The sequence below is a fragment of the Paraburkholderia sacchari genome (genome assembly GCF_000785435.2).
In the GTDB taxonomy this organism is placed as follows: Bacteria; Pseudomonadota; Gammaproteobacteria; order Burkholderiales; family Burkholderiaceae; genus Paraburkholderia; species Paraburkholderia sacchari.
Genome location: NZ_JTDB02000018.1, coordinates 1 through 55,543 on the forward strand (window position 1 = coordinate 1; position 55,543 = coordinate 55,543).

The window sequence follows — 55,543 nt, forward strand, 5'->3', positions numbered from 1 at the left end:
TCGGGCAATGTCACGATTGCCGGATCGAACGTGAACGCGAACGATGTCGTGCTTGCGGCAAAGAACCAGGTGAACGTCATCAACACGACCGACACCGACTCGACGCGCAGTTCGAACAGCTCCAGCAGCGCGAGCGTGGGCGTGCAGTACACGCTGGTCGGTGGCTTCGGTGTCTCGGCATCGATGAGCAACGCGCACGTCGATGCGAACAGCGATGCACAGATCCAGAACGCGTCGCACGTGAACGGCAAGGACAGCGTGACGGTTGTGTCCGGCGGCGACACGAACATCATCGGTTCGCAGGTCAACGGCGGCAAGGTCATCGCAGACGTTGGCGGCAACCTGAACATCGCCAGCGTGCAGGACGTGACGAACAGCGCCGCGCACCAGAGCAGTGCGGGCGGCGGCTTTACCATCAGCCAGGGCGGCGGCAGCGCGAGCATCAGCGCGCAGAACGGCCACGCGGACGGCAAATATGCGGGCGTGAACGGACAGGCCGGAATCAATGCCGGTGCGGGTGGGTTTGATATCAACGTGAAGGGGAATACGGACCTGACGGGTGCGGTCATCACCAGTGAGGCGGATGCCTCGAAAAACAGCCTCACGACCGGCACCCTCTCCTTCTCGGATATCCAGAACCAGTCGCACTACTCGGCCAATAGCGCGGGGATCAGCGCGGGCATGGGCGCTGGCAGCACGGGCAAGGCGACGGGTCCGGGTTCGGTGAGCGGCTCGGGCGGCGGGATTCCGATGGCGCTCAACGAGAGTGGTGATTCGAGCGCCACGACGCGCAGCGCGGTGAGTGCGGGCACGATCAATGTGACGAATCAAGGCGGGCAGACGCAGGACGTTGCCACACTCAGTCGTGACACGGTGGACACGAACGGCACCGTCGCGAAAACGCCGGACGTGAACACCATCCTGAACCAGCAGGCTGACACGATGCAGGCTGCGCAGGCGGCGGGCCAGGCGGTGGCGCAAAATATCGCGGCCTATGCGGATGGAAAGCAGGCCGATGCGCAGAAGGCAGCGGATGCTGCAAAGGCGTCCGGCGACATGGACGCCTATAACGCGGCAATGGCCGATGTGAAGTCGTGGAGTGAAGGCGGCCAGGCCCGCACGGAGTTGCATATTGCGGGCGGTGCGCTGCTTGGCGGCCTGGGTGGCGGCAGTGCGTTCGGAGCGACAGGCGGTGCCGCGGGCGCGGGAGTGGCCGCCTGGGCGGCGGGCGACCTGAACCGTCTGGCCAACGGCACGCGCGATGCGCTGGGCGGCGGCGATGCGGCGCAGATGGCGGGCAACGTGGCGGCCAACATCCTCGCGGGCGGCATGGGCGCGCTGGTTGGCGGCGGCGCTGGTGCGTTCGCGGCGAGCAATGCGGACCTCTACAATCGAAGTACGGGCAACGGCGACGGTCAGGGCAGCACGGCCAATTCTGCGCTTGGCTGGATTGGCGATCAGCTTGCGAGCGCAGGACGTGGCGCGCAAAATCTGGCGAACCAGTTTGCGGGGCTGGTGAACGCGAACGGGCCGCAAGGGCCGTATGTGAGCCCGGATGACCTGAACGGGCCGGGCGGTAACTCGAAGCCGCCGGCAACAGGTGGTTCGGCGGTGCCGGTAGCGGTGTGTGTTACGCCCCCAGTGTGCGCAGTGGTGCCGGCGGCGACTCCGGGAACGCCTGGATACGTTCCAGGTAATGCGACGCAGAGTAGTGGCGGAGATGATGCTCAGGCATCAAACAGCGGCGACTCCGAGGCGTCGCTTCCTATGGGTAGCAAGTCTAACCAGTTCAATCAACCGAAGAATCCGTCGTATCAGCCTACGCGAAACACGCCGGGAGCCGTAGACGGCACAGACTACGCGGGCCACGCATTCGACCGTATGCAGGATCGAGGGTTAACGCCATCGGTCATACAGAACACGATCGAAAATGGCGTGCCAACGCCAAGCCGTGGAGGTACGACAGTGTTTTATGATTCGGTCAATAATGTTTCGGTGGTTACGAATAGCGAAGGCAAAGTGATTACAGTTAAGTACGGGAAATGACATGCGGGCTGTCGATATACTTGAGCGCGCTAAAACAGCAGCAAGAGACCACCTTACATATGCGCGCTTCGTGCAGGAATCTGAAGTATTGCATGACAATGGTGATCAAGATGAGCAGCAGAAATCTGCTTATAGCGCCTGCTGGTTTGAGCTTGAAATAGTTAATGCCTTGGCGTTGTCGGAATGGGAGTCCGCAGGAAACCCGAGCGACTGGGCGGCAGCGTGGAACGAACGCTACAAGAGAGATGCTGAAGAGCTGATCGCCAATCTGTGTGAGATCTTGCGCCAGAAGAAGCAGTAACAAAACAAACCCGGCTGCGGCCGGGTTGGTTGTTTATGGAGCTGTTCAATCCGGCATGATGACGAGCCTGCTGTGTTCGACCTCGATCCTCACCTGCTGCCCGGCTTCAAAGCCCGCGAGCTCAAGCCATCGCCCCGAAAGCCGGGATTCCATTCGAGTGCGAGCGGCATGGCGGTTCAGTCGGTGGCGGCGATATCGGGCTCGAACAGCGTGAGCGCCGTCGCCGCGCGCGACATGAAGCTGGCGGGCTCGGCCATCGCCTCGGGCGGCGACACGACCGTCGCAGCAGGCCGCGACATCGACGCGGGGACGGTCACACTCACGGCGACGCACGACGCCGGAACGACGGACGCCCTGAACGGCAGGCACGTCGTGGCGACCCATGAAGCCGGCAGCGCCATCACCGGCGCGGGCAACGTGACGACCCTCTCGGGACGCGATACGACGCTCACGGGTTCGAGCGTCGCCGCAGGCGGCGACGTGGCAATGGGCGCAGGCGCAAACCTGACCGTGACGGCGGCGAAGGACACCGCCTCGTACAGCGGCCAGTCGATGGGCGGCAGCATCGCGCAGTCGAAGCGTTCGAGCTACGACGAGCGGGTGCAGGGCAGCAGCGTCAGCGCGGGCGGCAACACGACGCTCGCCGCCGGCCAGGGCGGCAGCGGCGACCTGAACATCATGGGCTCCAGCGTCACGGCGGCAACCGGCGCAACGACCGTTGCCGCAGCCGGCGACGTCAACATCGGCGGCGTCACGGAAACGCACGATGCGCAGTCCTGGTCGCATCACGATTCCTCCGGCTTCCTCGCCAGGACGCAGACCACGGACGCATCGGAATCGCATCAGGTCGTCACGATCGGCTCGACGCTGGCCGGCGATTCCGTGAACGGCGCGGCCGGGCACGACATGACGATCAGCGGCTCGACGGTGGCGGCCACGAATGACGTGAACCTCGCGGCGGCGAACAACCTGAGCGTGACCACGACGCAGGACACCCGCCAGAGCAGCACCTTCCACGAGGAGAAGAAGTCGGGCCTGGGCGCGATGAGCGGCGGTGGCTTCTCCCTGAACGTTGGCACGCGCGACCAGAAGGACACCGCGCACGACACGGCGGTGACGAACAACGCGAGCCTCGTCGGCAGCACGGACGGCAGCGTGAACATGGCTGCGGGCAAGAACCTGCGTGTCACGGGCAGCGATGTCATCGCCGCGCGGAACGTGACGGGCACCGGCTCAAACGTGACCATCGAGGCCGCCCAAGGCGCGACGCGTCACGACGAGTCGCACGAGATGAAACAGAGCGGCTTCACGGTCGGGCTGGCAGGCAGTATGGGCGATGCGATCAACAATGCGATATCGGAAACACAGGCGGTGAGCAACTCGTCGGGCAACGGCGACAGCCGCGCGGCGGCCCTGCACGGCATCGCGGCGGCCAACGATGCCTACATGGCGGGAGCAGGCCTGGTATCGGCGGCGAAGGGCGACAAGCCGGATATCGGCGTGAAGATTTCGTTCGGCACCAGCCAGAGCCGCAGCGATGCCAGCGAGGAGCGGACGATCCACAGCGGCTCGACCGTGCAGGCGGGTGGCACGGCGGCGTTTGTGGCGACCGGCGACGGCACGCCGGGCTCGGGCAATGTCACGATTGCCGGATCGAACGTGAACGCGAACGATGTCGTGCTTGCGGCAAAGAACCAGGTGAACGTCATCAACACGACCGACACCGACTCGACGCGCAGTTCGAACAGCTCCAGCAGCGCGAGCGTGGGCGTGCAGTACACGCTGGTCGGTGGCTTCGGTGTCTCGGCATCGATGAGCAACGCGCACGGCGATGCGAACAGCGATGCACAGATCCAGAACGCGTCGCACGTGAACGGCAAGGACAGCGTGACGGTTGTGTCCGGCGGCGACACGAACATCATCGGTTCGCAGGTCAACGGCGGCAAGGTCATCGCAGACGTTGGCGGCAACCTGAACATCGCCAGCGTGCAGGACGTGACGAACAGCGCCGCGCATCAAAGCAGTGCGGGCGGCGGCTTCACGATCAGCCAGGGCGGCGGCAGCGCGAGCATCAGCGCGCAGAACGGCCATGCGGACGGCAAATATGCGGGCGTGAACGAACAGGCCGGGATCAATGCGGGTACAGGTGGGTTTGATATCAACGTGAAGGGCAACACGGACCTGACGGGTGCGGTCATCACCAGTGAGGCGGATGCCTCGAAAAACAGCCTCACGACCGGCACCCTCTCCTTCTCGGATATCCAGAACCAGTCGCACTACTCGGCCAATAGCGCGGGGATCAGCGCGGGCATGGGCGCTGGCAGCACGGGCAAGGCGACGGGTCCGGGTTCGGTGAGCGGCTCGGGCGGCGGGATTCCGATGGCGCTCAACGAGAGTGGTGATTCGAGCGCCACGACGCGCAGCGCGGTGAGTGCGGGCACGATCAATGTGACGAATCAAGGCGGGCAGACGCAGGACGTTGCCACACTCAGTCGTGACACGGTGGACACGAACGGCACCGTCGCGAAAACGCCGGACGTGAACACCATCCTGAACCAGCAGGCTGACACGATGCAGGCTGCGCAGGCGGCGGGCCAGGCGGTGGCGCAAAATATCGCGGCCTATGCAGATGGAAAGCAGGCCGATGCGCAGAAGGCAGCGGATGCTGCAAAGGCGTCCGGCGACATGGACGCCTATAACGCGGCAATGGCCGATGTGAAGTCGTGGAGTGAAGGCGGCCAGGCCCGCACGGAGTTGCATATTGCGGGCGGTGCGCTGCTTGGCGGCCTGGGTGGCGGCAGTGCGTTCGGAGCGACAGGCGGTGCCGCGGGCGCGGGAGTGGCCGCCTGGGCGGCGGGCGACCTGAACCGTCTGGCCAACGGCACGCGCGATGCGCTGGGCGGCGGCGATGCGGCGCAGATGGCGGGCAACGTGGCGGCCAACATCCTCGCGGGCGGCATGGGCGCGCTGGTTGGCGGCGGCGCTGGTGCGTTCGCGGCGAGCAATGCGGACCTCTACAATCGAAGTACGGGCAACGGCGACGGTCAGGGCAGCACGGCCAATTCTGCGCTTGGCTGGATTGGCGACCAGCTTGCCAGTGCGGGACGTGGCGCGGAAAATCTGGCGAACCAGTTCGCGGCGCTGGTGAATGCGAACGGGCCGCAGGGGCCGTATGTGAGCCCGGATGACCTGAACGGGCCCGGTGGGAATTCGAAGCCTCCGGCGACGGGTGGTTCAGCGGTTCCGGTTGCGGTATGTGTGCCGCCGGTGTGCACGGTGGTGCCGGCAGTAACGCCGGGAACGCCGGGGTACATTCCGGGTAACGCGACGCTCAATAGCGGAAATGGCGATCAGTCGTTCGGCGGAAAGAGTGCCAGCGACCTGTCTGATGCTGCGAAGGTACCAGATTCGTCTGATAGATCGGGTGAGTTAACTGGCGCTGGCAGAGCATTGCAAAAACACGGTGGGCGAGACGGTAGTGCATTTCCCTCTGCCAAAGGAAATCCCGCAGCGATTAACGAGCAAGGGCAGAAAATTGTCGACGAAATCCTGAATGATCCGGGTAGCACTGTAATTCAACGGAATACGGGTCGCTTCGGCGATGTTATCGACGTTACAGCACCTGATGGACGCGGCCTTCGTTATAGTGCAGACGGAAAATTCATCACCTTCTTGGAGCCAAAAGCAAAATGAGCAAATTAGGTGCAATGGTGACGAGCCCACCTGATCGTGAAAGCGTGGTCTTCGAAATATTTTATGAGAACAGGCAGGTTGCTGAAATATCGAAGGAGCCGGGCCGAGACTACGAGATAGAGATCTATCCTGCGGCTAACAACGGTGCATGGCACTTCGATCTGAATGAGTTCAAAGCAATGCTGGAAGACGGGATCAAGGAGTTGGAGAGCAATCCTCAGTAATTCAAAAACAACAAACCCGGCCGCAGCCGGGTTTGTTGTTTGCAGCGTCGTTCAGTCATGCGTGATGACGAGCCTGCCGTGTTCGACTGCGATCCTCACGCGCTGGCCAGCTTCGAATCCAGCAAGCTCAAGCCAACGCCCCGAGAGCTTGATCCACGGATAAAGCGGTGGATCGGTGCGGATTCGCGCATTGATCCCGCTATACAACGGCGGCTTGCGCTCCGCCGTGCTGATGCAGGCGCGCAACGACGCGGACAGCGCAGGGGCGCGCTTGACCCGGACCAAGGAAGAAGCGGTCCGCCAGGTCGTTGCCGCGCAGAACGCGCTTTCCACGAACCTCGCGTCGAACGATGCCGCCAGGGAACTGCTCGCCGCCGCGCAAACGACTTACGACGCGGCCTTCACGGCGTACCGGCATGGCGTGGGCTCGATCACCGACGCGCTGCTCGCGCAGAACCAGTTGATTGCCGCGCAGAATGCGGCGGCGGACAGCTATAGCGCGGCACTGTCTGCGGCTGCGTCGCTCGCGCTGGCTACGGGGGAGATTGGTGCGGCGGGGGCCGATGGGGAGAAGGCGTGGTAGCCCGTGTTGAATAACACGCTATCGCCTGGCACAATCGCCTGGCGAGATTTATTGCCCGGATAAAAAAACACCAACCCGTATTATTACCGGGTTGGCGTTTCGCTTCGGGTACTGCCGATATCAGAACTGGTTCATCGTGTTGTCCTTACCCGCCGCCTTCAGCGCTGCTTCGCCGCTGAAGTATTCCTTATGGTCGTCGCCGATGTCCGAGCCCGACATGTTCTGGTGCTTCACACACGCGATGCCCTGGCGGATTTCCTTGCGCTGCACACCAGCCACATAACCGAGCATGCCCTGGTCGCCGAAGTATTCCTTCGCGAGGTTATCGGTCGACAGTGCTGCGGTGTGGTACGTCGGCAGCGTGATCAGGTGGTGGAAGATGCCGGCTTCGCGCGACGCATCGGCCTGGAACGTGCGGATCTTTTCGTCGGCAAGCTTCGCCAGTTCGGTCTGATCGTATTCCACGCTCATCAGCTGGCCACGCTCGTAGGCCGACACATCCTTGCCCTCGGCCTTCATCGCGTCGTATGCCTGCTGGCGGAAGTTCAGCGTCCAGTTGAACGACGGGCTGTTGTTGTAGACCAGCTTCGCGTTCGGGATGACCTTGCGGATCTCGCTGACCATGCCGCCGATCTGCGCGATATGCGGCTTTTCGGTTTCGATCCACAGCAGGTCGGCGCCGTTTTGCAGCGCGGTGACGCAATCGAGCACGCAGCGCGCTTCGCCCGTGCTGGCGCGGAACTGGAACAGGTTGCTCGGCAGGCGCTTCGGACGCAGCAGCTTGCCGTCGCGCTTGATGATCACGTCGCCGTTGCCCAGTTGGTCAGCCGACAGCTCTTCGCAATCGAGGAACGAGTTGTACTGGTCGCCCAGGTCGCCCGGCGTGCGGGTCACGGCGATCTGCTTGGTCAGGCCGGCGCCCAGCGAGTCGGTGCGCGCCACGATGATGCCGTCGTCCACGCCCAGTTCGAGGAACGCGTAGCGGATCGCGCGGATCTTCGCGAGGAAGTCCTCGTGCGGCACGGTGACCTTGCCGTCCTGGTGGCCGCACTGCTTCTCGTCCGACACCTGGTTTTCGATCTGGATGCAGCATGCGCCCGCTTCGATGAACTGCTTGGCCAGCAGATACGTGGCTTCAGCGTTGCCGAAACCCGCGTCGATGTCGGCGATGATGGGCACCACGTGCGTGACGTGGTTGTCGATCTTTTCCTGGATCGCGGCCTTGGCGGCGGCGTCCTTTGCGGCGTCGAGTTCGCGGAACAGACCGCCCAGCTCACGGGCGTCGGCCTGGCGCAGGAACGTGTACAGCTCGCGGATCAGCGCGCTGACCGAGGTCTTTTCGTGCATCGACTGGTCCGGCAGCGGGCCGAACTCGGAGCGCAGCGCGGCCACCATCCAGCCCGACAGGTACAGATAGCGGCGTTCGGTGCTGTTGAAGTGCTTCTTGATGGAGATCATCTTCTGCTGGCCGATGAAACCGTGCCAGCAACCCAGCGACTGCGTGTACTTCGACGGATCGGCGTCGTAGGCGGCCATGTCGGCGCGCATGATCTTCGCGGTGTACTTCGCGATGTCCAGACCCGTCTTGAACTTGTTCTGGGCACGCATGCGGGCGGCGTATTCGGGATTGATGGCATTCCAGGCGCTGCCGTGGTTTTCCTTCAAGCCAGCCACTGCCTTGATGTCGTCTTGATACTGGGCCATGTGTCTCTCCTAAGAGCAAAGCGCGTTTGATTGAATGGTTTCAGCGTGCCGCCGCGTTTGTCGAAGCGAACTGCATGACTCAATAGTAACGCCGCCCGCAGCGTTTCGGTGAAGTCTTATATAAGACATAAGACATAATTTATGCTTTAAATTCAATGAGATAGGCGCGCGTTTTTGCGATACAAAACAGGTTTTCGGGTGGCGAAAAAATGGCGCCTCGAAAATTTCCGGCGGACTCCGCAATATGAAACGCGCTTTCAACGGCTGGAGATTTCGTGCAGTTGCCCTTGAGGGCAATTGCGTTGTCCCCTCTACCGATATGGAAGGCTCCTCGCCACTGCAATACTTGAAGCTGCTACCCGCATCCCTGCAGCGCGCCGGCCAGCCAGAGTCACGGTACATTCGGAGCGCTCGCACGCGGATCCCGCCGAAGCACTCCAACGTCCAGACTGCTCATGGTTCACCCCGCATCAGAGACAAACGGCCCCTCCAAGGACGCCGCGCCGGGCGCCCCGCCCGGAATGGTCCGCATCCCCGGCGACGCCTTCCTCATGGGTTCCAATCACCACTATCCCGAGGAAGCGCCGGCGCACAAGGTTAGCGTTCGCGGCTTCTGGATGGATCGCCATGCGGTGACGAACAGCCGGAGCTGCCCGACTATCCCGATCCCAAGGAATTCCCCGAGTTCCGCAAGAAGTACGGCCCGCGCGGCGTACTGCATTGCTGGTCCGACGGCCAGGCCGGCCGCTGGCAGTCGGAGTACCACGACTGCATGATCGAGCACGACAAGCATATCGGCGAGATGCTCAAGCTGCTCGACGAGTTGGGCATCGCGGACAACACGATGGTCATGTACAGCACCGACAACGGCCCGCACATGAACTCGTGGCCCGACGCCGGCATGACGCCGTTCCGCAACGAGAAGAACTCGAACTGGGAAGGCGCGTTCCGCTTGCCCTGCCTCGTGCGCTGGCCAGGCGTCATCAAGCCCGGCACCGTATGCAACAAAATCGTGAGCCACCTCGACTGGCTGCCCACCATCGTCGATGCCGCGGGCGGCGGAGACATCAAGGAAAAGCTCAAGAAGGGCTTCAAGGCCAACAACAAGGAATTCAAGGTGCATCTGGACGGCTTCAGTCTGGTGCCCTACTTCAAAGGCAAGGAGAAAAAGCCGGATCGCAAGGGCTTCCTGTATTTCACCGACGACGGCGATCTCGCATGTCTGCGGTTCGACAACTGGAAGGTCGTTTTCATGGAGCAGCGCTCGGCCGGCACGTTGCGGGTATGGGCCGAGCCACCCGTCACGCTGCGCGCGCCGAAGATATTCAACCTGCGAACCGACCCGTACGAGCGAGCGGACATTATCTCCAACACGTACTACGACTGGCTGCCCGATCACGCCTTCATACTGGTGCCGGCGCAGGCGGGCGTGGCCGAATTCCTCGAATCGTTCAGGGAGTACCCGCCGCGCCAGAAGGCGGCCAGCTTCGGCGTGGACCAGGTGATCGAGAAAATGACGGATGCCGCCGGCGGCGGGCATCGGTAATTATTCTGGATAGTCATCCTTAATATTATTTGCTGTTTTTCGTGGCGCCCGCCGATCGGATCCCGTGCACGAGTCGGTGCTGTATCTGATCCTGTACACGCTACTGGCGATTCCCTACGTGAAATGGCTGCGCCGCCGCGCAGCCTGATCCCCCTCACGCCATGGAAGCAAGCCCATGACTTCCCACGACCCAGCGCCTCACACCATCCCGGACACCGCCCCGTCGGCGCCCGTGAAGTCCGACGAAGGCACCCTGCAGACGCGTGCGCGCACGGCACTCGCGGTCGAGCGAACGTTTCTCGCGGCCGAGCGCACGCTGATGGCGTGGCTGCGAACCTCGCTGTCGATGATCAGCTTTGGCTTCACGCTGGCGAAATTCTTCGAGTATGTGCAGGGGCAGCGCGGCGAGGCCATCGTAGCGCGCTTTGGCGCGACCTGGTCACCGCGGATCGTCGGCACCGCGATGGTGGTGGTCGGGACGCTCGCCCTGCTGGCCGCCGTGGTCCAGCATGGGCGCCGCGTGAAGGCGCTGCGGCACGCGGGCCTCGCGCCGCAATGGAATCTGGCGTACTGGATCGCGATTTCCATCGCGGCGCTGGGGGCGTTCGCGCTGGGCTCGCTGGTGCTCGATTGAGTAAAAGCAGTCTCTGACACCCGCGCTCATGGCTGCGCGGCGTGCGTGCGCAACATCGCAATCTGCTCGCGCCAGCGCGCCATCACCTTCTCGCGCTCGTGCAGGCGGAATGTCACCCCGCTCAGCACCTCGGCATATTTCGCGCGATGCACCTCCACGCGCTCGATGCTCAGGCGAAACACGCTGAGGTCGAGCGCTGTCTGATGCTCCGCAATCAGGCTTGCCTGCGCGCGTATCTCCAGCACCGCGCCGTCGTGCACCAGCGTCAGCGTGAGGCGCGCTTCGCGCAGCATGTTCTGTGCGGTGTTCGAGCGCGGCCACATCGCCACGAGCAGGGTCCGCGCGTCGAGCGCCAGCACTTCCCCTACGCTCAGTTGCGCACCGTGCGGCCAGCCATCGGCGCTCACGGTCGAAAGGCGGAAAGCTTCGTCCGCGCGGGCCTCGAGGTGCCCGCCGTCCAGCGCGCTCACGAGTTCGGGCGGCAACTCGCGCGCGTCATGCTGCAGGTCCGCGTGCTTGCGCTCCGGCGCGGAGTCGTGGGTTTCATCTCGATGCATCGATCGGGGTCTCCGAGGGGGAAAACGGGTTTCAGGCGCCACGCCAATCTACCCCATCACGTACGACGATGGAATCGCCGCAAAGGCTGCTGTCACACTGTACGCGCCGACATTTTCTCGGCATATACTCGGCATCTCCCCCAACCCACCGCGCCATTGCTACGACTATGAAACGTGTGACCGTCCGGCAATCGCCGGTGCATGGCAAAGGTGTATTCGCACTGCTTCCATTGCACGCCGGGGAGCGCATCTTCGAATACAAGGGCATGGTGACCACATGGCGCGAGGCGGCGCGCTGGAATGCGCGCCGCAGCGACTCCAGCCACACCTTCCTGTTCGGCCTGTCCGACGGACGCGTGATCGACGGCGGGCGCGGCGGCAACGGCGCGCGCTGGCTCAATCACGCGTGCGCCGCGAACTGCGAGGCAGTCGAAGGAAACGGGCGCGTGTTCATCGAGGCGATCCGCGATATCGCGCCCGGCGAGGAACTCTTCATCGACTACGCGCTCGAGATCGAGCAGCCCGACGACGACGCGCAACGAGACTATGCCTGCCGCTGCGGCGCCCCGCTCTGCCGCGGCACCATGCTGGGCGCATTGGCCTCGGGTGCACTCGCTCTGGCGGTGTGAACGCGCCAGTGTGAAGCAACGATTCACCCGCGCGACTTAATCAGGAATCCGGATTAATCGCGCAGTTTCCGCCATCGCCGGGGAGTCGTCGAGATCGGCTTGTGAACCGCATGCCGCGCATCGCGGGATGGCTCATGCCGCGCTTTGCTTGAGCCTCGCGTACACGAACTGCCCGAAATACCACGCGAGATCCGAGTGGCTGAGAATATTCGCGTCCGACAACGCGCCGGCTTCGAGCTTCAGGCGGCGCAGCATGAGCTTGCCAGCTTGCGACACGATGTACAGGCGCACGAGCTCCTTGCGGGTCTTCTCGTCGGCGGCTTCGAAGTGCTCGCGCCCGCGCTGGACTTCGTCGTTGCGGCGCGCGCGCGCTTCTTCGTCGCGCGCGGCGATGCTCTGCTTCACGGCGCTGCCGGCCGCGGCTTTCGCAGTTTCCGCCGCACTCTCGGCCGCGGCCCGCTCGCTCTGGATCGCCACCATCTTGCGCTCGGCCTCCGACACCTGCCAGTTGTGGCTCAGCGCCTTCATCAGGTAGCCGGCCGGGCTCTTGGTGACCTTGCCCTGGTGGAGGCGAAAGCGCGTGTACTCGATGGCCTGCTGGATGCGCTCGTCGGTCCAGCTCATGCGATGCTCGGCGATCACATCGAACTGCTTGTTGCTCAGGCCGAACTCCTCCTTCAGCGTGAGCAGCAGGTCGTGGGCATCGGGCTGACGGCTCAGCATGGCCGCAACGGTGTCCTTACGCTTCAGCCGGAAGCGGATCTTGTTGATCTTGCGCGAGGTTTCGGAGTCGGCCCGGGTTTCGTAGCTCAGGTCGATGTCCGAGAGCTCGTTGATCTGGCGCACCGCTGGATCGAGATACTTCGGCCGGAAGTGCTTGAACTCCGAGGCGCTCGATCCGAGCTTGCCCGGCCAGCGGCGCATGACGTCGAGCTCGATCCAGTCGGTAAAACCCGCGCCCACGTACGGCAGCACGTAGTCGTAGATCGCCCGCGCAAAAGTCTGCGAAAACGCGGCGGTGATGCACAGGTTGAGCCAGTGATGCTTGTCCGGGCCGGTAATGTGACGCAGCATCAGCGGCGGGATGCGAAACTGGATGCGCCCCTTGCCGATCTTGACGCTGCCCATCAGCTGCTCGGAAATCCACTGGTCGTCTTCACTGGGCGCGCGGTCGGGTGGCGTGTCCGTCACCTCGATGAGCACGCGCTGCGCCTCCTTGATCACGCTCTGGAGATGGCGCACGTTGCGGCTCTCGTAGCGCATGAGCCACTTGAAGTAGTTCAGGTCGACGTCGTAGATCTCGCGCGGCAGCGGTTCCTGGGCCGCGATGAAGTAGGCGGCATCGATAAAACGCCGCGACGACAGGCCGAGCCCGTTGATCGCAACGAAAACGTTGTTGCGCTGAAAGCCAATCTCCCTCGTGCTCTCATTGATGGGCTGGCCGGACATTTCCTCGAACAACCCGAGCGACATCTGCTGGGTGGTCGTCCTGCGTGCGCGGTCCTCCGACATTCGCGTGCTCTCCGTCGATATTGGCCGCGACTCTATCACTCCGCGAACACAAGTCAACACAATAAACGTTACCTCAAACAGCACGCGCTAAAGGGTCGGCACAAAAAACGTGCCGAACTGCACATAGACCTCTCCATCCCCAGCACAAAAAACATCACCTCCGCGCACATAAATCGATGCCTTCAGCACATAGACCGGTGCTTTTCAGCCTCAAGTCTTTGATGGCAAAGGATTTGGATGCTTGCGTTAGTGGGTTAGTGGGTTTTCTTTGTTTAAGTAAACAAACCAACCGCAGCCAGCAAAGACGCTTCGCGCGAAAAATTACGCAACTTGGCTAACGATACGCGGGCGTATTTCTAGTGAAAAAGCGCCCAGAACCGCAGTGCAGATGGGAATTCGAGCGGGAATCTTTGAGAATTTGTTGCTCCATCGGGCGATCAGGCGGTGCGTGGCCGCGATCAGAGGCACCGTTTTATGTGCATGCGTTCGCGTGGGTGGTAACGGTTTGTGTGCAACCCGTCAGACGACCACGATCGACGCCGGATTGCATCCTTCCGATGCCCTCCCCGGTAACGTTTTTTGTGCGGACAGGGGCGGCAGAGCGAAGGTTGAGGTTTTTGTGCAAGGCGGTGACCTTCGAAGAGGTAACGTTTAATGTGCACGAACTTGCGAGGAGCCCTCCGGGACACGAACGCGGGTTTGACGCGAAGGCGGGTAACGGTTTTTGTGCTGATTTCGGGGGCTTGTGTGCTCCCCCTCTTCTCGTGGCGACGGTTACTGCTGTTTTGCGCTGGCTTTCCGCGGGATTTTCGTCTGCGACACTGCACGACGGTCACGTTTTTTGTGCAGATCTGCGCTTTCGAGATTGCTGGCGCGGCGAGTGTCGAATTGGGTAACGGTTTTTGTGCCCATTCTCAGCGCGTGAATGGGCGAACCTCGTATGCGTGCACAAAATCCGTTACTGGGAAACACGTGTCGGCCACGCCGTTTCGCAGATTTTCGAAAGTGCACAAAAATCGTGACCTCTGACGATTTCGTCTGCTTATAGGAACGTCGGCATAACGCTGCGAAACAGGGGTGGGCGGCGATCTCCATCAGAATTGCAGAGAATTCCGATCGGGTCGTGCTCAAAAAATAGGCAAACCGTCGGAAATGCCCTTAAATGGCGCGTAGACGGGTTGGTGGTCCGGTGAAGGTCTGAGGCTGGACCGAGGGCTTCGAGCCCGCTATAGCGCAAATAAAAAGGTCGATTTTTTTGAAAATCGACCTTAATCAGTGTGTTTCGATACGCTTTTCCTGTATTCTACGCTTTATCCAAATTCTGATAAAAAGCGTATTAATGGCAAAGACTATCGAATTTCCATCGATTGATCGGCGCGTCGACCTTTCCGCGGTCACGCAGTTTGCTGAGGAAGCCGGTCAACTGTCAGAAGAACTTCGGGAAATGATGCTGGCGCCGAAGCCGCGAAAGATGGCGCCCACATTCACGTCCGCGCAAGTTGCCGAACTGTGCGGCATCGACCGCATCAAGCTCAACAATCTGCTCGCAACACGCGAGGGGCTGCCGCAAGGCGAGGCTCAGGGTTCGGGGCGTAGCCGGGTGTTTACCTTGCCTGAAGCGCGCACCTGGGTCCAGCAGGTTTCGGATATTTATCAGACACCGCTTCATACCGGCGTGCGAGACGCCGACGGTAAGGTCATTCTGGTCGCCAACTTCAAGGGCGGTTCCACCAAGACCACAACGACGATGTGCCTCGCCCAGGGCCTTACGTTGCGCGGCCGGCGCGTGCTGCTTATCGACCTCGACCCGCAGGCATCGCTCACCGAGCTTTGCGGCCTCTATGCGGAAAAGGAAGTTACGGAGGACAGCACTGTCCTGCCGTTCATTTACGATCCGCAGATGGAAGGCGGCCTGCTGAACTTCGTGCAACCGACATATTGGGACGGGCTCGACGTCATTCCGGCGCACCCCACGCTGTTCTCGGCGGAGTTCCATATTCCGGGCACCGTCATCAAGAATCCCGGCTTCAAGTTCTGGGACTTGCTACGTCAGGGCATTGAGTCGCTGCGTCAGCACTACGACTACATCATCCTGGATACCGCGCCGTCGCTGTCCTATCTCACCATCAACGCGCTGATGGCCGCCGACGCCATGGTCATGCCGCTGGTTCCGGAGAGCCTCGATTTCATCAGTTCGGTGTCGTTCTGGAGTCTCTTCTCCGATCTCGCGCACACGATCATGGAGCGCGGCGACGAAAAAACCTACGACTTCGTTTCGGTGCTGCTGTCGAAAGTGGATTACGGCAGGACGTCGTCGGCGCCGGTGGTTCGTTCCTGGGTGCAGCGCACCTACAAGGATTGGGTCAGCGCGGTGGAAGTGCCGGCGAGTTCGGCCATGAGTAACGGTGCCCTGGCGATGGCCACCGTGTTCGACATCAGCAAGGGAGATCTCGCGGACAAGACCGTCGCGCGCGTCCGGCAACCACTCACTGATTACGTGCGCTGGATCGATGATCTATATGTAGAGCAATGGAGGGCCGGGAAATGAGCTCGTTTCGCGACAAAATGGCGGCCAAGACCGCCGAGCTCGGTTCTGCCTCGGAGCGTCAGGCGACCGAGCGGCCTGTGCCGTCCGCACCGGAGCCACGCCGCAGCAGCGCGTTCAAGACGGGGCCGGGAATGCTGGGCGCGCTGGCAGTAGCCCAGCAGCGTATCCAGGAACTCGAAAACACGAGCGACAAGCTCATGCTTCCCGTCAGTGCGATTCAGCCCAACCCGTGGCAGCCGCGCAAGATTTTCAGCGATGAAGGGCTTGCATCGCTGGCCGAATCGATTCGCGAAGTGGGGCTGGTGGAGCCGGTTGTCGTGCGGCGCGCCGACAACGGCTATCAGTTGATTGCCGGCGAGCGACGCCTGCGCGCGCACGTTTTGCTGCACGAGGAAGAGATTCGTGCATCGGTGATCGAATGCTCGGACCAGGACATGGCCGTGCTCGCGTTGGTCGAGAACGTGGGACGTGAAGATCTGACCGACTACGAAATTGGCCAGTCGCTTCGCCGCGCTGAAAGGGAATTCCCGACGCGCACGCGGATGGCGGAGGCTCTCGGCATGTCGCGCAAGGGCCTGTATCGATTCCTCGCGTTCGAGAAACTTCCCGATTTCATTCGCCGTGACCTCGATCTGAATCCTCGCTTGCTTGGCGGATCTGCGGCAGACGAAATCGTTTCAGCGCTCAAGAAGCACGGCGCACAAGGGCTGAAGGCGGCGCGTGAGCTTTGGCCGGCAGTTGTGGCCGGGACGCTTGATCAAGGGAAACTGGCTGCAGCCATTGGTGCGCAGTCGGATCGTGGCGAGAGCGAGCAGAGCGTTTCGGAGCGAAGTATCGAGAAGATATTCTCAGGCAAGAGCCACGCAGGCAGCATCACGAAGGATACGAATAGCTTCACCGTGAAGCTGAAAACCGGTGTGCTTTCGGATGCGCAGGAGACGCAGATTCGCGAACTTATCAGCCAGTTGTTCAACGTGAAGCCCGGCTGAGTGTGATTCCAGATTGTCGGATGGTTGGTAAAGGCCCGCGCAAGCGGGCTTTTTTATGCGCTGGCTCCCGGTGTGTCGAGTCGACACAACGAGCTTTGGCTGTGGGGGCAAGCACGGCGGGCGGACATCTGTGTCGACTCGACACAGATGTTTGTGAAAGCGCGCGCACGTTCTGGTGACAGACTTTCGAGGGCCGCAGAACGATCGCGGACGGCGCCCGCGTGGCGGCGTCTCCATGATGTTGTGTCGGCGATGGCGAATTTGTGTCGAGTCGACACACGATGCTCCTGGTTCGGGTGAGTGATTCTGTTGCGTATCGCTGCGGACATTGAGTCGATAACAGCAGCAGGCGATGGTCGAAGATCCACACAGCAGAGAGTGGAAGCCTGGCAAGTCGACCCGCTGAGATCCGACGCATTCGCGAATACCAGACGCGCACTAGAATTCCATTGCCCTGTGTGTGTCGACCCGACACACACAGGGCAATGGCCGGTTCGAATGTTATTTGGGTGCTCGATATGCGGAACTCAGCAGCGAGCATGGCCAATTCAACGGGGGCCGTTCGGATCCCGCTGCGCTGCCTAGGTACGGCCTTTCTCCTGAAAAGAACGATCGGTGTGTCGACTCGACACACCAGCCACTGACGTCGGCGCGCATAATCCAGTGCGCCCGAACACCCATGTTGCCCGACGTATCAAGCAATATTGCTACGACTTCGTGTGCAGGAAGTGTGTCGACTCGACACACTGTCCATGACGGAATCCGTTTTCTGCCTTCTTGGCAATAACGGCGGCTACATGAGCGAAACGCCCGGCGTGAAGAGACACGATATCCGAAACCGGTTGCGAGCAACCCCACGAGACGGCACGAGTTACTTCACCCGCGAACGTGTGTCGACTCGACACACGTTCGTAAGCAGACGCAATGTTCTGCTCGCCGAGTAGTGATCTCGCACCGCCAAATCGTGACGGCAGCGAGACGTCTGGTGCCGTCGCTGGTCTAACCCGAGGCCGGCGGGCGTAGTGATCGTTCCGAAGATGAACTGTCAGCGGAAGGAGCGAGGATTACCTGCTCGATCGTGAACAGGCGTACGCGCATTCGGGAGGCAGTCAACCGAAGCTTCATCGGAGAGCGGATCCAGTGTCACGCGGGAGAGCGTGTGAGGGCGTAGGCCAATTCTTTAAGTAGAGAGCGTCATGCCGGGCGACGCTCCCCCCGGTTTGCCGGAACCAAGGTTTAGTCGCCCCGCCCCGGCAGCAATCATGAAACGCAACTAACAATCAAAAATTGCTGCGTGACTTGATGGGTGAAGCAACATCCTCAAAATCATGAAATTGAATTTCGCAAGTCGGCGTGAAGCGCAAATCGATGCGAGCTCGAACCCACAATCGGCTGCTACTGAGATTTGAAAACAAAAGCGCGTCGGTCACGCAAATGATCAGGCGTCGCCCCACTCGAACAGAAGAAGGAAGCGTTCGCAGGCGAATCTATAAGCGTCTCTCATTTCAGGGTGCGGTGGAAAAGCCTTCTCTACTTCCGCAAACCTGCCCTTGCCGTTCCGTGAAACATTCGCCGAAATTCGAGTAAGTCCATGAAACCCATATAACACGGGGATTTCAGGGCATTGGAAGCGCCCGCGACCTCCAATGTTTCACGGCCAGATGCGTTTTCGGACCCCAAAAGAACGCACCGCAACGTATTCACATGACAAACGCTGAAAATTTACCTTGCTCCGTATCTTCTAATACGTGTTTTGTAATAATCAAAACGTTGGCGCAGGCGCATGAAGCTCTACAGCCTTATCCAGCAAGCTCCCGCGCCTTAACGGCATCGCTGGCCAAAGCGAAATTCCCTGCACCGAGGTGATGGATCGTATGCAGGTCGCGGTTGCTGCTATCGAACATCCAGCGGCCATGGTCGAACACGCGTGAGTCGGCCGCAGCCGATACTACTTCGCAAAAACACGTGTCATAGGCGTCCTCGGTGTGTCGCTCGGGAATGAGCCGGCATTCCATCCACGCGGCGCAGCCCGCTTCGAGCAGCGGTACGCCGAGCGCCGGGCCTCGAACGGCCTCTATGCCGAAGCGCTGGAATTTGTCTGCATCACGTCCGCTGACGCTGCCGACCGCAAAGGTCAAATCCATCGCAGCCGCGCCCGGCACGCAGATGCCGAAGCTTCCGCTCGCATGAATCAGTTCGCGCGTGAACGTCTTCTTGTCGATCACGATCGCAATGCGTGGCGGCGTGAATTCCACTGGCATCGACCACGCGGCGGCCATCACGTTGCGACGCGCGCCATCCGCGCTCGTGACGAGCACGGTGGGGCCGTGATTGATGAGGCGGCTCGCGTGTTCGAGCGCAACGGGTTTGAAGCGGGAGAGGGCGTCCATCGTGTAGTCGGTCCGAGTCGTGTCGAAGTCCGACGGACTGTACATCAGATGAAAAAACTCTGCGGACAGCGCTTGTCGTTCGCGTGCAACCGTATCGCTAGCCAATTTCCTCGCGCGGGGTCGCGGCGAGATACTTGGGCACGAGACTGTTCGCATAGCTGCGCGATTGCATTTCGGCGAGCCGGCTCGTGGTGCGGGAAACATCGTGCGCGCCATCGAGGCCAGCGAGCGCCGCACGAATTGGCTGATCCGAGGTGATGAACAGCGCATGCTTGCGGTCGTAAAAAATATCGACGAGCCACACGAAGCGCTGCAGCACATCGCGGCGCTTGAGCATCTCCGTCTCCAGACGATCGACGATCATGCCGCCCCAGCGCTCGGCAAGCGCCAGGTAGTCGAGGTGCGAGCGGGGCGCGCCGCACAGCGCATCGAAGTCGACCCACACCAGTTGTTTGCCCGCCGCCGTGACGGGCAGCAATCGTCCTGCCACTTCCACGGTTGTCGGATGCACGGCCGCTTGCGCTTCGTACCCGCTAAAAATTTTCCATAGCGGTTCGCGTGTGCCATCTAGCGGTGCGAAAAAACGCTGCTCGATCGGTGCAGCGCCGCCTTCATCGCTTTGTTCGCGATAGTCGCGCTCGCCGTCGAACGCGACGATGTCGAAATACTGCTCGATTCGTTCGATCGTGGGTTCGAAGCGTTCGTGAAACTCGGGGTCCGGCAGCAGGCTGCGCGGGCTGTAGTTCGACGTCAGCACGATGCGCGTGCCGCATGCGAGCACCGTCTCCAGGAAACGGCCCATCAGGAACGCATCGGCGATATCGTGCACATGGAATTCGTCGAAATAGAGCAGTTCGATGTCCTTCAGCCATGCACGCGAGACGTCGCCGAGTCGATCGTCACTTTTGGGCGCCTGCACGAGCAGACGGTTCACATCGCGAATGAACTGATGGAAATGGAGGCGCCGCTTCGTGCATGTGGCAAGCGCGTAGACGGTGTCGACGATCAAGCTCTTGCCGCGACCGGGCAGACCGTGACAATAGACGCCCCGATACGGCAACCGGTCAGCATGCGCGCGTCCATCGTCGAGCAGCGCGCACAGTGCGTCAATCGCCTGTTGCTGGCTTTCATCCGCGACGATGCCTTTTTGGGCGAGCGCATTGGCAATGGAGGACGGGTCGATCATGCGAGAACTATGGTTCGGATAACGAAAAAACGGTCGATGGCGTGCCACGTATTCTGCCGTACACGGGGCGCTGGCGCACATCGCGAGATGTCACCGTCGCGTACCGCCCCAAAGGCGCCGCGAGAAGTCTTCGATCTCGCCACTGAGGCGCCGCTTCTGCATGGTGCGAGTCCAGCTCGCCGATAGCCCAGCGGCGCTCAGCAGCCGCAAACACTGTTCATCGCTAAACGGTGAACGCCAGGCGATGGAGGCGGCGTCGCGCAAGGAAACGTTGCTGACGCGCGAGGCAAGCTCAAGCGGTGCATTGGGGCCGACGCGCCCCGCAGCGATCACGCGGTAGAGCCAGCCCACACGTGCGGCGTGCTGCATGCGCAGCGAGAGATCTTCGATGTCGAGGTGAAAATTGACCTTGAAGCACGGCGAGCGCGGCTGCGTGACCTGAATCAGCGCATCGCCCCAGCGAAAAATATCGCCTATAAAGACGTTTTCTTCGGTCAGCCCATCGGTAGAGAGGTTTTCCCCAAAGGCCGGCGCGGAAAATCGCCCGGCCTGCGCGGGAAACTCACGCGCCCAGTGAGCATAGTGCTCGCGCGGATAGTGGCACAGCGCGCGATCGGGGCCGCCGTGAATCCCCTGTTCTGCCTGCTCGTCCCCTTCAAGGCCGTATTCGGTCAACATCAGCGTGCCGCTTACTGCGCGCTTGGCGATCGCGCTCGGGCGGCTGCCGGGGTAATCGCGAATCGCGCCGGTAAAGACCGCTACGGGATAGTTCATGTGCGACTCCATCTGCGTGAGCCCACATGCTCCGCGTTTTGGCTTTGCCGTGCAATTCGAAATCGCGAGGAGCAGGCATTACGTGACGTTCGGCCGCGTGTGGTCGAACGCGCAGCCTTGCTAACGCTCCTCCTTCACCTCCCTCTCCAGCAAACTGAGCAGCACCCTGGCTGCCTCGCTCATCTGGCTCGCGGCGCGGTGCACGATGCCCACGTCGCGGTGAAACGTGTGGTGGCCGAGGTCAAGCGCGCGCACTTTGGCCGGCCAACGCTTATACGTGGCGGTCTGCGGGACGAGGGCCACGCCCACGCCGTTCTCCACCAGCTTGACGATGGCTTCCAGTTCGTCGAGTTCGCACGCGTCCTGCACGGGCAACTGCATGCGCCGCAGAAAACGGTCGACCTGCCTGCCGCCGAACGAAGCGCGGTCGTAGCGGATATAAGGCTGCGTGGCGATCAGCTCCATCCAGTCGGCGCCTTTCAAGCGACGCGGCACGATGAGCCGATAAGGCTCTTGCGCAAGCGGCGTCCAGCGCATATCGCTCTGGAGTGCGAACGGTGGGCGGATGAGCGCGGCCAGTTCGATTTCACCGGCATCGACGAGGTTGAGCAGCTCCATCGATACGCCCGGAATCACACGCGTGCTCGCACCGGGGCACTGCTTGCGGAATGCCGCAAGCGCGTCGGGCAGCAACGCACGCTGCACCGAGGCGATTGCGCCGATATTGACCCGCACGGCCACAGCAGGGTCCACGGTTACCGTGCTCAGATTGCCATAGAGCCGGATCACCTCCTGCGCCTGCACGAGAATCTGCTGGCCGCGCGCATTCAGCCGCGCGGTGCGTCCTTCGCGGTCGAACACCGCGAAACCGAGTTCGGCTTCGAGGCGTTGCATCTGCGCGCTCACGGCGGCCTGCGTGAGACCGATCCGGTTGCCGGCGGCGGCGAACGTCCCCTCGCGGGCAACGGCAATCAAGGTCTTCAGCTCGCGGATCATTCACAAATTCCATTTGTGGATGACGAAATTATATATTGATTTTATTTTTCAACGGCGCTGCCTATGATGACCCGATCCAAACGCTAAAACCTGCTGCATGCCAAGCATGGAGTCAAGCATGAGCCTTTCCCCGTTTCACCTGGCTATTCCTGTCTACGATCTTGCCGCCGCGCGCGACTTTTATGGCCGCGTGTTCGGCCTCGAAGAAGGCCGTTCGAGCGACCAGTGGGTCGATTTCGATTTTTTCGGCCATCAACTCGTGATTCACGAGCATCCGAAAACCGTTTCGCAGGAGAACGCGCATACGAATGCGGTCGACGGGCACGACGTGCCGGTGCCGCATTTCGGCGTGGTGCTGGAATGGGGGCAATGGGAAGCGCTCGCGCAGCGGCTGCGCGAGTTCGGCACGCAATTCGTGATCGAGCCGTATATCCGCTTTCAGGGGCAGGTGGGCGAGCAGGCCACCATGTTTCTGTTCGATCCGTGCGGCAACGCGCTCGAATTCAAGGCGTTCAAGGACATCGGGCAGCTATTTGCCAAATGAACCTCGGCGTTGCCGAGGTCAACCGTGCATCAGGCCAGCGTCAACCCTGCGCGATGAAGTTGCGCACGTGCGTATTGAAGAGGTCGGCGTGCGTGCCGTTCATGCCGTGCGTCGCGCCTTTCATCGTGATGCGTTGCGCGAAGTCGATCCACTCTTCGAGCGCCTCGACGTTGTTGCGGAACATCGCCGGGCTGCGCTGGCCGTCGATCAGCAGCGTGCGGCACTTGATATCCGCAGCGGGGCGGCGCTGGTAGGCGGGCAGCGGGTCGAGCAACTGCTTGGGCAGCGTCGTGGCGTTGGCGACGGCCATTTCGCGGAAGGCGTGCGGGCTCTTGCGCCAGGCGCCCGGCATGCTCACCGAATCCACGAACAATTCGAGCCCTTCTTCCAGATCGCCGCGCTCGATGAGATCGGCCGCGCGCGTACGCAGCGCATTGGTGGCGGGCGGGAGCACGTCCTCGTCGTCTTCGAGGCGGCGCAGCGGGCCGCCCGGGTCCGCGAGCACGAGCGTGCGCACGAGGCGCGGATAGCGGCGCGCGAGATGATACGCAATCGAGCCGCCACGCGAATGGCCCACCAGATGCACCGACTCGAGCCCCATCGCGACGATGAAGTCGGCCAGTTCGTGCAGATGGCTTTCCCAGCCGAATTCGCTCTGGATGCAGGCGTCGGCGGCGGGCCAGTAATGGCTGAGGCTCGGCGCGATGCAGCGGAAGTCGTCCGCGAGACCGTCCAGTTGCGGCGCCCAGTAGCGGTAGTCGCATAGCGAGCCGTGCACGAACAGCACCGGTTCACCTGTCCCCCGTTCAAGGTACGGCAGAACGATGCCCGAATCGAGCGTCGCGAACGACAGGTCGGGCGGAGCAAGCAGGGAGGGATCGATGCGTTGGTTCACGGAGAGCACTCCAGTCACGGAGATGACACTTTGCCGCATGCCGAGACTTAAGGGAAACGCAATAAATTGAACGTTGCGATCAGATTTTCTGATTGAAAAGCAAGTGAAAGAAAGCCTGGGCCGGGATGGTCGATTGTGAGGTGCTTGAAGAAACCAGTGCGGCTCAAGGAGCTCCTGGCCCACCTGCGTTGCTGCTTTGGGGGGCAACGCAGGGTACTCCTTACACTATTGTGTGAAGGCGCACTGCTGTCGGCTCGAAGCCGAACATGCGCTTGTGGGTGCGAGTCAAGTGAGCCGAGTCTGCAAATCCTGCCTCATGCGCGGCGTCGGTCCAGGACGCGCCGGTCATAGCCGCTTCGATGGCCAGGTTGATGCGCAGCCAGAGGAGGTACGCTCTGAACGAGCTGCCGGTCCCGGCAACGAACAGATGTCGAAAACGACTCTCCGAGAGTGCGATAGCTGAAGCCACTTCACTCAGCGAGAGTGAGTTCCGGATATTTGAGCGGATATATTCCAGCGCCCGGGTAAGGCGCGGGTCCAACTCCTCGGCCGGCTTGATCGCAGTCTCACACAGTTCTGCGACAGCCAACGTTGCGGCCTCAACCATGTCCTTTGCCAACTGGCTCGACTGTAACGCTTCGGACAGCAATCTGGCGGCGGCTCGGGCACCTGCGGCCGGAAGTTCGGCGACAGAATTCGAGCCATATCGTGCGGTGAGCGCACGCCCAGCGCGGGTTTCGGGTTCGATGAAGAGGTGGGCCAGGGATGCCGCGCCATCAATTTCGAACTGATGCGCGCATTTACCAGGGACGATGGCGCCTTCGTAAGCGGTCCAGGCCCCCTCGGCCTCCGTGCGAAAGCGAAAGCTGCCGCTCAGGGCGACGGCGAGCTGATGGGCATGGTGCTCGTGCCACTGCGTTCTGCCCTGGCCTTCTCCTATCCAGAGGCTGCCGCCTTGCCAGAAGTAGACGCGACCGGACCCGCGCGTCATGGCCGGTTTCAAGGAATCACTCCGCAGTTCGCTCACGACGCTGCCTCCTCAATTCAGCCGTTTCGTTCAAGTTCCTTCCGGGCAGGTCCTCAACAATACCGGCTTCCGACAGCTCATTGTAAAGGACTCAGTCATGCTCAAGTTCTCCACTCCGGCAGCACTGGCGGCAGTCGTCGTTTCGCTTCTTGTTGCCGCCTGCGGCACACCGCCGGCGAACCTCGACCTTTCGCTCCAGCATCCCAGCTTCCACGGCAAGTTCCTGGTCCGCATGGACCCGCCGGCGACGGGGCCGGCTATCAACCAGATGCACGTCTGGCAGGTTCGCGTGGAGACACCCGATGGAAAACCGGTGCCTCACGCCACGATTGGCTTTGACGGAGGCATGCCGCAGCACGGGCACGGATTCCCGACCAAGCCCCGTATTACGCGCGAGGTAGCACCTGGAGTCTATGCCCTCGAAGGCATGAAGTTCAGCATGACGGGCTGGTGGGACATGCGTCTGGCAATTGAGGCGGGCGGAGCCTCCGACGAAGCCGAATTCAACGTCATCGTCGATGATGCCGGGATTCGGCGCGTGGTGGCCCAGGACAAGGATTCCGCTTCATGAACCCGAAACGCAAATCGGGCTCGCGTCCCGCATCGCGCTCAAGTGTGAGCAGCAGGCTCCCGGGTGCATTTGCCGCGGTGTCCGTGGTCCTGACATCGTTAGCGCTGCTTCTTCTCGCCTTCGGGCGCGCTGACGGTGCTACCGACAGCCTCGTCTGGTCGAAGGAGGAACGTGCTGTGCTGGCATCGATGCGACTGAGCACGCTCCCTGCGCCGCCGCCCGACCCGTCGAACGCTGTGGCGGACAAGCCGGACGCTGTTGCACTCGGCAAGCGGCTTTTCATGGATGTACGCCTGTCTCGCAACGGTGCGGTCTCGTGCGCCAGCTGCCATGCGCCTGACCATCAGTTTCAGGACGGATTGCCTGTCGGAAAGGGCATTGGCCTTGGTAAGCGCCGCACCATGCCTGTCGCCGCGTCGGCGTACAGCCCGTTCTTCTTCTGGGACGGGCGCAAGGACAGCCAGTGGTCTCAGGCGTTGGGTCCGATGGAGGATGCTGTCGAGCACGGAGGCAACCGCGTTCAGTTCGCGCATGTCGTGCAAACGCACTACCAGCGCGAGTACGAGTCGTTGTTTGGCATCCTCCCGAACGTGCAGGGGTTGCCGGCCAACGCCAGCCCGCTCGGAAGCGCCGACGAGAAACAGGCCTGGGCCCGGATGACGAGCGAACAGCGCGACGCCGTCAACCGGGTCTTCGCCAACCTCGGCAAGGCCATTGCAGCCTACGAGCGGACAATGACCTACGGCGAATCCCGGTTCGACCGGTATGTCGATGCGGTTCTCGCGGATGACCGCACGGGCGAGCAAACGCTTTCAACCCAGGAGGTCAGGGGGCTACACCTCTTCATCGGCAAGGCGCAATGCGCGACGTGCCACAACGGGCCGCTCCTGAGCGACCAGGCATTCCACAACACGGGTGTTCCGGCCAGAGACCCAGCGCACCCGGATCCTGGCCGTGCGCCCGCCACAACTAGGGCTAGATCGGACGAATTCAACTGCCTGGGCCGCTACAGCGATGCGCCGCCACAAGGCTGCCAGGAGCTGAATTTCATGGCGACCGATGACCCCGGCATGGAAGGCGCGTTCAAGACCCCGAGCTTGCGTAACGTGGCGCTGCGTGCTCCGTACATGCATGCGGGCCAGTTCGCGAGCCTTGATGCGGTAGTGCAGCACTACGTGCGTTCGCCGGCAGCGGTAGTCGGACATTCCGAGCTGGCTCGGAGTGATTCGGAGCACACCGTCCGCAGACCCATCCGCTTGACGGAGGCGGAAATGCAGGACGTGGTCGCGTTCCTGAAAACGCTGTCCGGGCCTGTCGTGGAGCGCGCCACTCGTTAGTCCGAAAGAGAAAGCCTTATTTTTCCGGGAGCAGCGGGCCGCGGCGTGACGCTGGTAGACTCCGGCCGGCATTTTGTACCCATTCACCGGAGTTCATTCATGCACCGAAACCTGCTTCGCACCTGTATTGGCGCTGCCATGTGTCTGCTCGGCGCTTGCAGTGCCGCGAGTTCCACTAGCTCGTCGAATGCGGTCGGCGCAGGTCGCGACGCACACGGATGCATCGGATCCGCAGGCTATTCGTGGTGCGAGTACACGCAGCGCTGCGAACGCCCCTGGGAACTCGCAAAACAGAAAGGCTTTGCCACATCCGAGGCGAACTTCGCGCAGTACTGCTCCACTGGAGCGGTCAGGTAAACAGCGAACCGGCCCCGCAGGGCCGGTTTCTCCAATACGAAAGCTTCTGATTGTTATTCAGGACATCGTCTCATCTGTGTCTTTCAGATGAAAGGCGGCGCGATGGACCTCCTTCGTGATCCATCGCGTAGCCCGCGAGCGTCAGGTCTGAAAGTCAGGCCTTCTTGACGTAGGAGTTACACCACCCCTTCGCATACACCAGCTTGCCGCCATACGCGAGGCAGGGTCCGGTCGCTGCGCCGGCCTTGCCCTGATACAGCTGACAAGAGACACAGGTCTGCCCGACCTGATACTTGGGGAATTTCGCTTTGTCGACTTTGGTGGCGTCTTCCTTGTAACCGAGAGCCTGCGCAGTGGGGTCGCTTTCGGAAAGCAGCGGGGCGTCTGCGCGCGACTCGGTGGAAAGTACCGTGGTCGACGCGACAGAGGCGGCAATGATCATGAAGCGCCGGCGAGAGACTGGCATGACATGGACTCCTGTATGTGAGGGGATCCAACGGGAGCCGGCGAATCACCAGGCGCATGTCAGGCATGGCTCCGGGTCCGCACTTCGAGTGTCTCCCGTCGTGCATCGACTTCGACAACACTGGTGCGGGAATCAATGTATCACGGCGTGACATATGAATGCACGCCGTGTGTGAGCGCCGGGTCAGCCGTGGGCTTGCGCCTCTCGCAAGCTGGCAAGCGATTCGCGCTGATTGCCTTCGGCGTCGAAGTTGCCCGCGTCGAGCCACGCTTCGAACCCGCGCTTCACAACGGGCCAGTCCTTGTCGATGATGGCGTACCACGCGGTGTCGCGGCTGCGCCCCTTGTAAACAATGGCCTGCCTGAAGATGCCTTCGAACTGGAACCCCAAGCGCAGCGCGGTCTGGCGCGACGGCGCATTGAGGCTGTCGCATTTCCACTCGTAGCGGCGGTAGCCCAATTCGTCGAATGCGTATCGCATCAGAAGATACTGTGCCTCGGTGGAGAGCGCCGTGCGCTTGAGCCGCGGGGAGAACGTGACGTTGCCGACTTCGATCACGCCATTCGCCGGATCGATGCGCATGAGCGAGAGCGTGCCCACGGCCTTGCCGCTCGCGCGATCGACGATTGCGTAATGCAGCGGATCGGCGGAGGCCGCCGCGCCCGCGAAGTACGAGCGATACGACGCGAGATCGGTGAACGGGCCGATCGTCAGGTAGGTCCAGTCGCGCCCGTCCGTGGCCTGGCTGTATGCGTGGAAAAGGTCGGCGGCGTGCCGTTCGACGTCGATGGGCTCGAGGCGGCAGCGCGTGCCCTCGATGCTCACGCGCGCGGGCCGCTCGCGCACCGTCCAGCCGGAAAGGGCAACGCCTATGGGTTGTTCGTACTCGTTCGTTCTCGTTGCCATGCCTGACATGCTCCGTTTGCGCGACACCATTGATCGGGAATGAACACTAAAGTACCGCGCCCGTGGCCCCCTGCAAAGATCCACGGAGCGTGTCTCCGTTGGGGCCACATGGCTGCAGTGCGCATGCCGCAGGAAATTTCGAGCGATGTGTAACCCGTTGCGCGTCGCCGGCGAATTAGCCTGAACGGACCCGCAGGCGAGAGGTGCAAGCGGGCAGGTTCATTGGCGGAGAACGAAAGCGTGAGCTGGGCGGACACAGCGGCGGGATGGATGCAGGCCGATGAGCGTGACGTGCGAGGCAAGCAAGGGCCGCATGGCATGCGCCGTGCGGCCCGCGCTATTGCGGCGGCGGACGGCATGGGCTACGCTCTGTCGACCGCGCCCGTGCTGGACGGCGGCAACCTTGGCGCCGCCGCGTGCAAGCCTGCTGCAAGCGTCATAGCGGGTGCGGAGCTTGGCGCGCGCGCGCCATCCCTTCGGCCGGAGCACACAGGGCGCCCTTTGCATCCCGCGGAAATCCGTCTCAAAGCACTGTTCGTCGACGGTCTCGAAGGCGACGCCGACGCCTACCGCCTTTTCCTCCAGGAACTCACGCGGCATTTGCGCGGCTTTCTGCGCCGCCGCATTCCGCAATTGCACGAGGACGTGGAAGACCTCGTGCAGGAGATTTTGCTCGCGGTGCACAACGCGCGTCACACGTGGCGTTCCGATGAACCGCTGACCGCCTGGGTGCACGCCATCGCCCGCTATAAACTGATGGATTTTTTTCGCTCGCGCTCGCGCCGCGAATCGCTGAACGACCCTCTCGATGACCATACCGACCTGTTCGCCACCGCCGACGACGAACCGGCGCAGGCGCGCCGCGACATCGGCAAGCTGCTCGACCAGTTGCCGGACAAGCAGCGCCTGCCCATCGTTCACGTGAAGCTCGAAGGACGTTCGGTGGTGGAAGCCGCACAGCTCACGGGGCTGTCGGAGTCGGCCGTGAAGGTGGGCATCCACCGTGGCCTGAAGGCGCTCGCCGCGCGTATCCGGGGGGCGCAATGAAAACCGACGACCTGATCAATCTGCTTTCCACGGGCGTCGCGCGCGTGGATCGCAAGGCGGTCCTGCGCCGCTTCGCGCGCGCGCTGCCGCTTGGGCTGGCCGGATCGCTCGCGATCGTCATGATGGTGTTCGGTGTGCGGCCCGACCTCATGAGCGTGGCGCAAACGCCGATCTTCTGGGCCAAGCTCGCCTTCCCGCTTGCCGTGACGCTCACTGCCGCGCTGGTCGTGAGCCGGCTGGGACGCCCGGGCGTGCGCGGCGGCTACGCGTGGGCGCTGGTGGCCGCGCCCTTCGTTTGCGTGTGGCTGGCGGGGTGGCTCACGCTGGGCGCCGCCGCGCCAGCCGAGCGCGTGCCGCTCATGCTCGGCACGTCGTGGCGCACGTGCCCGTTCAACATCCTGCTGCTTTCGGTGCCCACCTTCGCGGCGGTGTTCTGGGCCGCGCGGGGCCTCGCGCCCACGCGCCCGCGCCTCGCCGGCGCCGCTGCGGGCCTCTTTGCAAGCGGGCTGGCCACCATTGCCTATTGCGTGCACTGCCCGGAAATGAGCCCGGCGTTCTGGAGCATCTGGTACGCGATCGGCATGCTGTTGCCTGCTGCGCTGGGAGCGTGGCTCGGGCCGCGGCTGTTGCGCTGGTAAGTTGGCCGCGCTGCTGACAGGCCGGCGCTCGCGTGGCCCAGCCCGAAGCAAGGGACGAGCCACGCCCGCAATGCTCAGCGCCCCTCGATACCGCCCGAGACCGCTGCGTTGCTTCGCAGTTCCTGTGCATCGCCGGTTTCAGGCTTGATGTCTTCGAGCGCGGCGCGGCTCGTTTCCACGCGCAGCACGAGAATGGCCGCGCACAGCACCGCAAGAACGCCGCTCACCATGGCGATCACGCCCGACACGCCGAATCGCTCGTACAGCAGCAACGCGAGCCACGGCGTGACGATCGACGAGGCGCGCCCGACCGTTCCGGCCACGCCCGTGCCGCGCAGCCGCACCTCGGTGGGGAACAGCTCGGGAATGTAGCCGAACAGGCCCAGCGTGCAGATCGTGTAGATCGCGCTCACGAGGCAGAAGCCCACGAACATGATGGCGGCGGGGTCGCGCAGCGTCACGTAGACCCAGCCGAGCGCGACGCTCACGACCGAGGAGATCAGGATGCCGCGCGCGCGGCCCACGCGATCGGCGATCAGATAGCCGATCAGGCCGCCCACGGGCGAGCCCACCGACATCACGAACACGAAGCCGAGCGACTTGACGACCGAGAGCCCTTGCGCGACGAAAAACGTCGGCAGCCATGCGATAAATCCGTACAAGCCCACGTTCACGCCCACGGCCGTGAGCGCCGCCACGACCGTGCGGCTGCGCATGCCCTTCGCGAACAACACGCCGAGCGGCACCTTGCCCTTGTTCAGATCGACGGCGCGCTGCACGGGCGGCAATTCACCCACCTGCGCACTGACCTCGCGCTCGATCGCGGCAAGCGTGGCTTGCGCCTCGTCGAGCCGGCCGACCGATTCGAGCCAGCGCGGCGACTCGGGCATGCGGTGCCGCAGGAACCAGACGACGAGCGCGCCCACGCCGGCGAGCGCGAACATATAGCGCCAGCCAAGATGCGGAATGACCCAGTAGCCCGCCGCGAGCGCCGCGAACAGGCCGCTATTGGTGATGATGGCGAGCAACGATACCCACTTGCCGCGCGTGGCGGGCGGCACGAATTCGGCTAGCGTGCCCGCCGCGACGACGAGTTCCGCGCCCAGGCCCAGACCCATGATGAAGCGCAGCCCGATGAGCCATTCGATGTTGGGAGCAAAGCACGCGGCGATGGACGCGAGCCCGAACACGGCAAGGTTGAGCTGATACGAATAGCGTCGGCCGAGCCGGTCGCCGAGCCAGCCCGCAATGAACGCGCCGAGCATCATGCCGACGAACGTGGAGGACACGAACATCGCGCCGTGGTGAAGGTCGGTGAAACCCTCCTTGACCATGGCCGCAACGGAGCCATTGGCGAGATAGATGTCGAAGGCGTCGAGAAACGCGCCGCCGGCGATGAGACCGAGAATCTTCCAGTGGAAGCGGGAAATGGGCAGCCTGTCCAAACGCCCGGCGGCGTTGACCGGATGTTGCATGGTGTTGTCTCCTGAATGGATTCGCCGCGAAGTTGTTATTTTTTTGCGGCTTGCATATCGTCCAATAAATTCTGGACTACTACGGTATTAAGTGATTTTCGGCCGATCAGTGTCGATGAAGCCGCATGGCGAAATCAAACCGTACCGCTCTCTCGCAGCGTGCGAATGCGCGCTTCGTCGTAACCGAGTTCTTGCAGGATGGCGTCGGTGTGCTGGCCGAGCGCGGGCACGGGATCCATGCGCGGGTTATCGGTGCGCGTCGCGCCCGGCGGCAGCAGCGCGGGAATCTCGCCGGCCGGCGTGTCCACGCGCGTCCAGCGCTCGCGCGCGGCGAGCTGTGCGTGTTCCCAAACTGCGTGCATGTCGTTGATATGCGCGTTCGCGATCTTCGCTTCTTCCAGCCGCTCGATCACGTCGCCGGCCGTGAGCGCGCCAAACGCCGTTTCGATCAGCTTGGCCAGTTTCGCGCGATGCGTCACGCGGCGGCTGTTCGAGCAGAACCGCTCGTCCTCGGCCAGCGCCGGTTGGCGCAGGACCGTTTCGCAGAAGCTCTTCCATTCGCGCTCGTTTTGCAGGCCGAGCATGACGGACTTTCCGTCGCCGGCCTTGAACGGCCCGTACGGATAGATCGTTGCGTGCGCCGCGCCGTTGCGCTGCGGCGGCGTCTGGCCGTCGATCGCGTAGTAGAGCGGGTAGCCCATCCACTCGACCATGCATTCCAGCATCGACACGTCGATACGCCGGCCGCGCCCGGTCTTGCCGCGCTCGATGAGCGCCGCGAGGATGCTCGAATACGCATGCATGCCGGCCGAGATATCGGCGATCGAGCAGCCGGCCTTGGCCGGCTCGTCGGGCGAGCCGGTGATGCTGAGAAAGCCGGACTCGCTCTGGATCAGCAGGTCATAGGCTTTCTTGTCGCGATACGGGCCGTCGCTGCCGTAGCCGGAGATATCGCACACGATCAGGCGCGGGTAGCGCTCGCGCAGCGTCTCGTAGTCGAGCCCGAGGCGCTGCGTGGCGCCGGGCGCGAGATTCTGCACGAATACGTCGGCGTCGTCGAGCAGCGCGTGCACGATGGCGAGCGCCTCGGCGCGCTTCACGTCTAGCGTGAGGCTTTCTTTCGAGCGGTTGGTCCAGACGAAATGCGAAGCGAGGCCGTGCACGCGTTCGTCGTAGCCGCGCGCGAAGTCGCCCGCGCCAGGGCGCTCGACCTTGATGACGCGCGCGCCCAGATCCGCGAGCTGGCGGGTGCAGAAGGGCGCGGCGATCGCATGCTCGAACGTGACGACCTTGATGCCTTCGAGAGGGCGCATGAGAGTCTCCGTGGTGCAGTCACAAGCGATCAGAACGAACGCGGCAGGTCGAGAATATGTTCGGCCACGTACGAGAGAATCAGGTTCGTCGAGATCGGCGCGACCTGATAGAGACGCGTCTCGCGGAACTTGCGCTCCACGTCGTATTCGCAGGCGAAGCCGAAGCCGCCGTGGAATTGCAGGCAGGCGTTCGCAGCTTCCCACGACGCGTCCGCGGCGAGCAGCTTGGCCATGTTCGCCTGCGCGCCGCACGGCTCGTGCGCATCGAAGCGGCGCGCCGCCTCGAAGCGCATCAGGTTGGCAGCTTCCACGTTGACGAACGCGCGCGCGATGGGGAACTGCACGCCCTGGTTCTGGCCGATCGGGCGGCCGAATACCTGGCGATCCTTCACATATTGCGAGACCTTGTCGATGAACCAGTAGCCGTCGCCGATGCACTCGGCGGCAATCAGCGTGCGTTCGGCGTTCAGCCCGTCGAGAATGTATTTGAAACCCTTGCCTTCCTCGCCGATCAGGTTCTCGGCGGGGATCTCGAGGTTGTCGAAAAAGAGTTCGTTGGTTTCGTGATTGACCATGTTCAGGATCGGCTGCACGGTCAGCCCCTTGCCGATGGCTTCATGCAGATCGACCATGAAAATCGACATGCCGTCGCTTTTCTTCGTCACGTCCGAGAGCGGCGTGGTGCGCGCGAGCAGGATCATGAGGTCGGAGTGCTGCACGCGCGAGATCCACACCTTCTGACCGTTGATCACGTAGCGATCGCTTTTGCGCACGGCCGTGGTCTTGATCTTCGTGGTGTCGGTGCCGGTGGTGGGCTCGGTCACGCCCATCGATTGCAGGCGCAGCTCGCCGCTCGCGATCCTGGGCAGATACTGGCGCTTCTGCTCGTCCGAGCCGTGGCGCAGCAGCGTGCCCATGTTGTACATCTGGCCGTGGCAGGCGCCGGAGTTGCCGCCGCTGCGATTGATCTCCTCCATGATGACCGAGGCCTCGGTGAGGCCGAGGCCTGAGCCGCCGTATTCCTGCGGGATCAGCGCAGCGAGCCAGCCCGCTTTCGTGAGTGCGTCGACGAAGGCTTCGGGATAGCCGCGCTCCTCGTCGATCTTGCGGAAATACTCGGCCGGAAACTGGCCGCACAAATCGCGCACGGCTTCGCGGATATCCTGGTAGTGATCGGTGGCTTCTTTCATCGTTTGGATTCCTGCGTATATCAGGGTGGATTGCGTTCAGGCGAGCACAGCGAGCGCCGACATGGTCAGCGAGCCTTCGTGATCTTTAGCCCAGAGTTCGATGGACTGGCCGTCCGCTGCGCGGCGGCCGCATACGGTGAAGGCATGCCCGAGGAAGGTCGGGCGCACGGCCTTGTAGCGGTACTCGCGCACGACGGCATCGGGTGCGAAGCGCGCCACCGTGTCGAGCAGCAGTGTGGCGATCAGCGGCCCATGCACGACGAGGTCCGGGTAGCCCTCCACGTTGCGCGCGTAGTCGCGGTCGTAATGAATGCGATGGCCGTTGAAGGTGAGCGCCGAATAGCGGAACAGCAGCGCTTCGGTGGGGTGGATCTCGCGCTGCCAGTCGATGTGAACGTCGGTGTGAACGTCGGCGGGAACCGGCGCGGGCGCTGGCTGCGGCTGGCCTGGCTGCGCGCTCTCGCGATATACGATGTCCTGCTCTTCGCGGATCGTGCTGACGCCATCGGCAATGATTTCGTGCTCGACGGTGACGAACGCGAGACGCCCGCTGCGTCCCGCCTTGTGCTCGACGCGAATCACGCGCGATATGCGCTGCGCCTGCGCGCCGATCACGAGCGGCGCATTGAACGTCATGCGCCCGCCCGCCGCCATGCGCCGTGGCAGGCCGAGATCGGGAAGGAAGCCGCCCTTGTGCGGATGCCCGTCGGGGCCCAGCTCGGCTTGCGGCGCGGCGGACCAGAAATAGAGCCAGTGCCAGATGGGGGGAAGCGCGTCGCCCGGTCCCGGCGTGCGGCCGCTGTCGAGCGTGGCGGCCAGCGCGGCAGCGGGTGCGGGGGATATGAGGTCGGTGACCGTCTGAACCGGCTGTATGAGCGGTTCCGGCAGCGGATGGTTCATCGCCGTCTCCAGCGCTGGTTCGGCCAACGCATTGCTATAGAAAGGATGGGTCGACTGTAGGCGAATGTTCCGCGACGCGGAAATACGGATTGAATGTGCCGGTCATAAGCGTATCCTATGGCTCTCGCATCTCAAGGGCAGCAAGGGCCCAGGCTCATGGACGTTCGCCAGCTTCGTTACTTCGTGAACATCGTCGATTACGGCAGTCTCGGCAAAGCCGCGGAAAAGCTCTACGTGGCGCAGCCGTCGCTCAGCCAGCAGATCGCGAAGCTGGAAGACGATCTGGCCGTGCCGCTGCTCGTACGCAGCCCGCAGGGCGTGAAGCCTACTGCCGCGGGCCAGGCGCTGTACCGTCACGCACGCCTCGTGCTACATCAGATGGAGCAATTGCGCCAGGAAGTGCGCGAGGGCGTGGGCGCGGAATCGGGCACGGTCGCCATCGGCCTGCCCACGACCATGGCCTCGGTGCTGGCGATGCCGGTTTTCGAGCGCGTGCGCGAGCGCTACCCCGGCATTCGCCTGCAGTTCTTCGAGAGCATGAGCGGCTATCTGAACGAACTGCTCGCCAACGGCCGTCTCGATCTGGCCATTCTGTTTCGCGACACGGCTACGCCGGGCATCTCCGCGCTGCCGGTGCTCGATGAAGAGCTTTATGTGCTCGGCGAACCGGGGCTGCCCGCCCGGGCGCGCACGTGTGCGCTCGCGGCGCTCGCCGACGTGCCGCTGGTGGCGCCCGGCGTGGCCAACGGCCTGCGCCTGCTGCTCGAACGAATCTTCGCGCGCGAACAGGTGCCGTTGAATATCGTCGCGGATGTGGACTCGTTGCCCATGCTGCTCTCGGTCGCGCAGTCCGGCGCGGCGTGCACGATCCTGCCCGCTTCGGCGCTGGCGCTGCGCGCGCCGGCCGAGCGGCCGAAGATGCGGCGCATTGTCGATCCGGCGATCCGGCGGCCGGCGAGCATTTGCTGGCCCAACGCGTTGCCGGTAAGCTCGGCTTCGCTAGCCGTGCGGCGCACGCTGTGCGAGTTGATCGAGGAGCTTTGCGCGAGCGGTGTGTGGACGGGGATCGAACTGAGGGAGGGGGGATTGGCGGCGGCGGGTTGAGTTGCGCCTGCAGGGAGGTCGGCACCCGGAGGCCAGCCACACGGGAGGCTGGCCTCGCGCGCGATTAGTGCTTGCTATCGACGCGCTTGGGCTTGGGCGGCGAGTCGATCTTGGCGTACTGGAATGCCGGGGTGGCCTTGAGCGCTTCCTTGGTCGCGCCCGGCAGATACAGGTTGCCGTTGCGCACGTCGAGTGAGGCGATAGGCACGGCCACGTCATGCGCGGCGACGCCGAGGAAGCCACCCGCTGCGACGATGGCGGCCGACACCGTGCCATCCGGCGCGACGATCAGGTCGCGCACCGTGCCGACCTTGGCATTGTCGTCGTTATAGACGGCCTTGCCGAGCACGCTCTTCTTCACGCTCCAGCCTTCGAGCAGCGCCTGCGACTGCTCGACCGTCACGGAAAGCGGCTGCGCGCCGGCTACCTGAGCTTGCGCACCTGCGCTGGCCACGCTTGCGGCCACAACCGCAACTGTCAACATCGTCATGCGGAAAGACATTTACCGTACTCCTGATTCAAGGGTCTGCTTCAAGGTGAACGCGCGGCGGGGGCTGCGCAGAACAACAATCGAGCCGTAATACTAGCGGGATTGAAGCAGAGACGCGTGTGAGGTGGCATGGGGCGGGGCGCATCAGGTCTGCGCGATATCAAGCTGGCCCAATCTCGGGCCCGCGCAGGCGTGACTCGCGATCAGGGCACGCGCGTACGCGTGACGTCGACCATCGGCGCAATCGGCGCGATTGGCGCGATTGGCGCGATTGGCGCAACCGGCGGCGCTGCATCCACGCCCAGCTCATCGGCATCGAACACCATCGCAGGCGGCTGGCGTTTCGCTCGCCGCAAGCCCTTGCCGATCATCAGCAGATGGTAGTAGAGCCGCGCGCTCAATCCGTACCGGTACGCGTGCAGATTCCCGAGCGCGAGGCTCAAGCCCTCGCGCGCCTTGTCGTTGCGCGCGTAGAGCGAGACCACGATGGGCACGAACCGGCGCATGGCGAGCCTGCGCGCGGGTTCGAGTTCGGGCGGCAGTGTCAGCCCCTGGAGGAAACGCCACGCGGCCAGCGACGAAGCGCTGGTCGTATTGCGCGTGGACTGCGAAACCGAGACATCGGTTTTCCGGTAGTACGAGACATGTTCGTCGATGTAGCACACGCCTCGCGCCGCGAGGCACAGGCGCATGCCGAACACATAGTCGCAGCACACGGCGTGCTGCTCGTCGTAGCTGATCTGCTTGACGAGTGCGGCGTCGGCGAGCCAGCCGTTATTCGGGAACATCTGCACGATGCCGGTGCGCCCCGGCAGGGCTTGCAGGCCCGCCGCCGCGCTCGTGCGGTGGTACGCGTGATTCATGTGCTCGCTCGACGCGTGATCCACGCTGCCGTCGTGGTCCACTTCATATTGATTGCCGAACGCGGCCTGAATCCCGGGGTAGCGCTCCCATTGCGCGAGCAGGCGCTCGATGCATCGCTCGGCCAGATAGTCGTCGTCGTGGATTAGCAGGATCTTGTCGCCGGTTGCGCGCGCAAACAGGCTCGCCACATTGCGCGCCTGACCGAGTGCGGGCGTATTGCGCTGGTATGCGAGGCGCGCGTCGTTGCCGTACCGCTCGGCAATCATGCGTTCGGTCTGGTCGTCGGGCGAATCGTCGCCGATCACGATTTCGATGTTCTTGTGCGTCTGCGCAAAGCACGATTCGATGCAGTCGATCAACAGATCCGGCCGCTTGTACGTGGGCAGACAAATCGAGACTTTGGTTGTTATCGTCATGGGCCTACCCCTTATTCCTTAGGGACGATGAAGAGGTTCGCAGTGCGAACGCCATTCGGCTGGCATGACGGTAAGCCATCAAAACTCGAAAGAAATGGAAAATAAATCGTAAGACGGGAGCATGCGGGAAAACGCGCATCTGGCGGGAATTACGCCCGACCAGGGCGAGAATCGAAAAGAAAATCGCAATCCGGCAGCAAGCGCTGTGCCGCACGGCCCGCCCGGTGGGGCGGCCGCCCGCAAAGCCACGCCCGGCGGGCTTCTTGCCCTGAATTCGCATGACACTGTATGGCGCCGTCATGGCCCTAAAAAACCGTGTGGAAGCGCGTGTGCATCGCGCTTGGCGCCGTGGTTTTGGCGCCACCGGATTATTTCCTTAATAGCGGCACCGTATAAACGGCCGAATGGAGAAAATAATTCTGCGCCTGGAAAACGGCGACCAGAATTATGGAAGCACTTTCTACGAACTGCGGCGTAGCATGATTGCCCATTCAATCAGCGACAGAACAACGAATCATGGGCGACAAACTGCACTATTTCGATTACGCGGCCACGACGCCGGCCGACCCGCGCGTGATTGCCGCAATGGGCGAATGCCTCGGCATCGAGGGTGCATTCGGCAATCCGGCCTCCAGTTCGCACACGGCGGGCATGAAGGCGCGCGGTCTCGTCGAAGAGGCGCGCGCGCAGGTGGCGGCGCTGATCGGCGCGGCTCCCGACGAAATCGTCTGGACCTCGGGCGCCACCGAGTCGAACAACCTCGCGCTGAAGGGCTATGCCGATGCGGCGACAGGCGCGCGCCATCTGATTACGAGCTGCCTCGAGCACAAGGCGATTCTCGACACCATGGCGAATCTCGAGCAGCGCGGTATTGCAGTCACCTATGTGCGACCCGATGCCGACGGCAGCATCGGCGTGGAGGCTGTGAAGGCGGCGCTGCGCAGCGACACCGGCCTCGTTTCGCTCATGCTCGTGAACAACGAGATTGGCACGCTCACCGACATCGCCGCGATCGCGCCCGTCGTGCACGAAGCGGGCGCGCTGCTGCACGTGGATGCGGCGCAGGCGCTTGGCAAGACGCCCATCGACGTGAAGGCGATGGGCATCGACTTGCTGTCGATGTCGGCGCACAAGGTTTATGGGCCCAAGGGCATTGGCGCGCTCTATGTGCGCCGCGAGGTGGCCGCGCGCATCGCGCCGCAGATGCATGGCGGCGGCCACGAGCGCGGGCTGCGCTCGGGCACGCTGGCCACGCACCAGATCGTGGGCATGGGCACGGCCTGCGCGCTGGCCGCTGCGCAGATGGAGGCGGACACGCAGCGCATCGCGGGCCTGGCCGAGCGCCTGCTCGACGGCGTGCGCGGACTCGAAGGCGTGAGGCAGAACGCGCGCGCGGCGCGCCGGATCGCCCACACGCTGAGCCTCACCATCGACCTGCCCGGGTTTTTCCCGTTCATGTTGTCGGCCGATCTTGCCGTGTCGTCCACCTCGGCGTGCAACTCGGCCTCGGGCGCGCCTTCGCACGTGCTGAGCGCGCTGGGGCTCGACGCCGGGGCGGCCAGCCGGACGCTGCGCTTCAGCATCGGCCGCTATACGACGCAGGAAGACGTCGATCATGCGATCGCGAGCATTCGCGCCGTGGTGGCACAATGCGCGACGAGTGCTGCGGCCTGTGCGCGCGCAGCGTGAACTGTGATACGTGGCTCACATAGTCGAGGAAAGCGGCGCTGCCGAAGTGCATGCGTCGTGTCGCGCGTCGTGCCACGAAGCGCTCGCGCAGCGCGACAGTAAAGGCGTCGGGTTCGGCTTTTTCCCGGCGCATCCCGCCTGCGCCTCGCAACGCCTCGCAACGCCTGGTGTAGGCATTCAAGCAAACCCTCGCATCGATCTTCTGAAGCAATCGCCTGAATCGTTGCCTGATCGATTGCCCGGGCGCACTTACGAAATCGGCTTCGAATCCGGTGTGGGATTGCCCAGGTCGTCGGTCGGCAGCCATTGCTGATCGAACGCCGCCACATAGAGCGCCCACTGCGGCGCGCCCAGATCCACGAGCAACGCGCCATCCTGCCAGATGTCGTTGTGGTCGGTGCTGTCGTCGCCGGGGCGATGAATGAATTCGCCCTTCGATCCCTGGTTCATGTGCACGTCGTGCAGGCCGTTGCCTTCGCTATAGAAGCGGCCGAACACGTAGACGTCGAAGCCCGATTGCATCGCGCGCACCAGCAGGCGCTCCAGCGTGGCGACCGGCTCGACCGCGTTCGAGCCGTCCATGACGTCGCTGTCGCGCCAGTTGCCGGTGTTGGCGAGAAAGTCGCTGCGCTGGAAATCGAGCGCGGGCAGCGCGTCCTGCCCGGTGAGATCGTGCGAGCCGGACGGGGCGCTCTGGAGCGTCGCGAGCACGGCGTGACGGAAGTCGAACGGCAGCTTGTACTTGAGCAGATCGTCGGCGTCGGTGGTGCCGACGTTCACCGCGATGTCCCATTGCGCGCCCGCGACCGAGAGGCCGAAGTGCAGGTGGTACTGCACTTCATGACGCCGCTGCGTGGGTTTGAGCCGCGGCGTAGTCACGATCTTGCCTTTCGCGTAGCCGTAGGAAAGTGCCATCTTTTGCATCTCCTCAAGTACTTGTAGCAGGGCGGTCCATCATGATGAGGCCGCAGCGTGACAGGAGCGTGGTGCTCTAGCGCTGGGCGGCCCATTGCGCGAGCGTGGCCACCGTGTTCATGTTGCGCGCGGTGCCGTTTTTCGCGGCGGGAATCTTGAGCTTCGAACGCGCGATGCCGTCCTGGTAGTACACGTAGATCTCGCGCGTGCCGAGGGCAATGCGTTCCGTGCCCTGGCCGCTCGCTTTCTCCAGCGCGTCGGCGCTTGGGGCGGCGTCCAGAAAGATCGCGAGCGTGCGCTCGGGTGGCGCGCTCGCGAAAGGATTCGCCGCGAGCACGGCGGCCATTTCATCGGCGGTGCGCAGCAGCACGCCAACCGGCTTGCCCGCGTAATCTTCGAGGCTGCGTTCGAGCTGTTGCTTCACACTCGCAGCCGAGAGCCGGCTCTGGAAGACGACGTTGCCGCTCGCGATATACGTGCGCACGCTGGCAAATCCAAGCGCCTCGCACATCGCGCGCAGTTCGGTCATGGGGAGCTTGCCGGTGCCGCCGACATTCACGGCGCGCAGCAGGGCGATAAACGTAGGCATGCGCGCATGATACTGCGGTTCGGGCGAAGCGAGCGATACGCGCAACGCGCGGGTATCATCGAAACGATGGGGCGCGCTATCCGGGCGCGTCGGCGAAGCGAGAGCAAATACGCATGAAGACGCTGCTGATCGTCTATCACACGATGACCGGAGGCACGCAGCAAATGGCCGAGGCAGCGGCGGCGGCCGCGCGCGAGCAAGCGGGCGTCGCGGTGAAGCTGCAGCGCGCCGATGCCACGCAACCCGAAGACGTGCTCGCCGCGGACGGCTATCTGTTCGCGACGCCCGAGAATCTCGCGGCCATGTCCGGCATGATGAAGGACTTTTTCGACCGCAGCTATTACGCGGTGCTCGACCGCGTGAACGGCCGCCCCTATGCAGTCATGATCTGCGCGGGCAGCGACGGCCAAAACGCGCTGCGCCAGATCGATCGCATCGCTACGGGCTGGCGGCTGAAAACGGTGGCGCAGAGCGTGATCGTTTGCACCCATGCGCAAACGCCTGAACGCATTCTGGCGCCCAAGACCATCGGCCCCGACGATCTCGAACGCTGCGCGGAACTGGGCGCGGGGCTGGCCGCCGGACTCGCATTAGGCGTCTTTTGACGCGCGCGTTTTTTCTTCCGCTATTTCAACCGCCTTGTTGTCCCTTGTTCGGCGCATTGCCCGGCTTCAAACATCACGCCGGTTACGCCTGAAAAACTGAGATGGGGTGCCACGCCCGCCTTTCATAATGCTCGTCTCACCGATTAAATGCAGGATGACGAATTAATGAGATCGAGCTTGAAATTGCGACGGCATGGCACTGTTTGGGGCGTCATGCTGAGTGTCCTGTTTGGCGCCGGCGGCATGCTGTCGGGGTGCGCGCTCGATACGGAGCGCAACCCCCCGCTTTTCGCGACGCATTGCCGGCCTGTGAGCGCGGGGCACTACTGCGTGCAGTCGGGCGATACGCTCGCCAAAGTCGCGCTGGGGTTCGGACGCACGCCACAAGACATCGCGCGCTGGAACGATATGGCCACCGGCGCCCCGCTGCGCGTAGGTCAGATGCTGCGGGTGGCGCCGCAGGATGCCGCGCCTGCGGGCGCGGCCCGTGATGCAGAAACGGCAGGCGCCTCGCGCGCAGCCGCATCGGCCCCATTCGTCTGGCCGGTCAACGGCATGGTCGTGCGCGAGTTCGGCGAAGGCGGCTCGCGCGGCATCGAGATTGCCGGCAGCGCGGGCAGGCCCATCAAGGCCGCCGCCGCGGGCCGCGTTGTCTACGCGGGCGACGGCATCAAGACCTATGGCCTCATGGTCATCCTCAAGCACGCCGATGGCTTCGTGACGGCCTATGGCAACAACCGCCGGCTGCTCGTTCGCGAAGGCGATGCGGTGCAGCAGGGCGCGGCCATCGCCGAAATGGGCACGCAAGGCGACGGCGCGGCGCTGCTTCAGTTCGAGATGCGCGAAGGCAGCCGCGCGGTGGATCCGCTCGCGCATCTGCCGGCGGATTCGGGGCCGGTCGTGGAGTGAGCTAGTCCTGCGCCGCGCGCGCGACGCGGTTGCGGCCGGCGTGCTTGGCGGCATAAAGCGCCGCGTCGGCGGCGGCGATCAGCGCATGGTGTACCGCGCTCGCGGCCGGGTTGGGCGCGCCGCCCGGGCCGCTCGTGGCGCAGCCGGCGCTCACGGTGACGCGGCCCGCCGGCGCGGGCGTGGGCATGGCGAGCTGCGCGACCGCCGCGCGTGCGCGTTCCGCGACGGCGCAGGCTTCGTCGGCATTGGCGCCGGGCAGTACCAGCGCGAACTCCTCGCCGCCGTAGCGCGCGACGAAGTCGCCAGGGCGCACCGTCAGCGCAAGCGCCTCGGCCACGGCGCTCAGGCATGCATCGCCACGCAGGTGGCCGTGGGCATCGTTGTAAAGCTTGAAGTGATCGACGTCGACCATCACGAGCGACAGCGGTTGCGCACCGCGCGCCGCACGCTCGAACGAGCGGCGGAACTGCTCGTCGAAATAGCTGCGGTTGTACACGTGTGTGAGCGCGTCGTGCGCCGATGTCTGGATCAGCGAGGCATGCTCTTCCGACAACTGGCGGTAGAGCGCCGTGACTTCCCAGACCAGCACGCACACCAACACGCCCGGCGCGAACATGCTGAAGATGCGGGCCACGTACCAGCCCAGCGTGAAGCGCTCGATGCTCAGCGTATTGAGCGCGGCGTCGACGAGCGAGGCGAGCAGCGCCACCACGATCCACCAGTCGAGAACGAGCCGCAGCCGTCCCTTCAACAGGACGACGGCGATGGCCACGAGGTTGAGCGCGCAGATGACGAGCCCCATGGTACCGGCGGCCAGGTCGGCTGGCGCAATCCGCGTGGCGGCCGTCATTGCCGCTGCCGTTGCCGCTGCCGCGGACGCGGGCGCATGCCACGGCTCGACCAGATCGACGCGAACCACGAACACGCCGAGCGCCGCGGCGAGCACAGCGGGGCCGACGATCAGGAGCCAGGCGCGGGCATCCAGACCCCGATCCGGGTCTGTGCGCTGGAGCGGGTCGTCCGGCGAGCGGCTGCGCACCAGTTCGGCCACGATCACGAGCGCGGGGAAGCCCGCATGCCAGAAGACCCACATCCACGCCGCGCTATATGGGCCCGCGCCCAGCAGCCCTGTGCGCGTGAACACGCCAGGAAACATCAGCAATTGCAATGCAACGGTAATGGCGGTGAAAGCATAGGCGCCCCCGAGCGCGCCGAGCATCGGCAAACGCGTAGCCGCAAAACGCGCGCCAAGCATGAACGCCGCAATGCCCGACGTGGTGAAGACGGTAAGCGCGCACATCGGCATGAATGGGCCGATGGCGGGCAGGGTGTCGCGAGCGCGCGGCGCCGCTAGCGCGAGCGTGAGCATGATCGCGAGCGCGCAGAGGCCGGCGAAGATCGCCTGCCTGCGCGTAGCTGGTCCTATCAACAAGCCGTACATGGAGCCCCGTGGCGTCGAGCGCGTGTGTTCGCAACTTCGGGAAAGGCGCTGCGTGCGCCTCCGGTTGCGACGCTATTTTGCGCCGATTCGCCGGACAAGGGGACATGAATGAGCGGCCGGCTTCGCACACCGGGATCATTCGGCGGTCGTGGTCGCCAAGGGCGTGCTTCGTCGTGCAGACGAGCCAGCCCTGGCGCGGCAAACGGTAATGCTTATGAAAGAATGCACCGTGATGCGCATTCGGTGTTACGTCTCCTCCCGAAGTCTCGCCTTGATCTCGCGCACATGCTTTCGCGCGTCGTCATGAGCGAGCATTTCCCGCCTCAGCATGGTCATCGTTTGGCCACGCTCGGCCACCGCTCGGGCGAGTCCCGCCTGCGCCTTCGCCTGCGCCTCATTCAGTTGAGTGTCCCGCAGCCGATGCTGGACGAGTGCTCCACGCCACAATTGGGCATCGGCGTTGCCATGTGCGCAGCGCGCGAGCAGATGCGCGCGCTGCGCGCCGTGATGCGCGAGCTGGCTCTTGCGCGCTTCTAGTTCGGTGTGCGCCGCGTCCACGACGCGTTGCGCGCTGGCAAGCGCGACTTCGCGGCGCCGGACTCGCAGCGCCCGCACGCGAGCGATCATTGCCCAGCGCCGCGCTTCGTCCCGAAATGCGTTCATGGTGCCTTAGCCGGGGCCGTGCATAGGGTCTGCAGTGCGGTCAGCGTTTCGTCGTAGCGGGCGTAAGCGCTGGCGGGCTGACGCAGAAATTGCACGATGGCGGGATGCATGTCGATTGCGCGATCGCTTCTCGTGTCGTTGCCGCGGCGGTATTCGCCGATCTGGAGCAGTAGTTCGGCATCCTGATAGCGCGCGAGCCATTCGCGTATCATCTGGGCGTGCGCTTGATGGTCGGGGTGAGCGACGCGTGGCATGAGCCGGCTCTTGCTGCTCAATACATCGATGGCGGGATAGTGCCCCGCGCCGCCCAGGCGCGACGAAAGTTGGATATGGCCGTCGAGCAGCGAGCGGGCCTCTTCCACGATCGGGTCCGATAGATCTTCATCTTCGGCAAGGACCGTGAAGAAGGCCGTAACGCTGCCCGCGCCGGTGAGTCCGCCCATTTCGATCAGTTGAGGCAACTCGGCAAACACGCGCGGCGGGTAGCCCCGGCGCACCGGCGGCTCGCCCACGGCCAGCCCGACTTCGCGCAGCGCGCGCGCGTATCGTGTGAGCGAATCGAACAGCAGCAGCACATGCTGTCCCGCATTGCGCAGACCGGATGCGATCTCGCATGCGAGTCGCGAGGCCCGGATGCGCTCCGCGGCGGGCCGGTCGGATGTCGATGCGATCACGACCGCGCGCTGGCGCCGCTCGTGCAAATGATCGTGTACGAACTCGGCCACTTCCCGCCCGCGCTCGCCTATCAGCGCGATCACGACCGTGTCGGCCTGCGCGCCGTTTGCGATCATGCCCATCAGCGTGCTCTTGCCGCCGCCGGCAGTGGCAAAGATGCCGACGCGTTGACCGATGCCGCACGTGAGCAGTCCGTCGATTGCCCTGACGCCGGTGACAAAAGGTTGTGTGATCAACGGTCTGGACAGCGGGTTGATCGACGGCGGAGCGGCACGGGCGTGCGGATCGCGGGCGGGCGGCGGCAGTCCATCCAGCGGGTTGCCGAGTCCGTCCAGTATGCGTCCCGGCAAGGCGAGCGGGTCGAGCCGCTGCCAGTCGAGTCCGCAGCCCTCCACGCGCGTAATGTCGGAAAGACCGACCACACCCGCGAGCGGCATGATGAGCGCGCCGTCCTGAGCGAAGCCCACGACTTCTCCCGGCTGTTCTTCGAGCGTGTCGGGGCGCACGAGCCGCACCCGTTCGCCGATGCGCAACGATGCGCCCACGGCGCGGACCAGCACGCCGCGCGCCTCGACCACACGGCCGCCATGCAAGGTTGCCGCGCTCAGTAGCGACTCGCTCTCTTCGGTTACTGCCTGGTTCGGATCGAATCGAAGGGTCATGGCTTGGCGAATGTGGCGATGGTGCGAATGCGGTAGACATTGCGCGGAATTTCCTCGATGGCGAGGACTTCAGCGCGAATGCCCAGGGTGTGCAATATATGCGCGAGATGCGGGCGCAGCGTCGCACTGGTTAGCAGCAGACGGGCGGGCTGCGCCGGGTCGGTGAGCGCGCGCCGCAACGCATCGAGCTGGCTGTAATCGAGCGAACAATGCGGCTCGCCGTTGGGGCCGTGCTGAATGCGCGCTTCGAGCTCGGTTTCCCACTCCGGGGCGAGCACGCCCGTGCGAATCTCCCATGTGCTCAGGTCGGCATAGGCGCGAACGAGTTGAGGTCCGAGCTCGATGCGGCATTCCCGGACCATGCGGTCCATCGTGCGTTCCTTGTCGGGGATGCGCAAGATGGCTTCCAGAATGCCGCGCAGATTGCGGATCGATATGCGGTTCGTGAGGAGTTCGCGCAGAACCGCGGCGAGCTGCACCGTCGTGATGCGATGCTCGATCTGCGCGGCCAGTTCGCGGAATTCGCCCGAGATGCGGGTAAGCAGGAAGCGCGCCTCCTGAGTTCCCATCAGGCTGCTGACGGAGCGCTCGACCACCTCGGCGAGATGTAGCGCGAGTGCTTCCTCCGCAGTCGCCGTTGCGAACGTGGTGGCGTCGAGTGCGGCGGCCGTGCCTGACGGGACCCAGACCGACTTCTCGAATCCCGGCCGGTAGCCCAGTGTGCCTTCCATCGTCACATTGGCTGCGGGGCCGCTCACCAGTGTATGTTGCGCGACCAGCGTGCCGCTCGCATAGGGCACATTGTCGACATCGAGGATGTAGCGTTCGGCTTCGAGTTTCGGGTCGATGAGCAATGCAAGACCCGGGAACGGCAAACCAAGGCGGACGTTCAGATCGTGCCGCAAGCCGGTGAGCACGCGATTGAGCGGCTCGGGCTGAATGGCTTCGAAGGCCGACTTGCCGATTCGCAGGCACATCGCCGAACTGGTGCCGAGTTCGGCGTTTTCCAGCATGCGCGGCACGTGAGGGCTGCCGTCGCGAGCGAACGCAGGCATGGGTATGCCCGCTTCGCTCTGCACTTGCTGGGTGCCGCGCGTGAGCAGGAGGCCAACTGCGCCAAGCGCGGCAGCGATCAGCGCGAACTGCATATGCGGAAATCCCGGCACGAGCGCGAGCGCTGCGCAGCATAGGGCCGCCATGAGCAGTGCCTTGGGGTGCAGCGTGAGCTGGTGGTACAGGTCCGTGCCCAGGTCGCTGGCGCCGCCCGCAGGCGACACCCGCGTGACGAGCAGACCAGCGGCGATGGAGACGACGAGCGAAGGGATCTGCGAGACGAGGCCGTCGCCGATCGTAAGGATCGTATAGACATGCAACGCCTCGCCAAACGGCATGCCGCGCTGCATGATCCCGATGCTGAGCCCGCCCACGATGTTGACGATCGCCACCACAAAACCCGCGATGGTGTCGCCCTTGACGAACTTCATGGCACCGTCGAGCGAGCCGTAGAAATAGGTTTCGCGTTCGACTTCGGCGCGCAATTGCGCCGCGCGTTCAGCGTTGATGACGCCGCTGCGCTGGTCGGCGTCGATGCTCATCTGCCTGCCGGGGATCCCGTCCAGCGTGAAGCGCGCCGCAACTTCCGCGATACGGTCCGCGCCTTTCGCCACCACGATGAACTGGATCGCGCAGAGCACGAGAAAGACAACTACGCCCACCGCGACGTTGCCGCCCGCGACGAGATCGCCGAATGCGTCGATGATTTTTCCTGCATGCGCATGCACGAGAATCATCTTCGTCGACGCAATGGCTAGCGCGAGCCGTAGCAGCGTCGTCATCAGCAGCAACGAAGGGAAGCCCGGCAATTCCGCGGCGCGCGAGACGTAGGTGGTGGCGCACAGCATCAAGAAGCTCGCGCCAAAGCTTACACAAATGAAGAAGTCGAGCAGGAACGGCGGGACAGGCAGAATCAGCAGCGCGAGGATGCCGATCAGGCCCAGTCCAACGGCAATGTTTGCATGACGCTGGAGCAGGGTTGGCAGGCCGGTCAGTAGCGCAAAGGGACGTTGTGTCATCTTATCGGTTCAATTGTCGATGGAGAGCGCGACGACGGCCCTTGACGTGCGGGTCGCCGTTTTCGTCGCGGAATTCGCGCTTGAGCTCTTCCTTGTCCATACGAAGGCGCCGGTTGCGCAATACGCGTTGAAGCGCATAGTCCCCGGCGGCTGGTGCAATTTGTGAAAGCGCCACGAGTCCGAGCAGGTGCATGCAGGCGTCCGTGGCGAGACCGAGCTGCGCGAGCGGCGAGAGCGAGTAAGCGGGCGTCGTCAGCCCGATCCAGTTCGCGATCGCTCGCCACGCAATAAAAATCAGGATGACGAACTGAGCGAGCGAGACGCCGGTGTCGAAAACCATCTTCAGGCCAAAGAGATTCTTGAAACCTTCAACCGGGTTGAGGCGCTTGAAGTCCGGCGCGACGCGCTTGAATGCGATGAGGCCGCGAGTCTGCGCGAGCTCGGGCAGGATCACCGCCATCGCGCCCATGGCGGTCATCACCAGCGCCGCGCGTCCGGGCTCGGACAGGGCCCCCAGCGCGGCCTTGAGCTGCCAGTCGAATGAGCGCGTGGCGTCGAGGCTCAGGATCGCGCCCGTCGCGCGCACGCAGGCGCCAAACAGTACAGGCGCTTCGAATGCGAGCAGGAGCCACCAGAGCAGGCTGCTGATCGCGGTGCTCAAATGCACGCTCTTCGCGATGTCGCCATCGCGTCTTGCGCGCTGCAGGCGCCGGGGTGTGGCCTTTTCTGTCTTGTCGCTCATGGATGCCAGCCGAGAGTGAGTGCGGAGGCGAGCGTGCGCTCGAGACGCTCGAGCAGCGCGGGCACGCACGCCATCGCGGCGAGCGAGAGCACCATGGCCTTGACCGAGCGCGCGACCGCGAACGGATTGAGCCGTCGCGCGTGGCGCGAGGCTAGCCCCATCGAGATATCGACGATGATCATGAGCGCTAGCAGCGGCGCGGCGAGCTGCATGCCGTCAAGGAATGCCGTCGGCAAGCGGGTTTCCGAGAACGTCCGGAACAGGTGTTCGAGTGCGCCCTGAGAGGCGAGTCCCGGCGGCCAGATCGACCAGGTATCGACGAAGAACCGGCTCACCATGACGAGCCCCTGACCGGTGAAGAACGTCAGCGCTGCAAACTGGGTGAACAGCGTTTCGAATAGTGCGGACTCCTGCTGGAAGTTGGGGTCGTAGACCGCGCCGATGCTGTAGCCGCCCTGCTGGTCCAGAATGGCGCCGCCTGCCGCTGCCACGTGAAAGACGACGCTGAGCAGTAGGCCGATAACGAGACCGGCCAGCGCCTCCATGGCGCAGGCCTGCATCAGGTTTGCGGGCCATCCGGACACCGCGGGAAACGAAGCGAACGTCAGGACGAGCGGCACGCGCAGTGCGACACCCAGCGCGCCGTCGTTGCCGAACGGAATGAGGCTCACCGCGATGCCGGGGCGGATCGTGCAGAACGCGAAGCCTGCCAGTTGATCGAAGAAGTTCATGGTCAGTGCGTGCGCCCAACGGCGATCATCGAAAATATCTGCCCGAGGAGGCGCGCGATTTCGCGATTCGCCCATGGCGCCGCCACCATGAGAACGAGCCCGACGCAGATGATCTTGGCCCCGTACGGCAGGCTCTGGTCCTGAATCTGGGTGACGGACTGCACGAGCCCGAGCAGCAGTCCGATGGCGGTCGCGACCGCGAGCATGGGCAGTGACAGCCAGAACACCAGCAACAACGCGCTGCCGGCGAGCGAGGCGAGGGAAGGCAGGGTATTCATTTCGCGTAACTGAGAATGAGGGCATGCATGAGCTTCGGAATGCCGGAAGCGGCCACGAGCACGAACAGCTTGAGCGGGATGGACACCGTGCTGGGCGAGAGCATCATCATGCCCATCGCGGTTAGCACGTTCGCCACGATGAGATCAATGACGAGAAATGCGATGTAAAGCAGGAAGCCGGCCTCGAAGCCGCTGGAAATCTCGCTGATGAGGAATGCGGGCACCAGCAGGGAGAAGTCGGTTTCGTGCGCCTCGCGTTCCGGATCGATGCGCTTTGCTGCCTCCACGAGGAAGGCGCGCTCCGCAGGACGCGAATGCGTCAGCATGAAATCGCCCAGCGGCTCGCGCACCGCGTCGACCATCTGCGGAATCGGCGGCAGCGCGCCGCTTTCCATGCGCTCGTCCACCGAGAGCGCACCGCCGATCTTGTGCAGGGTCGGCGCCATGACAACGAGGGTAGCGGCGAGCGCGAGGCCGGCAATCGCCATATTTCCAGGCGCTTGCTGAACCCCGAGCGCGGAGCGCAGCAGCGTGAGCACGATGCTGAACTTGGTGAACGAGGTGGTCATCACCACGGCGAGCGGCACGAGGCTCATCATGGAGAACAGCGTGATGAGCTGCAGCTGTCCCGGCTGTGCCGCCGTCATGATGCGTTTTCCACGTGAGAAGGATGAACGATGCTCGTAATGCGCACGGCGAGCACGTCGTCGACATCGACGAGTTCGCCGTGCGCGAACGGTACCCCCTGGCAGAGCAGCGTCACGGCCCGCTCGCGCAGTGACAGCTGCAGCGACACCAGCGAGCCGCTGCGCAGACGGCTCAACTCATAGAGCGAGAGGCGCAAGGAGCCGATCATCGCGTCGAATGTGAAAGTCAGCGCATCGATGGGGATGAACTCGCTGGAGAGTTCGGGTTTGTTGTTTTCTTCTTCCATAAGGGGGCGGTCAACCACGGCGTGATCTCCGGATAGTTTCAACAGGATGCGTTGCGCACCGTCGCGTAACGGCACGCGCAGATAGTGGGTGTGGCGATCGAGCACCAATGCGTCGCCGGCGCGGATGCGGCGCACGCGGGAAAACGACAGCGTCGGTCCGGCAATACAGACCGGTACGCCGATCATGATTTGACGCGCAAGCGATTGCAGATCGGCACGCATTGACGCGCGAGCGCGCAGCCACAGGTCGACGGCCTCGCAGCGAAACGAGAGGCTCGCCATGCGGCCGCTGCGCACGTGCGTGAGCGCGAGGCCGTACGCGTCGGGGTTGGGCGTGGCGTCGTAGGACACCGCGTTGATTTCCAGCGCGAAGCCAAACGTGCCTTCCAGCGCGCAAAGCCAGTCCTCGCAGGCCTCGGCGATGAGCTGGTGCGCGAGCGGGCCCGCTTTTGAAATGCTTTGTGCCGTGAGTGCGGGAATCAGCGCGCTGGCGTCGAGATCGAGTTCGAGCGGCGCGCCCGAGGCCGTGCCGTGCAGCCGCAGCGGATAACGCTGGCGGCAGCGCTCGAAAGCCAGCGTGTAGCGCCGCGCCCCCACATTGACGGACCAGGGCGTGCCGAAACGCAGCGCGGCGATGTTGTGCCGTTCCGCTTGATCGCGCGTGAAGCGAGGGAGTCCGATGTACGGATTCATGCGGCACCCTCGAGCTTTGCGGACGAGGCCGGCAAGCGGCGTGTGGATTTGCGCTTCACGCCTCGCTTTGCCTTGGGGGGCGCGACGACGGTTACGGATTCGCGTGACAGCACGTCGAGCGTGTCGCGCAAGCCATACGCTACGACGTCGAGTTGCCGCAGGAGCGCGTCGTCCATGCGCGTGTATTCCTTGAGCACGGCGGCGATGGCATCGCGCATGCCGCGCTCCAGCGCGCAAAGCTGGTGGCGCAGGCCGCCGTCGATCACGCTGCTGTCGGTCTCGACAATGCACGAATTCGCGGGCAGATCGGCGTCGGCGAGCACGCTGACCAGAGAGAGCCCGAATTCCTGTTCGACCCTGCCGATTGCCCGTCGCGCATCGTCCGCATCGCTTGCGGCGACCCGCACCGAAAGCAGGCGATGTCCGGAGGCGGCCTGCAGGCTGCGGCGTAGCTGGGTTGTCAGGATGGTGCCGGGCGGCAATTCATCGACGATTTCGGTGATGGCCTTCATAACGATCTGGACGAGCCGTTCCTTGATGTGAGCGAGCACGAACGACGCCGCAGCATTGGGGATCACGAGGCCGTGCAATGCCGCCGCGCGGCCGGCAGCGTAGCCTCGTGCGACGGCGCGCCGCCTTGCGCGGCGCGCACGCTCGGCAAGCCGTGTCGTTTCCGCTGCCCTGATCTGCATGCTTGCGCGGCGCAATGCCTGCAAGTCTTCGAGTTGGGCGACCTGCTGGCCGCTGATAAAGCCGTCGGATTCGACGCGCCAGTCGGCCGTGCGCCAGATCAGCATGGCGTCCTCCTTGCGTGCAGCAGATCCAATGCGTCCTCGATCAGTTTGAGTGCGTCCTGCTGTGAGACGGCGGGCAATCGCCATTGAACGGCGGTCTGGCCATACTGGCGTGGCAGCCGCAATTGCAGCCACAGACGCTCCGGCGCACTGGAGGTCGCGCGCAGTGCGAGTGCGAGCCCGGCCATGGTCAGCGCATGGCGGCTGAAGCAATCGATGGGCGTATCCAGTCGCAGATCGGGTTGTTCGCCGCGCGCGTGCCGCTGAAATTGCGCAATCGAAGGCAGACCCGTTGAGCGCGAGAATTGTTCGCGCGCGCTCGAGGCAACCACGAGTCGCAGCGTGCGTGCGCTGGCCAGCGCCCCGCACAGACGCATCAGGCGCGCACAGGCCGGGCGGGCGAGCGGCGCGGCAAACCACGGCAGCGGGGTTGCGCCCATGCCGGCGAGTTGCGGGTACCGGCTGAGCAATTGAACGGAGGCCGCGGCGCGTGCGCGTTCGCTGCGCACAGGCGACGTTTTGTCGAGCCAGCTAGGGTGCGCCCAGTCGGCGATCAAAAGTATCGAGTAGGGGTTCAAGAGCGCTCTCCTGGGGAAGCAGGTTTGGCCGGCTTGTCGGCGCTGCGGGTTTCCCGCGTACCGGCTCCTGATTTGCCGGTACTGGACGGCCCCGGCTGGGGTTGAAGATTGTGTTTCCCGCGGCGCCGAAAGAGCGTGATGCCGGTGAATTTGGGGAAGGCGCGCAGACCCGAGTCCCATACCCAGACCGAGACGAGCAGGATCATCCCCATGACCGTGAGGGCGATGAGCGTAAGCGTTGTGTTATCGCGCGCAGCATCGGCGCCCAGCCCGCATCTGCCGGTTTGCGCGCAGATTTCGGCCGGCGTGAGCACCGGAGTTACCGGAACGAGCGTGACGTACACGCGATCGGTCGTTAGCCCTTCGACGGCGCCTGCGACGAGCGTGCGAATCTTCTCGCGCATGGCTTCCATGTTGGAGTCGCTGCGGTAGCGCAACAACACCGAGGCGCTGGGCGACGCAGTCGGCCCGCTCAACGGATCGTGCGGAGGATCGACGACGTGTACGCGTGCGATGAGCACACCGTCGATTTTTTCGAGCGTTTCCGCCAGTTCCTGAGTGATACCGTATACGTAACGTACGTGATCTTCATCAGGACTGGAAATTAATCCTTCGCGCTTGAAGAGCTCCCCGAGGTTGGCATGACCGCCGCGTGGAAGCGCATAGGCGCCCGTGAGTTCCGTGGCGACAACGGCGTTGCTGCTGTCGACGGAGACGGTCCACGTCTTGTCGGCGCCACGCTCCTTGGACCCGTCGATGCCATGATGGCTGAGCACCGCAACGATGCGGTTGGCCTGATCTTCGTCGAGCCCTTCGAATAGCGAAGTCTTGCACGCCGTGAGCAGGAGGAGTGGCAGGAGGTAGAGCAGGCGGCGCATCATTGTTTCTGCAACAGCGTTTGAATGGAACTCGTGAGGCTCTGGGCGGTGCTCGAAATCGTGAGCATCGTGACCGAGTAGTCACCCATGGCGGCTTGCAACCAAAGCATTTCCGAAGTGGAGAGCCGGTGTTTGCGGTTCGGATCGAGCAGGGCGCCGATCCGGGTGGACTTGCTTTCCACCATGCCCTGAACTTCCTGGGCGAATTGGGACAGTCCCGAGGCGTCATTGTTGAACTGCTGCATGTTGTTGGGTGCGACGGCCGGTGTGGGCATCGTGTCCGGCGTGACCAGATTCATTACAGGTGGCGTGTTCATGGATGTTGTCCATCGTATGCAAGAGAGGTGATTCGCGGAGCGGGAAAGTCATGTGCGTCGCGTACGTTGTGCGCGGGAACTACGCAATGGAAGCTCCCGCTCGAGCGCGATTGAATTCGCCTTATAAGTTAGATATCCAGATTAACCGCGATGGTTCTCGGCAATCTTCTTGTCCTGGTCGGTCTTGCCGGCAATCATGGACGTAGCAGACTGGGAATACGTGTTGTATTCGCCTACCTTGGCTTGCATCATCAGCATGTTGCCGCTGCCGATCCCGCCGCTGGAACCACCACCCGCGCCACCGGCACCACCGGCGCCGCCGGCGGCACCGCCGCCGCCACCACCGCCACCACCACCACCACCGCCGCCGCTGTCGGACGCGGCATTTTGCTGGCTAAACTGGTTGATATCCTTTGCCATGAGTCGCAAGTTCCGGATGCCGTACTGAGCAAGAGCTTCGGTGTTTAGCGTGCCGTCCGGGCCGACCACGGCTACGCCGCCAGACATCGGCATGCAGTCATAGGGCCTCGCTTGCGGAGAAAAACCGGCGAATGCAGCTGATTGATCGAACATAATGTGAAGTCCTTATTAAAATGGCGCGCTACGGAACATACAACTCGTTCCAGAGATAATCCGAGCGGCGCACCGACGCTCGAAATCGGAGTGACCGTCTGACTGGATCGCGCTTCGGTTCAGCAGGAATCGGTCTTCGCTGCCCGATCCGCCGTCAGCAAATAGATACTGCCGTCGTCTCGAGTCACGGTGGCGCCGCATCCTGCTATGCGCGTCAGCTTGCCGAGCGGCATGCGTGCGCCCGCGAAATAGCGGGTGCCTTGCGCGTCCGCGAGCCAGGCTGCGTGTGGGGTGCTGATCAGATTCAGCCCCAGCGCTTCCAGCGGGATGCGTACCGGCCCGCTATCGTTCTCGTGGCCAGCAAAGCGAACCCGCTTCAGCCCGTCGATCTGTGCGCGCGCCAGGCGATCGAGGCGTGCGTAATCCCATGACTCTGGCTGGAGGTAGGCATCCGCCGTGGGCGGAGTGGCAACGAACACGCCGGGCTCTGCGGCAAGCAGTTGCGCGCCCCGGTAGTACTTGTCGAGAAAATCGCTCAGTTGCTCCTGCATGACATCGACGACCGCCACTCGCAACACCGGCGCGCCTCCTTGGGCGCGTGCGTCGAGCGACAGGGCGCCGAGTTCGCCCACGCTTTGCACGTACCCTTCGTAAATGCGTCGGCCAGTTTCCTTTTCGGTGCGCATCTGAACGTGGCGATAGGCGGCCTGATCGAGTAGCGGCGCGTGAGTGCGTTGGGGGCTCGGTGCGTACAGATTCAGCGCATGCACCACCAAGAGTGCGAGCGGAACGGCCAGCAGGCCGATCCAGACGAGGCGCGGCAGCGTGACGATGCGCTTGCGCAACCAGGCGAGCGGCGCGTGGCGCAGAAGCCAGGCGCGCTCGGCGCGTAGCGATGCTCCTTCGGCGATGGATTCTCCGTGGCTGAACTGCAAACGGGTTTCACCGAGCCC

Annotated in this window: 53 protein-coding genes and 4 pseudogenes (1 of these 57 cut by a window edge); 21 read left to right on the forward strand and 36 right to left on the reverse strand. The window is 63.5% G+C overall.

Annotated features, from left to right (window positions below; translation table 11 throughout):
• Both NH14_RS32400 and NH14_RS32405 read left to right on the forward strand, forming a co-directional pair.
• On the forward strand, nt 1–2,046 hold a 2,046-nt coding region (locus tag NH14_RS32400), incomplete at its 5' end, for a hemagglutinin repeat-containing protein (RefSeq protein WP_202031858.1).
• 1 nt (nt 2,047) lies between these two features.
• Nucleotides 2,048–2,347 (forward strand): hypothetical protein, encoded by a 300-nt coding sequence (locus tag NH14_RS32405; protein ID WP_035535508.1) that lies wholly within the window; start codon nt 2,048–2,050, stop codon nt 2,345–2,347.
• Nucleotides 2,348–2,392: 45 nt separating this feature from the next.
• Here the strand turns inward: NH14_RS32405 and NH14_RS32410 are convergent, their stop codons facing one another.
• Nucleotides 2,393–2,500, reverse strand: a complete 108-nt coding sequence (locus NH14_RS32410; protein ID WP_084226042.1) for a SymE family type I addiction module toxin — start codon at nt 2,498–2,500, stop codon at nt 2,393–2,395.
• Here NH14_RS32410 and NH14_RS33965 point away from each other — a divergent pair.
• The 3 genes and pseudogenes from NH14_RS33965 to NH14_RS32420 all read left to right on the forward strand — a co-directional run.
• Nucleotides 2,483–5,189: pseudogene (locus tag NH14_RS33965) on the forward strand (hemagglutinin repeat-containing protein); the annotation flags it as partial. The gene NH14_RS32410 and the pseudogene NH14_RS33965 sit on opposite strands and share 18 nt — an antisense overlap.
• A 116-nt stretch (nt 5,190–5,305) precedes the next feature.
• Entirely contained in the window at nt 5,306–6,040 is a 735-nt protein-coding gene (locus NH14_RS34230; RefSeq protein WP_508613270.1) for a tRNase toxin domain-containing protein, read from the forward strand.
• Complete coding sequence (locus NH14_RS32420) at nt 6,037–6,264, forward strand: hypothetical protein (protein WP_035533706.1); 228 nt, start codon at nt 6,037–6,039, stop codon at nt 6,262–6,264. The genes NH14_RS34230 and NH14_RS32420 overlap by 4 nt, the downstream gene beginning before the upstream one ends.
• A 51-nt stretch (nt 6,265–6,315) precedes the next feature.
• On the opposite strand, the gene NH14_RS34075 is transcribed toward NH14_RS32420, so the two are convergent.
• Nucleotides 6,316–6,549 carry a SymE family type I addiction module toxin gene (locus NH14_RS34075; protein WP_152617310.1) on the reverse strand — a complete coding sequence of 78 codons (234 nt, stop codon included), beginning with the start codon at nt 6,547–6,549 and terminating at the stop codon, nt 6,316–6,318.
• On the opposite strand from NH14_RS34075, the pseudogene NH14_RS32430 reads away from it, so the two are divergent.
• Nucleotides 6,455–6,847, forward strand: a pseudogene (locus tag NH14_RS32430) (TolC family protein); the annotation flags it as partial. The gene NH14_RS34075 and the pseudogene NH14_RS32430 sit on opposite strands and share 95 nt — an antisense overlap.
• A gap of 120 nt (nt 6,848–6,967) precedes the next feature.
• On the opposite strand, the gene NH14_RS32435 reads toward NH14_RS32430, so the two are convergent.
• Nucleotides 6,968–8,551, reverse strand: a complete 1,584-nt coding sequence (locus NH14_RS32435) for an isocitrate lyase (protein ID WP_035533709.1) — start codon at nt 8,549–8,551, stop codon at nt 6,968–6,970.
• A gap of 551 nt (nt 8,552–9,102) precedes the next feature.
• Here NH14_RS32435 and NH14_RS34080 point away from each other — a divergent pair.
• The 3 genes from NH14_RS34080 (at nt 9,103) to NH14_RS32450 (ending at nt 10,731) form a co-directional block, all read left to right on the forward strand.
• Complete coding sequence (locus NH14_RS34080; RefSeq protein WP_331253483.1) at nt 9,103–9,327, forward strand: hypothetical protein; 225 nt, start codon at nt 9,103–9,105, stop codon at nt 9,325–9,327.
• On the forward strand, nt 9,267–10,097 hold the full coding sequence (locus NH14_RS32445; RefSeq protein ID WP_269151904.1) for a sulfatase-like hydrolase/transferase: 831 nt from the start codon (nt 9,267–9,269) through the stop codon (nt 10,095–10,097). Before NH14_RS34080 ends, NH14_RS32445 begins: the two co-directional genes overlap by 61 nt.
• A gap of 175 nt (nt 10,098–10,272) precedes the next feature.
• A complete protein-coding gene (locus NH14_RS32450; RefSeq protein WP_052148517.1) occupies nt 10,273–10,731 on the forward strand; it encodes a YidH family protein in 459 nt (152 codons plus the stop codon).
• Between the two features lie 26 nt (nt 10,732–10,757).
• Here the strand turns inward: NH14_RS32450 and NH14_RS32455 are convergent, their stop codons facing one another.
• Complete coding sequence (locus NH14_RS32455) at nt 10,758–11,288, reverse strand: pyridoxamine 5'-phosphate oxidase family protein (RefSeq protein WP_052148518.1); 531 nt, start codon at nt 11,286–11,288, stop codon at nt 10,758–10,760.
• Between the two features lie 167 nt (nt 11,289–11,455).
• Here NH14_RS32455 and NH14_RS32460 point away from each other — a divergent pair, with 167 nt between their 5' ends.
• Nucleotides 11,456–11,917 carry an SET domain-containing protein gene (locus tag NH14_RS32460; protein ID WP_035533710.1) on the forward strand — a complete coding sequence of 154 codons (462 nt, stop codon included), beginning with the start codon at nt 11,456–11,458 and terminating at the stop codon, nt 11,915–11,917.
• Nucleotides 11,918–12,049: 132 nt separating this feature from the next.
• Here the strand turns inward: NH14_RS32460 and NH14_RS32465 are convergent, their stop codons facing one another.
• Nucleotides 12,050–13,429, reverse strand: coding sequence for a replication initiation protein (locus NH14_RS32465; RefSeq protein ID WP_035533711.1), 1,380 nt, complete (start codon nt 13,427–13,429; stop codon nt 12,050–12,052).
• 1,339 nt (nt 13,430–14,768) lie between these two features.
• Here NH14_RS32465 and NH14_RS32470 point away from each other — a divergent pair.
• Together NH14_RS32470 and NH14_RS32475 are read left to right on the forward strand one after the other, a co-directional pair.
• A complete protein-coding gene (locus tag NH14_RS32470) occupies nt 14,769–15,977 on the forward strand; it encodes an AAA family ATPase (RefSeq protein WP_035533713.1) in 1,209 nt (402 codons plus the stop codon).
• Nucleotides 15,974–16,966, forward strand: a complete 993-nt coding sequence (locus NH14_RS32475; RefSeq protein WP_035533715.1) for a ParB/RepB/Spo0J family partition protein — start codon at nt 15,974–15,976, stop codon at nt 16,964–16,966. Before NH14_RS32470 ends, NH14_RS32475 begins: the two co-directional genes overlap by 4 nt.
• 1,799 nt (nt 16,967–18,765) lie before the next feature.
• Here NH14_RS32475 and NH14_RS32480 read toward each other — a convergent pair.
• The 4 genes from NH14_RS32480 to NH14_RS32495 form a co-directional block, all read right to left on the reverse strand.
• The gene (locus tag NH14_RS32480; RefSeq protein ID WP_035533773.1) at nt 18,766–19,356 is read right to left on the reverse strand and encodes a flavin reductase family protein; all 591 of its coding nucleotides are present in this window, start codon (nt 19,354–19,356) and stop codon (nt 18,766–18,768) included.
• A gap of 97 nt (nt 19,357–19,453) precedes the next feature.
• Nucleotides 19,454–20,542: a cell division protein ZapE gene (gene zapE, locus NH14_RS32485; protein WP_052148519.1), complete on the reverse strand. Its 1,089-nt coding sequence runs from the start codon at nt 20,540–20,542 to the stop codon at nt 19,454–19,456.
• A 90-nt stretch (nt 20,543–20,632) separates the two neighbouring features.
• Nucleotides 20,633–21,316, reverse strand: a complete 684-nt coding sequence (gene yiiM / locus NH14_RS32490; protein WP_035533717.1) for a 6-hydroxyaminopurine reductase — start codon at nt 21,314–21,316, stop codon at nt 20,633–20,635.
• 120 nt (nt 21,317–21,436) lie between these two features.
• Nucleotides 21,437–22,312 (reverse strand): LysR family transcriptional regulator, encoded by an 876-nt coding sequence (locus NH14_RS32495; RefSeq protein ID WP_035533719.1) that lies wholly within the window; start codon nt 22,310–22,312, stop codon nt 21,437–21,439.
• Between the two features lie 118 nt (nt 22,313–22,430).
• Here NH14_RS32495 and NH14_RS32500 point away from each other — a divergent pair, with 118 nt between their 5' ends.
• Nucleotides 22,431–22,856, forward strand: a complete 426-nt coding sequence (locus NH14_RS32500) for a VOC family protein (RefSeq protein ID WP_035533721.1) — start codon at nt 22,431–22,433, stop codon at nt 22,854–22,856.
• A gap of 40 nt (nt 22,857–22,896) precedes the next feature.
• Here the strand turns inward: NH14_RS32500 and NH14_RS32505 are convergent, their stop codons facing one another.
• Together NH14_RS32505 and NH14_RS32510 are read right to left on the reverse strand one after the other, a co-directional pair.
• Nucleotides 22,897–23,751: an alpha/beta fold hydrolase gene (locus NH14_RS32505; protein WP_035533722.1), complete on the reverse strand. Its 855-nt coding sequence runs from the start codon at nt 23,749–23,751 to the stop codon at nt 22,897–22,899.
• A 220-nt stretch (nt 23,752–23,971) separates the two neighbouring features.
• On the reverse strand, nt 23,972–24,778 hold the full coding sequence (locus tag NH14_RS32510) for a helix-turn-helix domain-containing protein (protein WP_161790890.1): 807 nt from the start codon (nt 24,776–24,778) through the stop codon (nt 23,972–23,974).
• Between the two features lie 97 nt (nt 24,779–24,875).
• On the opposite strand from NH14_RS32510, the gene NH14_RS32515 reads away from it, so the two are divergent.
• The gene (locus NH14_RS32515) at nt 24,876–25,349 is read left to right on the forward strand and encodes a FixH family protein (RefSeq protein WP_052148533.1); all 474 of its coding nucleotides are present in this window, start codon (nt 24,876–24,878) and stop codon (nt 25,347–25,349) included.
• A complete protein-coding gene (locus NH14_RS32520; RefSeq protein ID WP_084225941.1) occupies nt 25,346–26,686 on the forward strand; it encodes a cytochrome-c peroxidase in 1,341 nt (446 codons plus the stop codon). The genes NH14_RS32515 and NH14_RS32520 overlap by 4 nt, the downstream gene beginning before the upstream one ends.
• 511 nt (nt 26,687–27,197) lie before the next feature.
• Here NH14_RS32520 and NH14_RS32525 read toward each other — a convergent pair.
• Together NH14_RS32525 and NH14_RS32530 are read right to left on the reverse strand one after the other, a co-directional pair.
• Complete coding sequence (locus NH14_RS32525) at nt 27,198–27,509, reverse strand: high-potential iron-sulfur protein (RefSeq protein WP_035533725.1); 312 nt, start codon at nt 27,507–27,509, stop codon at nt 27,198–27,200.
• Nucleotides 27,510–27,701: 192 nt separating this feature from the next.
• A pseudogene (locus tag NH14_RS32530) lies at nt 27,702–28,415 on the reverse strand (GNAT family N-acetyltransferase); the annotation flags it as partial.
• A 501-nt stretch (nt 28,416–28,916) separates the two neighbouring features.
• Between NH14_RS32530 and NH14_RS32535 the strand changes: the two are divergent.
• Nucleotides 28,917–29,462 (forward strand): sigma-70 family RNA polymerase sigma factor, encoded by a 546-nt coding sequence (locus NH14_RS32535; protein WP_035533777.1) that lies wholly within the window; start codon nt 28,917–28,919, stop codon nt 29,460–29,462.
• Nucleotides 29,459–30,100, forward strand: coding sequence for a DUF1109 domain-containing protein (locus NH14_RS32540; RefSeq protein WP_035533728.1), 642 nt, complete (start codon nt 29,459–29,461; stop codon nt 30,098–30,100). The genes NH14_RS32535 and NH14_RS32540 overlap by 4 nt, the downstream gene beginning before the upstream one ends.
• A 74-nt stretch (nt 30,101–30,174) precedes the next feature.
• On the opposite strand, the gene NH14_RS32545 is transcribed toward NH14_RS32540, so the two are convergent.
• The 4 genes from NH14_RS32545 to NH14_RS32560 all read right to left on the reverse strand — a co-directional run bounded on the left by NH14_RS32545 (nt 30,175) and on the right by NH14_RS32560 (nt 34,978).
• Nucleotides 30,175–31,575 (reverse strand): MFS transporter, encoded by a 1,401-nt coding sequence (locus NH14_RS32545; protein ID WP_035533730.1) that lies wholly within the window; start codon nt 31,573–31,575, stop codon nt 30,175–30,177.
• A 134-nt stretch (nt 31,576–31,709) separates the two neighbouring features.
• Nucleotides 31,710–32,888, reverse strand: coding sequence for a CaiB/BaiF CoA transferase family protein (locus NH14_RS32550; protein ID WP_035533731.1), 1,179 nt, complete (start codon nt 32,886–32,888; stop codon nt 31,710–31,712).
• A gap of 29 nt (nt 32,889–32,917) precedes the next feature.
• Entirely contained in the window at nt 32,918–34,078 is a 1,161-nt protein-coding gene (locus tag NH14_RS32555) for an acyl-CoA dehydrogenase family protein (RefSeq protein ID WP_035533733.1), read from the reverse strand.
• A 36-nt stretch (nt 34,079–34,114) separates the two neighbouring features.
• Nucleotides 34,115–34,978, reverse strand: a complete 864-nt coding sequence (locus NH14_RS32560; RefSeq protein ID WP_052148520.1) for an HTD2 family dehydratase — start codon at nt 34,976–34,978, stop codon at nt 34,115–34,117.
• A gap of 156 nt (nt 34,979–35,134) precedes the next feature.
• On the opposite strand from NH14_RS32560, the gene NH14_RS32565 reads away from it, so the two are divergent.
• A complete protein-coding gene (locus tag NH14_RS32565) occupies nt 35,135–36,082 on the forward strand; it encodes a LysR substrate-binding domain-containing protein (RefSeq protein ID WP_035533735.1) in 948 nt (315 codons plus the stop codon).
• A 64-nt stretch (nt 36,083–36,146) separates the two neighbouring features.
• Here the strand turns inward: NH14_RS32565 and NH14_RS32570 are convergent, their stop codons facing one another.
• A complete protein-coding gene (locus tag NH14_RS32570; protein ID WP_407947206.1) occupies nt 36,147–36,572 on the reverse strand; it encodes a PRC-barrel domain-containing protein in 426 nt (141 codons plus the stop codon).
• A gap of 203 nt (nt 36,573–36,775) precedes the next feature.
• Entirely contained in the window at nt 36,776–37,852 is a 1,077-nt protein-coding gene (locus NH14_RS32575; protein ID WP_084225943.1) for a glycosyltransferase family 2 protein, read from the reverse strand.
• Nucleotides 37,853–38,368: 516 nt separating this feature from the next.
• Between NH14_RS32575 and NH14_RS32580 the strand changes: the two are divergent.
• Nucleotides 38,369–39,520, forward strand: a pseudogene (locus NH14_RS32580) (cysteine desulfurase family protein); the annotation flags it as partial.
• A 270-nt stretch (nt 39,521–39,790) separates the two neighbouring features.
• On the opposite strand, the gene NH14_RS32585 reads toward NH14_RS32580, so the two are convergent.
• Together NH14_RS32585 and NH14_RS32590 are read right to left on the reverse strand one after the other, a co-directional pair.
• Nucleotides 39,791–40,456 carry a DUF2278 family protein gene (locus NH14_RS32585; protein WP_035533781.1) on the reverse strand — a complete coding sequence of 222 codons (666 nt, stop codon included), beginning with the start codon at nt 40,454–40,456 and terminating at the stop codon, nt 39,791–39,793.
• Between the two features lie 76 nt (nt 40,457–40,532).
• Nucleotides 40,533–41,045, reverse strand: a complete 513-nt coding sequence (locus NH14_RS32590; RefSeq protein ID WP_035533782.1) for a DUF1697 domain-containing protein — start codon at nt 41,043–41,045, stop codon at nt 40,533–40,535.
• A 113-nt stretch (nt 41,046–41,158) separates the two neighbouring features.
• Between NH14_RS32590 and NH14_RS32595 the strand changes: the two genes are divergently transcribed.
• Together NH14_RS32595 and NH14_RS32600 are read left to right on the forward strand one after the other, a co-directional pair.
• Nucleotides 41,159–41,650, forward strand: a complete 492-nt coding sequence (locus NH14_RS32595) for a flavodoxin family protein (RefSeq protein ID WP_035533739.1) — start codon at nt 41,159–41,161, stop codon at nt 41,648–41,650.
• A gap of 213 nt (nt 41,651–41,863) precedes the next feature.
• Complete coding sequence (locus NH14_RS32600; RefSeq protein ID WP_052148521.1) at nt 41,864–42,559, forward strand: peptidoglycan DD-metalloendopeptidase family protein; 696 nt, start codon at nt 41,864–41,866, stop codon at nt 42,557–42,559.
• Between the two features lies 1 nt (nt 42,560).
• Here NH14_RS32600 and NH14_RS32605 read toward each other — a convergent pair whose 3' ends face one another.
• From NH14_RS32605 to NH14_RS32675, 15 genes are all read right to left on the reverse strand, one after another.
• On the reverse strand, nt 42,561–44,000 hold the full coding sequence (locus NH14_RS32605; RefSeq protein ID WP_035533740.1) for a sensor domain-containing diguanylate cyclase: 1,440 nt from the start codon (nt 43,998–44,000) through the stop codon (nt 42,561–42,563).
• A gap of 246 nt (nt 44,001–44,246) precedes the next feature.
• Complete coding sequence (locus NH14_RS32610) at nt 44,247–44,663, reverse strand: hypothetical protein (RefSeq protein WP_052148522.1); 417 nt, start codon at nt 44,661–44,663, stop codon at nt 44,247–44,249.
• On the reverse strand, nt 44,660–46,000 hold the full coding sequence (locus tag NH14_RS32615) for a FliI/YscN family ATPase (protein WP_035533741.1): 1,341 nt from the start codon (nt 45,998–46,000) through the stop codon (nt 44,660–44,662). The genes NH14_RS32610 and NH14_RS32615 overlap by 4 nt, the downstream gene beginning before the upstream one ends.
• Nucleotides 45,997–48,072 (reverse strand): flagellar biosynthesis protein FlhA, encoded by a 2,076-nt coding sequence (locus NH14_RS32620; RefSeq protein ID WP_052148523.1) that lies wholly within the window; start codon nt 48,070–48,072, stop codon nt 45,997–45,999. The genes NH14_RS32615 and NH14_RS32620 overlap by 4 nt, the downstream gene beginning before the upstream one ends.
• 1 nt (nt 48,073) lies before the next feature.
• Complete coding sequence (locus NH14_RS32625) at nt 48,074–48,814, reverse strand: EscU/YscU/HrcU family type III secretion system export apparatus switch protein (protein WP_035533742.1); 741 nt, start codon at nt 48,812–48,814, stop codon at nt 48,074–48,076.
• Complete coding sequence (locus tag NH14_RS32630) at nt 48,811–49,545, reverse strand: EscT/YscT/HrcT family type III secretion system export apparatus protein (protein WP_052148524.1); 735 nt, start codon at nt 49,543–49,545, stop codon at nt 48,811–48,813. Before NH14_RS32630 ends, NH14_RS32625 begins: the two co-directional genes overlap by 4 nt.
• A 2-nt stretch (nt 49,546–49,547) precedes the next feature.
• Entirely contained in the window at nt 49,548–49,823 is a 276-nt protein-coding gene (sctS, locus tag NH14_RS32635; RefSeq protein ID WP_052148525.1) for a type III secretion system export apparatus subunit SctS, read from the reverse strand.
• Nucleotides 49,820–50,470, reverse strand: a complete 651-nt coding sequence (gene sctR, locus NH14_RS32640) for a type III secretion system export apparatus subunit SctR (RefSeq protein WP_035533743.1) — start codon at nt 50,468–50,470, stop codon at nt 49,820–49,822. The genes sctS and sctR overlap by 4 nt, the downstream gene beginning before the upstream one ends.
• On the reverse strand, nt 50,467–51,450 hold the full coding sequence (locus tag NH14_RS32645; RefSeq protein WP_035533745.1) for a FliM/FliN family flagellar motor switch protein: 984 nt from the start codon (nt 51,448–51,450) through the stop codon (nt 50,467–50,469). The genes sctR and NH14_RS32645 overlap by 4 nt, the downstream gene beginning before the upstream one ends.
• Complete coding sequence (locus NH14_RS32650) at nt 51,447–52,247, reverse strand: FliH/SctL family protein (protein WP_052148526.1); 801 nt, start codon at nt 52,245–52,247, stop codon at nt 51,447–51,449. The genes NH14_RS32645 and NH14_RS32650 overlap by 4 nt, the downstream gene beginning before the upstream one ends.
• The gene (locus tag NH14_RS32655) at nt 52,241–52,822 is read right to left on the reverse strand and encodes a hypothetical protein (RefSeq protein WP_035533746.1); all 582 of its coding nucleotides are present in this window, start codon (nt 52,820–52,822) and stop codon (nt 52,241–52,243) included. Before NH14_RS32655 ends, NH14_RS32650 begins: the two co-directional genes overlap by 7 nt.
• The gene (sctJ, locus tag NH14_RS32660; RefSeq protein WP_052148528.1) at nt 52,819–53,703 is read right to left on the reverse strand and encodes a type III secretion system inner membrane ring lipoprotein SctJ; all 885 of its coding nucleotides are present in this window, start codon (nt 53,701–53,703) and stop codon (nt 52,819–52,821) included. Before sctJ ends, NH14_RS32655 begins: the two co-directional genes overlap by 4 nt.
• Complete coding sequence (locus tag NH14_RS32665; RefSeq protein WP_152617313.1) at nt 53,700–54,017, reverse strand: EscF/YscF/HrpA family type III secretion system needle major subunit; 318 nt, start codon at nt 54,015–54,017, stop codon at nt 53,700–53,702. Before NH14_RS32665 ends, sctJ begins: the two co-directional genes overlap by 4 nt.
• 141 nt (nt 54,018–54,158) lie before the next feature.
• Nucleotides 54,159–54,590, reverse strand: a complete 432-nt coding sequence (locus NH14_RS33275; protein ID WP_035533749.1) for a hypothetical protein — start codon at nt 54,588–54,590, stop codon at nt 54,159–54,161.
• A gap of 119 nt (nt 54,591–54,709) precedes the next feature.
• Nucleotides 54,710–55,543: the 3' portion of an FHA domain-containing protein gene (locus tag NH14_RS32675; RefSeq protein WP_052148529.1), read on the reverse strand. The gene runs 264 nt beyond the window's last position; the window shows 834 of its 1,098 coding nt (coding positions 265–1,098); the start codon falls outside the window, past its right edge; it ends in the stop codon at nt 54,710–54,712.

What these genes read in the sequence shown, in the direction of transcription:
- NH14_RS34080 (WP_331253483.1), top strand. Translation starts at nt 9,103, where the DNA reads ATGGGTTCCAATCACCACTATCCCGAGGAAGCGCCGGCGCACAAGGTT.
- zapE (WP_052148519.1), bottom strand. Translation starts at nt 20,542, where the DNA reads ATGATCGACCCGTCCTCCATTGCCAATGCGCTCGCCCAAAAAGGCATC.
- NH14_RS32620 (WP_052148523.1), bottom strand. Translation starts at nt 48,072, where the DNA reads ATGACACAACGTCCCTTTGCGCTACTGACCGGCCTGCCAACCCTGCTC.
- NH14_RS32555 (WP_035533733.1), bottom strand. Translation starts at nt 34,078, where the DNA reads ATGAAAGAAGCCACCGATCACTACCAGGATATCCGCGAAGCCGTGCGC.
- NH14_RS32595 (WP_035533739.1), top strand. Translation starts at nt 41,159, where the DNA reads ATGAAGACGCTGCTGATCGTCTATCACACGATGACCGGAGGCACGCAG.
- NH14_RS32480 (WP_035533773.1), bottom strand. Translation starts at nt 19,356, where the DNA reads ATGGACGCCCTCTCCCGCTTCAAACCCGTTGCGCTCGAACACGCGAGC.
- NH14_RS32605 (WP_035533740.1), bottom strand. Translation starts at nt 44,000, where the DNA reads ATGTACGGCTTGTTGATAGGACCAGCTACGCGCAGGCAGGCGATCTTC.
- NH14_RS32470 (WP_035533713.1), top strand. Translation starts at nt 14,769, where the DNA reads ATGGCAAAGACTATCGAATTTCCATCGATTGATCGGCGCGTCGACCTT.
- NH14_RS32645 (WP_035533745.1), bottom strand. Translation starts at nt 51,450, where the DNA reads ATGAATCCGTACATCGGACTCCCTCGCTTCACGCGCGATCAAGCGGAA.
- NH14_RS32500 (WP_035533721.1), top strand. Translation starts at nt 22,431, where the DNA reads ATGAGCCTTTCCCCGTTTCACCTGGCTATTCCTGTCTACGATCTTGCC.
- NH14_RS32455 (WP_052148518.1), bottom strand. Translation starts at nt 11,288, where the DNA reads ATGCATCGAGATGAAACCCACGACTCCGCGCCGGAGCGCAAGCACGCG.
- NH14_RS32495 (WP_035533719.1), bottom strand. Translation starts at nt 22,312, where the DNA reads ATGATCCGCGAGCTGAAGACCTTGATTGCCGTTGCCCGCGAGGGGACG.
- NH14_RS33275 (WP_035533749.1), bottom strand. Translation starts at nt 54,590, where the DNA reads ATGTTCGATCAATCAGCTGCATTCGCCGGTTTTTCTCCGCAAGCGAGG.
- NH14_RS32435 (WP_035533709.1), bottom strand. Translation starts at nt 8,551, where the DNA reads ATGGCCCAGTATCAAGACGACATCAAGGCAGTGGCTGGCTTGAAGGAA.
- sctS (WP_052148525.1), bottom strand. Translation starts at nt 49,823, where the DNA reads ATGAATACCCTGCCTTCCCTCGCCTCGCTCGCCGGCAGCGCGTTGTTG.
- NH14_RS32590 (WP_035533782.1), bottom strand. Translation starts at nt 41,045, where the DNA reads ATGCCTACGTTTATCGCCCTGCTGCGCGCCGTGAATGTCGGCGGCACC.
- NH14_RS32610 (WP_052148522.1), bottom strand. Translation starts at nt 44,663, where the DNA reads ATGAACGCATTTCGGGACGAAGCGCGGCGCTGGGCAATGATCGCTCGC.
- NH14_RS32585 (WP_035533781.1), bottom strand. Translation starts at nt 40,456, where the DNA reads ATGGCACTTTCCTACGGCTACGCGAAAGGCAAGATCGTGACTACGCCG.
- NH14_RS32460 (WP_035533710.1), top strand. Translation starts at nt 11,456, where the DNA reads ATGAAACGTGTGACCGTCCGGCAATCGCCGGTGCATGGCAAAGGTGTA.
- NH14_RS32665 (WP_152617313.1), bottom strand. Translation starts at nt 54,017, where the DNA reads ATGAACACGCCACCTGTAATGAATCTGGTCACGCCGGACACGATGCCC.
- NH14_RS32615 (WP_035533741.1), bottom strand. Translation starts at nt 46,000, where the DNA reads ATGACCCTTCGATTCGATCCGAACCAGGCAGTAACCGAAGAGAGCGAG.
- NH14_RS32465 (WP_035533711.1), bottom strand. Translation starts at nt 13,429, where the DNA reads ATGTCGGAGGACCGCGCACGCAGGACGACCACCCAGCAGATGTCGCTC.
- NH14_RS32550 (WP_035533731.1), bottom strand. Translation starts at nt 32,888, where the DNA reads ATGCGCCCTCTCGAAGGCATCAAGGTCGTCACGTTCGAGCATGCGATC.
- NH14_RS32405 (WP_035535508.1), top strand. Translation starts at nt 2,048, where the DNA reads ATGCGGGCTGTCGATATACTTGAGCGCGCTAAAACAGCAGCAAGAGAC.
- NH14_RS32450 (WP_052148517.1), top strand. Translation starts at nt 10,273, where the DNA reads ATGACTTCCCACGACCCAGCGCCTCACACCATCCCGGACACCGCCCCG.
- NH14_RS32625 (WP_035533742.1), bottom strand. Translation starts at nt 48,814, where the DNA reads ATGAGCGACAAGACAGAAAAGGCCACACCCCGGCGCCTGCAGCGCGCA.
- NH14_RS32410 (WP_084226042.1), bottom strand. Translation starts at nt 2,500, where the DNA reads ATGGAATCCCGGCTTTCGGGGCGATGGCTTGAGCTCGCGGGCTTTGAA.
- NH14_RS32570 (WP_407947206.1), bottom strand. Translation starts at nt 36,572, where the DNA reads ATGACGATGTTGACAGTTGCGGTTGTGGCCGCAAGCGTGGCCAGCGCA.
- NH14_RS32560 (WP_052148520.1), bottom strand. Translation starts at nt 34,978, where the DNA reads ATGAACCATCCGCTGCCGGAACCGCTCATACAGCCGGTTCAGACGGTC.
- NH14_RS32515 (WP_052148533.1), top strand. Translation starts at nt 24,876, where the DNA reads ATGCTCAAGTTCTCCACTCCGGCAGCACTGGCGGCAGTCGTCGTTTCG.
- NH14_RS32565 (WP_035533735.1), top strand. Translation starts at nt 35,135, where the DNA reads ATGGACGTTCGCCAGCTTCGTTACTTCGTGAACATCGTCGATTACGGC.
- NH14_RS32650 (WP_052148526.1), bottom strand. Translation starts at nt 52,247, where the DNA reads ATGCTGATCTGGCGCACGGCCGACTGGCGCGTCGAATCCGACGGCTTT.
- NH14_RS32575 (WP_084225943.1), bottom strand. Translation starts at nt 37,852, where the DNA reads ATGACGATAACAACCAAAGTCTCGATTTGTCTGCCCACGTACAAGCGG.
- NH14_RS32540 (WP_035533728.1), top strand. Translation starts at nt 29,459, where the DNA reads ATGAAAACCGACGACCTGATCAATCTGCTTTCCACGGGCGTCGCGCGC.
- NH14_RS32520 (WP_084225941.1), top strand. Translation starts at nt 25,346, where the DNA reads ATGAACCCGAAACGCAAATCGGGCTCGCGTCCCGCATCGCGCTCAAGT.
- NH14_RS32420 (WP_035533706.1), top strand. Translation starts at nt 6,037, where the DNA reads ATGAGCAAATTAGGTGCAATGGTGACGAGCCCACCTGATCGTGAAAGC.
- sctJ (WP_052148528.1), bottom strand. Translation starts at nt 53,703, where the DNA reads ATGATGCGCCGCCTGCTCTACCTCCTGCCACTCCTCCTGCTCACGGCG.
- NH14_RS32525 (WP_035533725.1), bottom strand. Translation starts at nt 27,509, where the DNA reads ATGCCAGTCTCTCGCCGGCGCTTCATGATCATTGCCGCCTCTGTCGCG.
- NH14_RS34230 (WP_508613270.1), top strand. Translation starts at nt 5,306, where the DNA reads ATGGGCGCGCTGGTTGGCGGCGGCGCTGGTGCGTTCGCGGCGAGCAAT.
- NH14_RS32545 (WP_035533730.1), bottom strand. Translation starts at nt 31,575, where the DNA reads ATGCAACATCCGGTCAACGCCGCCGGGCGTTTGGACAGGCTGCCCATT.
- NH14_RS32475 (WP_035533715.1), top strand. Translation starts at nt 15,974, where the DNA reads ATGAGCTCGTTTCGCGACAAAATGGCGGCCAAGACCGCCGAGCTCGGT.
- yiiM (WP_035533717.1), bottom strand. Translation starts at nt 21,316, where the DNA reads ATGAACTATCCCGTAGCGGTCTTTACCGGCGCGATTCGCGATTACCCC.
- sctR (WP_035533743.1), bottom strand. Translation starts at nt 50,470, where the DNA reads ATGACGGCGGCACAGCCGGGACAGCTGCAGCTCATCACGCTGTTCTCC.
- NH14_RS32630 (WP_052148524.1), bottom strand. Translation starts at nt 49,545, where the DNA reads ATGAACTTCTTCGATCAACTGGCAGGCTTCGCGTTCTGCACGATCCGC.
- NH14_RS32600 (WP_052148521.1), top strand. Translation starts at nt 41,864, where the DNA reads ATGCTGAGTGTCCTGTTTGGCGCCGGCGGCATGCTGTCGGGGTGCGCG.